We start from the raw sequence: 47,687 nt of genomic DNA, 5'->3' as shown, positions 1-47,687 counted from the left end.
ACTCCGGAATCGGTGATCAAATGACTAACGGAATTAGTGATCAAGTCCTCCGGAATACGCATGAAAAAGGTAAAATCAGTTCATCTTCCTTAAATTTCGAACCGAAATCAATATTCAATGAAGTTGAGGCTGAATTTAAAAAAGAAGATTATATATTTTGCGATGATCTTGGAAATGAATGGGCAGACCACATTACCTTCAATATGCAAGAACCAAGTATTTCCTTTATTCATTCCAAATTTGGAGAAACAAGTACATCTGCCTCAAACCTTCATGATGTTGTAGGACAGGCAATTAAAAATCTGGGAAATATGTACTTTACACCTGATGATTTTATGCTCAGGAAAAAAGATAAATTAATAAAGACGTATAACCAGTCTGATATTATTAGATTGAGGCAAGGGAATAGATCAGAGCTCAAGAACCATTTATGTATCATCCAAAGAAATCCACAACTATACAGAAAGTGCATATTAGTTTGTTCATTCATTTCTAAAAATGAAATAACCAACCAATTCAATAGTATAAAGAAAGGAAAAAAAGTAAAGGGAAATATCACTCAACTATTATGGATTGTTTCCTCATTTGTCCATGCCGCAAAAGAAATGAATGTCATACCTGTAATATATTCCAAACCATAATTCATATTTTTTAGGTTAAAGAACCCATTTTAACTGCGACACAGCTGCGACACAAAAACAAACCACTTCAATAAAAATTTGTAACTTATTGATTTTACTATGCCGCTGATGTGAATCGAACACACGACCTTTTGATTACGAATCAACTGCTCTACCAACTGAGCTACAGCGGCGTATTGAAAAGTATACTCAAGTTAAATGATGATGCAACTGCTGTGAATTGTCGTAGTATTGAAACCAAGCAAAAAACCACGTTTTTACATGAATACTAATGATTACAATCATTTTTGCAGGTTTAATCTCTTAATTGAATCAATAAATTATGATTTTATCTGTAATAATTTTCACTAATCTAGCAAATAAATATTCAAATAGATAAAAAATGATTTATAATATCTTGCTCAAAAGATATTTTAGTATATATAAAAAATATTTCTGATTTTTTAATTGAGAATGGTTTTAAATTATTGCAGATGAATATAACATAGCGTCACCCAAAATTATGACAACCTGTGAGAACTAAACAGCCCGTGAAAAAGAGTAAGATTGAAACAGATAAACCCATTAAAGACAGTGGTTATAGCCGAAGATTGAAAGACCGTCATGTGCAGCTGATAGCCTTGGGGGGAATTATCGGATCAGGCTATTTTTTAGGTACTGGTGAAGTAATTAACCTTGTCGGTCCTGCCGTGTTTCTAGCTTACATACTAGGCGGCTTGATTATTTTTCTCACCATGCTTTGTATGGGTGAACTTGCTGTAGCAATTCCTATTTCAGGTTCCTTTGTCACATACACCGCTGACTTTATATCTCCATCCGTTGCCTGTGGCGTAGGATGGTCTTATTGGATCAGTTGGGTAGCATACATCCCCGCCGAATGTGTTGCGGGGGGAATCATCATGGAAATGTTTACTGGAGTAAATGGTTATGTATGGGCTGTTTGCTTCGGCTTACTGATTACATACATTAACCTGGCCAAAGTAGATACTTTTGGTGAAATCGAGTTTTGGCTGGCTTTGATTAAGATTTTGGCTTTATTTGGCTTCGTTATCTTAGCTATTTTAATTTTCTTAGGCCTAATTCACGGCCCTGACTCAGATGGATTTATTGGCTCGAAGTATATTTCAGGCGATGGAGGATTTCTTCCTAACGGGACCATGTCTCTATTAACCGCGATGGTTCTCTTGCTGGTTAACTATCAAGGTTCTGAAATCATTGGTCTTGCTGCTGGAGAATCAGAAAACCCTGCACGGATGATCCCACACGCAATTCGCAATGTAACTTTAAGAATTCTTTTCATCTACATCATTCCCGTATTTTGCCTTGTATTAATTTTCCCTTGGCAAAAAGCCGGATTATCTAACTCTGTGTTTGCAGATGCCCTAAATTTTTACAATCTCAAATGGGCCGGTGCTGTAACCAGTTTTGTGACCCTCAGCGCTACTTTATCGTGTGCTAACTCGGGATTTTATGGCACTGTCAGGGCTTTGAATGCTTTAGCTCGTGATGGTATGGCTCCACATACATTTGCCAAATTCAATCATAATTCAGTACCACAAAATGCGATTATTGCAACCTTAATCACCATCTGGATTCTTTTAGGTGTAGGGTACTTTTTCGGACAAACTCAACTCTATATCGCCCTTCTTCTTGTATCTGGATTTACAGGGACTCTGGCATGGATATCCTTGTGCACCTCACAAATTCGTTTTAGGAGTCGATTATATCAAGCTGGGTATACTACAGCGAATCTTCGCTATGTGACCCCTTACTCTCCCTACACTGGAATTCTCGCAATAATACTTATGTGTATTGCTTTATTTTTCCTGGTACTGAATAAAGATCCTACCTATAAGCTTGCTTTTTACATAGGTATGGTTAGCTTTATCGTTCCCATCATAATCTATAAGATTTTTGACTTGTCGAAGAACAGGAAAAAAGCACTACACCTCAAATCGCGTGTTAAGTTTCAGGATCTCTTCCCACCTGTTTAATTTTTACATCAATTTATTCACACGAAACAAGCCCAAACTAAATTGGGCTTGTTCTTATTTAAGCAAATCTCTAATGTTCTCATTACAAAGTGCATTTAAACACAATAGATTGTTCTGATTTATTGTCCTTGTTAGGCAAGAATTGTGTATGAATCGTATTAAATAATCCTTTAATGAAACTTCTATTTCTCTTTTGACAAAAGAAAGTGCTTAATCCATCCTGTGATCCTCGTTTATCTTGTAATAACTTAATTCCATCTTGCCCTAATGGATTTAAACAGATGTCTAATCTATCTAATTTTTTTAACTTTTCAGAGTTCATTTTAGCTATTGCTTTTATACTTAATTTATTATTATTGAGAACCAACCCTCTAATTCTTAAATTCTCATTAATTAAAGTAATAGCACCAGCATCACCAATTTTGTTTGTGCTTATATCGAGAAAGTTAAGTTTTTTATGTACAGCCAGATAAGATACTCCTTTATGAGTAATTTGATTATTACTTAATATGAGCCGACGTAAATTAGTTTTTGCTAAAGTTTTTGCACATTCATCATTAAGTTCATTATCACTTAAAATGAGTTGTTCTAGAGTTGAATTCCTAACAAAAAACTTCAAACCTTTTGCAGTAATGTTTTTGTCATATCTATTATTGTTAGAACTTAGATCTAATTTTTTAAGTGATGGAATGGTAGCCAATAAACGCAGACCTTTATCTGAGATTTTATTCGCTCGTAATGAAAGCACTTCAATTGAACCTAGCCTTGATAAGATTTTAATTTTATCATCATCAATCATACAGCCATTCATTTTAATTCGTTTTAAATGAATATTTGCGTTTATGGCGTTAACCAGTTCATACAAACATTGTTCGCTAATCTCTTGATCGCTCAAGTCTAAAGAAACTAAATCTGGTACATTATTTTGTAGTAAGAAAATTGCTTCATTTAAATTAATTTTTCTGTATTTAGGCATAAAAACTCACATTTAAAACATATTGTATTATAATTGAATGGTATAATCTATTTTTGTACACAATTAGATTAATATAGTAAAGGTTTTAATCCATGGCTATATGGCAAGATGTTTACGCCCTTGATGATTGGCTTATGATTTTAAAAAATTGTAAACAACATGATGATCCAAATGCTAAAGAATTAATTAACAAATTATCTAATCTATTAGATGAATATCATAATATTTCAAAAGTAACCTTAAAAAATATTCCCAAACGACAGAAAAAATTAACACAAATAGCACAACTTGCTCAAGAGTATAAGGATTATTTAGGCGATCAATTTATATCTAAAGAACAAGAGAACGTAACTGGGGATAAATTTCCAGTTGGATTTTTGGACTCAACATCTACAAAGCCACGAAAAGATACCCGCCTTAAAGGCTCTATAGATCCATGGATCCATGGGTTACAGCAGAGAGCAAACAAGAAAATAAACTACCTAAATAAATTAAGCGAGTATTATAAGCATGCACATTCGAAATATGTAGATAAGAAATCACTACTTAAGACCCTAAAGACCGAAGAAAATAAACATAGTAAACAGAAGTTTTTTCGTTTAAGTAGTGGCACTTTATTGGAAAAGCAAGATCCAGTTCATCGTCCCATTGAATTTATGCTCGAAGATTTAAAAAGTAAACGTAATACCGCAGAATATCCAATGAATATTGCTTTTTATCAATGGGTTGAGACCAAAACTAAAGTCCCATTTTTCTTGTGGCTGGAAAAGCATCCTATCAGCACAACAACCCGAGATATTAGTACGAATTGGCGTGGCTCTTATAAAAATAAAATGGGTCCAGTTAATTATGAATCTCCAGAAAACGTATCAGTACATATTGAAGATGTGGATGGTGATTATAAATTAATGGCTAAAAAATTAAATTCTAAAAATATATTTGAATTAAATACAAGTAAATTAGCTGATTTTGTCTTTAAGGTAGGCTGCCCACTGGGCGCAGCTGCATTTATTTGGGATGCAAAAGATAAGAACCATTTTTACACACATATTCATGAGTCTGGTATCTATCATCACTCAACGATGACTTCTGGAAAAAAAGTACGGTGTGCGGGAATGTGGTTAGTAGAACATGGAAAAATCACTGCAATCGATAATAACAGTGGTCATTACAAACCCACTTCATTGTCTTTTTATAAGTTGATTTGTCTCTTGCATGATAAAAATCTACTTCATCCAAATGCACAAATAGCCGACTTGCGTAGGCCTAAAAGGCTTAAAGACAAAAATAATATTTTTAAAGGTTATGAAGACAATTATACTAATTTGAAAAGTTATCTTGAATGGGCAGAAGACTTGCCAGAAATTAAAAAATATTTACATAAAAAAAATATTCAACCTTTGAGTGAACGATACGAACCTAAGACTAAAGTAATGGGTTCCCAAAAGTTTTAACTCTATCTCTAAGCGATTTTTATGGCTGCTTACCCTTCAAATTATAAAGCAACAGCCCCTAATGCAACTTTTGTCCATTAGGTACTTTGGGGTCGGTGGTTACGAGGCATATCGCTCCATTTTCATCAGAAAATCCAACCAGCAAAAATTGGGAGATAAAACCTGCGATATTTTTTTCACCTAAGTTGACACACCCTACTACGGAACGTCCTAATAAAGTTTCTGGCGTATAATGTGCGGTAACTTGAGCAGAGGTTTGTAATACTCCTATATCCTTGCCGAAATCAACCCAAACTTTATATGCAGGTTTTTTTGCACGAGGAAATTCTTCCACCTTAACAACGGTACCTGAGCGCAATTCAACTTTGGCAAAATCATCGAACGATATAATCATTTAAAACCTCTTCCTCATAAATGAGTACTATAAAACACTCTTAAACCAATTAAGCTACCGTTGCTACAGTGCTTGTATTTAACTCAGGAACCAAGCTTTTTAATAAGATAAACAACTCATCGCTCTGATTTTCCTGACAAGCCGTATTCAATAAGCGCATTGTTTGAATTAACTCGTCCCAATTGAGTTCACGGAATTTTGCCTTGAATAATTTTTCATGTTCTGTTGAAGCCAATTGTTCAGATTCATGGAACAATTCTTCAAATAACTTCTCTCCTGGACGTAATCCAGTGTATTCAATCATAATGTCCTTTCCAGGCTCTTTCCCTGCCAAACGAATCATTTGCTCTGCCAAATAGCTGATTTTAACCGGCTCCCCCATATCCAGGACAAAAATTTCTCCACCTCTTCCATTAACCATGGCCTGTAAAATCAACTGACATGCTTCAGGTATGGTCATAAAATACCGTTGCATATCAGGATGAGTTACTTTTATCGGACCACCACTTTGTAATTGTTTTTGAAATAACGGAACAACGCTTCCCGCTGAACCCAAAACATTTCCAAAACGAACTGTAATAAATTGGGTGTTAACCCTTCCATTCAGGTTCTGACAATAAATCTCAGCGACTCGCTTGGTAGTTCCCATTATGTTGGTTGGATTTACTGCTTTATCCGTAGAAATCAAAATAAATTTTTCGACACCAACGGTGACGCTAGCCTTAGCAACAGTCTGAGTTCCAAGTACGTTATTAACCACTGCAACACGTATTTGATTTTGTAAAAGTGGTACATGTTTGTATGCCGCAGCATGAAATACTATTTCAGGTAAAAAATCAGCAAAGAGATCATTAATCGCTACTTCATCTGTAACACTGATCAACTTAAGTTCTAAAGGGATATTTGGGAAACCTTGCTTCAGCTCAAGTTCAATTTGATATAAATTAAACTCGCTGTTTTCAACTATTGCCAAACTCTTCGGTTTAAGGGCTAAAATTTGTCGGCATAGTTCTGAACCAATTGAACCTCCCCCACCAGTAACCAAAACTCGCTTGCCGGCTATACCCGCTGTTAATCGGTCCCATTGTAAATTGACCTGATCCCTGCCTAATAAATCTTCTATATTAACTGGTCTTAATGCATTGACCTCTACTCTTCCAGACGCTAAATCATTCAGGCCAGGAAGTGTACTGAATGGAATTTGGCTCTCCTCACAACAGGTTACAATACGGCGCATCAACGAAGAACTCGCTGATGGAATAGCAATAAAAATCAAATCAATCTCATACTCCTTGACTCGATCGGCGATTTGGCAAGTCGTTCCCAGAACAGGAATTCCATGAACCTCAAGACCACGTTTTGCCAAATTATCATCAATAAAACCTACTGGTTTATATTGATTGGAACGTCTTAAATCACGGCCAAGTCCTTCTCCCGCCATACCCGCACCAATAATGAGTACCCGTTTCATTTCAGTTGATTTATTCCATTTGGCTCGCTTATCCCAATAAATTCTTCTCAGCATCCTACAACTACAAAGAAGTGTAGTTAAAATCAGACAATATAAAGGAAATACAGAACGAGGAACCTCATGGAGAATTGAAGCGAGATATAAAACAGGGATTCCCAACACTGTAGCCGAGAGGGTAGCTTTTAAAATTCGTACTACATCGTTTAATGAAAAAAAGCGCCACAGGCCGCGGTATGTCTTAAAATAAAAATAACAGCAAACTTGAATCATTGTTAATAGAGTCAAGGCAATAATGAAATGCGTCGAAGTAAATATTTTAGGTAAGGGATGCATGTTATAACGCAACCAATATGCTGTATACCATGCTACTGGAATAGCAAAAATATCACACAGAAAAACCGGAAATTTTTTATGCAGTTTTTGCAGAAATATTGGCATTTTGTGTATCATAAAGAATCATCCTTCACTCATTTTATTTCTTATTATCGAGAGATAGTACACTATGTTGATAGGTATCTCATCAAAAATCACTACTGCCCTAGCAAACCTTAATTCTAATCTATTTCTTTTCTGATGAAAAAAAAGTGGAATTTTCATATATTTCATAGCGATACATTGAATCAGGGTTATTGCTCACATAAGTGTTACTTAATTTATAGTCGTGACGGTTGCGTAAAACTGCTTTTAAACAAACATCACTAGGGGTATATATTACTCTTCCTTGATCAATAAGCGAAGTTAAAATGATAAATGCTGGTTTTTTATGCAAAACTTCCTTACAAAATTGCTCATACATCTGTTTTGTCGGATAGTGGGCCATCGACAAATTGTTTAAACAATATGAATCAATAAAATTCAGTGGGCTGGCATAAGGAATCAACCCGCTATCTGCTAAAACCACCCAATCCTTGGGAGAGCCATGACTATGTAACCAATCCACTACCTTGCCACGTAATTGTTCGCCTTTAACTGGATTTTGGCTAAAGTACTGGTAATCGGCCAAACTCATGGCCGGGATAAAAAGAAACAAAAAAACAAAAAAACTTAAATAAAAAAGCAACGCGAAAGTGAAATCCTCCTTTTGCCTACAGGCAAACACTATTCTGCGAATACCTTGTACTAACAGGGGAAGCAACAGAGCAAAAGCTGGTAAAAAAAGTCGATTATCAAATGCCACCACGGGATCTGAATCTGCTAGCATAATTAGGTAAACAAGACTGGGTAACCATAGAAAAAAATACCGTTTATCTTGAGGCTTGATGCAGGCAGGCAAAGATAAAAGAGCTAATGGCCAAATTAGTTTGAGGTAATGAAAATCCAAAGAAAATGTGAGTGATTGAGTTAGCCCTTTACAATAAACTGAATTAGGAAAGAAATATCCAAAATAAATGAGGCGCCAAAAAAAATAAGGTCCATAAAACAATATGAGGGTTAAGCAAAAAAGTAAGATATCATACCAGTACTGTTCTGTTTTTTCTTTAGGCCTATCCCAGCACATCAAAATAAAAAACAAAATCATAAATACAGGAGCCTCAGGTCTTGTCATTCCAGCCAGCGCAAGCAAAATCCCAGCACTTACAAAATAAGGTTTTCGTGTGGCTGCACGCACATTAGGAAAAAGGTTATACCCCATTCCTCTAAAACAACAATATACAGCCCCACATATGAATGATTGATATACTGTAGTCTCCAAACCGCTAGTTGCCCATATAATTTGACCTTTATAAAATAATAAACCCATACATGGAAGAAGTGATTCACGTACAGAAAGCCAGAATCTGCTAATTAAGTAAATAAAATAACAGGTAAAAAACAGCCCGAATAATCCAGCTATTTTTAAAACAACTATGGGGTTACCTTTTAACAGGAGGGTTAAAGCGCCCAGAGCGACAAAGCTAAAATTGGAATATCCTTCTACAGGAGGAGCATGCAAATTCCATAATAAGCCCTCTCCACCAGCCCAATGCTTGGCATAGCGCAAAGAAATGTACATATCATCAATGGTAAATGGCCAAATCGCTTGTATCTGCAGAATAAATAAATAAAAAAACAATAAAATCAGAATACTGTCATACCAACGAACTCCTGATTTCATTGAGCCAAAGCCATAAAGGTTAAAACTACAAAACACCAAAGATTTATTCGTGATAATCGATCGCTTAAAAAAACAATAACAGGATCATCATTTTCAATATTTTGCGTTGCAAGCCAGGCAAAACGCCACAATGCAATTGCAGCAAATGGAACTGTCAACATAAAGTAAAACGATTCATCACGAGCGTATATAATATAGAAAACGTAAGTAAGGAAACTGCTGACACCAATTACAAGAATCAGCCAATGAAGCATTAGAGGATTATACTTCTTCAATACTTTTCGTGTCGCATGCTTTAGACCTAATTGCATTTCCATCCTTCGTTTGTTTAAAGCAATAAAGAGGCTAAGCAAGGTTGCTGTAACAATTAACCAAATAGAAATAGGCAAACCTATACCCAACGTCCCTGCTAATACGCGCAGCATAAATCCTGCAGCAATGCAAAGCACATCAACAATAGGAATCAATTTGAAAAGATGGTTGTAGGCAACATTAATTACTAAATAAATACAGAGTATAATTGCCAGTTTTTTAGAAATTAACCAACCTAAAGTGAGTCCAGTGAGTAACAATAAAAACAACATAAAAATCGCTTCGACCACAGAAACACTTCCACTTGCTATTGGCCTATGTCGTTTGTGAGGATGCAAGCTGTCTTCTGTTCTGTCTTCAATGTCGTTATAAATGTATATGGCACTCGAAATCAGGCAAAAAGCTAAAGAAGCGAGTAAAGCAGGTATAAAATATCCAGGAGTAGGTGTATAACAAAATCCCAACATCACAAAGACTGCTTTGGACCAATGGGATACACGAAGAAGCAAAAATAAATGTTTCAGCCTTTCCATGACACTCACTTTTTTTATATCATTTATCAATTCAATCACCTTCTCTGTTCCGGTAAAAATACACATAGGGGCAACTACGTAGTAGCATAACTCAGTACTGAAGTTACACGACGTACATACCTAGCAATTACACTATAACTATAGTCAATAAGTAAAAGTATCATAATCCTGAAAAAATGCATCATTTCAAAAGCTTAATCATTAAATAAAATATAAACTTTCAACATATTGAAGCAATTTAGTAAATAGTAATCAAATAACATTGCATTTATACAATTACGAAGTAAGATAAAATATACAAAAGGAATTACACGCATATAGTACATACCAAGAATGCCAACGGACGGGGGACATCATGCACTTTATTCTTACACCAGGATGTATCGCAAAATTCGATAATCTACGTAAAGATTATGAAGCAGAAAAACATGTTGATTTAAATGAAAAACCTTCGATGATAGGAAAACCTATTTTTTTTGGAGGAACCGATGTTGTCAGTAGAAACAAACAGGTTTCATTCTTGGAAAAAATCAAAGCGGTTCTTAAAATCCATTTGCTACATGAACAAGACATTAAAACCCCCGCACAACGTCAAGTATATATCATTGCAGCACGATTTATGATTGCTGCATGTTTATATGTGCAATCCCAAATTGGGAATTCCAAACGTAATTCTGCTTTATATCGACTCACTGAGGATAATTTAGGAATAACTGCCGAGAATTTTCTGGATGAGGAAGATAAAGAAACATGTTATTTAACTGCAGAGCGACTTATTAAAACGCCACATGCTCTGGAGCATGCTAATCTGGTTCTCGAAAAGGATGGGCTTAGGCCATTTACTGAAAAAGAATGGAAACAATTCGCAGATTTTTTAAATGAGATATGTCATAAAAAAGAAGCACAAGATCAAATCACAAACTTCCCCGTCATCTCAATTACACAACCTTTATTCGGCGCCGCTTTTGCCTATGTTGGAGCCACTGTAGGTGTCGTATTAGCCGAAGGCGCGACTAATTCGACCACAGCCATATCCCCTCGGGTTCAACTAACGGCTCTGGTTGGAAGCACCTTATTAATTTTCAGTCCTGCAGGAACAACAGGAGTTGCCCTCTTTGCACCTGTAATTGCAACAAAGCTTTTTACATCTTTTTGTACAATCAGTTTGGCTCATCTTATGGGAACAGCAGGAAGATACCTGGGGCAAGGTGTAGGGATAGGAATAGGATTTCCTTTTGATGCGGCATATAACTTACTCTGGTCTATTTGTTCTCTTATAAATCATCACTACAGTAAAAAACCCGAACTTGCTCCAATTGATGGCATACGCATTGTTGATGGCGCTATAATCATTGCAGGCATTCCTATTCAATGGGTTGCTGAGAACTCTCTACCGGAAGGTTGTACTAAAAAAATTCTTGAAATAACTGAAGAAGGTGAAATTCACATTGAGGGAGAAGAGGTAAACGACAGTGAAAACCCCATGCAAATCCCTCGTGAAGTTATTGAAGAGCTAAAGAAACAATTGGAAAACAGCTCCACTCAAACGCCCGAATCAACTGGAGTCCAGCAAGAAAATGATGCAAAGAAAACTCAGAAAAAAGAAGAAGAGGAGGAACTGGGAGATTCATTCTCTCTGGTATAAACTATTGCCGTTGATGACAAAATGGAAATTTGAGTTAAGAGTAGGAAAAACATACATATTGATTCAATAAAATTGCATTTCCTATTTAGCCTGGGTGCAGCGCAGCGGAACCCAGGTTTAAAAGCAAGTAATTTCGAGCCTATCTTCGGGTTCCGCTGTACATATTAAGGGCGATTATCAACCTCTTTGCGTTGACTGGGCATAAAATCTTTTCTATCAAGCCCCATTGCCACTGCTAAAGCTCCTGCAACATAGATAGAAGAGTAAGTACCTATCAGAATACCAATGATCAATGCCAGAGAAAATCCATGAATGGCCTCACCTCCATAGATAAACAGAGCAACCACCACAAAAAGCGTCAACATCGATGTCATGATGGTACGTGATAAAGTTTGGTTAATCGAAATATTCATAATTTCTATAGAGCTGGCACGACGAATCTTCACAAAATTCTCGCGTACTCTATCAAAAACTACAATGGTATCATTTAGAGAGTAACCAATGACTGCCAATAAGCCTGCCAATGCTTTAAGATCAAACTCAATACCAAAAAAGGCAAAAATACCTAATATCAATACAGGGTCATGGACTAAAGCAACAGCAGAGCTCACTGCAAGTCGATATTCAAAGCGCATGGCAATATAAATCATCGTTGCTAACAAAGAAACAACAACAGCCAGGGCTCCTTTAGTCGCTAACTCTTGCCCTACTTGTGGCCCAACAATATCCACCCTTTGTTTTGCAGCACCAGGAAGAGCACTCATAACCTGATCAACCAAGCGAGCCTGCTCTTTATCCTCTCGAGGAGCAATACTAATTAATACATCTTTGGAAGTACCGTAACTCACAACCTGAGCTTCTTTAAATCCTGCCTTACTCAAACTTTCCCTGATTGAAGGTAAGTCTGCAGCTGAAGAATAAGAAACTTCAATTTGAGTTCCACCCGTAAAATCAAGTCCCCACTTCAAACCATGAATCGCTAAAGCACCTATAGAAAGCACAAAGATCAACATAGAGAATATCGCCGTCCAACGACGAGCACCCATAAAGTCCACATTTGAATTTGGATTAAAAAATTCCATCTGAGCCTCGCCTTAAATACCAATAGATAATTTCTTAACAGCCCTACCGCCATAATACCAATTTACAATCCCTCGGGTGTAAGTGATGCCGGTTAACATGGAGGTCAGCAATCCTAAAGAAAGCGTTACAGCAAATCCACGCACAGGTCCTGTACCCACAGCAAACAAGATAATAGCTACGATTAGGGTAGTTACGTTCGCGTCAAGAATGGTAGAAAATGCACGCTCATATCCTGCATTAATTGCAGCCTGGGGTGATAATCCATGCCGTAACTCTTCACGAATACGCTCATAAATCAGTACGTTGGCATCCACCGCCATACCCACCGTCAATACAATCCCTGCAATACCTGGAAGGGTTAAAGTTGCATCGATCACAGACAGTAATGCACAAAGTAAAACCAAGTTAAGCATCAGCGCAATATCAGCGATAAGACCAAAAAGGCGGTAATAAACCAGCATTAAGACTAGAATTAAGCCCATGCCAACTTCTAATGAAATAATACCTCTACGAATATTTTCCTTACCTAAAGTGGGTCCTACGGTGCGTTCTTCTATTGGGTAGATCGCAGCAGGCAAAGCACCTGCTCGAAGCAATAAAGCCAGGTTACTTGCTTCTTTACTGTCAGTAAGGCCAGTAATCTGGAAATTATTACCCAAAGCATTTTGAATTACTGGAGCACTAATAACACGCTCTTCTCTATGAGTAACTCTTTTTTCCACTCCATTTACAGTTTGTATGGAATTTTTTGTTTCAACATAAACAATGGCCATACGTTTACCAATATTCTCTCGAGTTACTTTGGTAAACAAACTTTCACCGCCCCCACCAAGCTGTATTTGTACTGCTGGGGTAGCTGATTGCTGATCATAACTGGAAACGGCTGAGGTAATTGAATCACCACTCAATACCACTTGTCTTTTTAACAGAATAGGACGTCCATCCATCACCAGTAATTTATCATTGACAGGAATAGCCCCAGTTTGTTTCGCAATTTGAGGATCATTATCCTGATCCACCATATAGAATTGCAACGTTGCAGTTCCACCAAGAATTTGCTTCGCACGTGCTGCATCTTGAATTCCAGGCAAATCTACGGCAACACGGGTTGCTCCCTGTTGTTGCACAACAGCTTCACCAACTCCTAACTCATTAACTCGATTTCGTAAAATACTCATTGTTTGTTCAATGGTATTTTGACGGGTACTGTTTAACTCGACTGGTGAAATCGAACCTATTATTTGATTGCCCGTTTTGCCTTTTACAAAAACGAGATCAGGCATTTTTTCCTTTAAGCCCGAATAGGCATTATTCATTGATTCACTATCACGGAAATGTAAGTCAACACCTTTATCTGCTACATAACGAATGCCGATATAACGAATGCCAAGCTCGCGTAATTCTTGACTAATATTTTTCATTACCCCTTCATAACGACGGCTAATCACACTTTCCACATCAACCTCTAATAGAAAGTGTACCCCTCCACGTAAATCAAGACCTTGTTTCATTGGAGCCGCACGAATAGAATCCAACCATCTTGGTGTAGATGGAGCTAAATTCAAGGCCACAGTATATTGAGATCCCAAAGCATTTTTGATGGTATCGCGAGCTAACAACTGTGAATCAGTTGATGAAAAAACGACTTCAACAGATTCATTTTGAGTGATGACTGATTTATAAGATAGATTATCTTTCTTTAAGATACCTTCTACCTGGTTTTTTAATTCATCATAATCCACAGGTGTTTCAGACGAAATCTGTACTACAGGATTCTCTGTATACAAATTAGGTATAGCGTAAATAAACCCAACCACTGCAATAATAATCAGCATCAGGTTTTTCCATAAAGGATATTTATTTTGCATTTCCGTGTCCTGACTTTCTTAAAGCGATTTTAAAGTGCCTTTCGGCAAAACAGTGCTCACTGCACCTCTTTGTATATTAATCTCTACACCTTCGGCAAGACTGATTTTGATGTATTGCTCATCCAGACTAACTACTTTAGCTAATATACCTCCTGAGGTAATAATCTCATCACCTTTCTTTAAACGGCTTATTAAATCACGATGTTCCTTTGCTCTTTTGTTTTGGGGTCTTATAAGCATAAAGTAGAACAACACAAAAATTGCGGCGATCATAATGAGCGAAAAAGTTCCATCTCCTTGAGGCGCTGCTGTAGTCCCCGCTGCAGCTAGAGCATCGCTAATAAAAAAACTCATATTGTCTCCTATAATCTACTATTGATAATCGCGTGACATCATATAGCGAATTGCCCTTAAGGTAAATGAATCAACGAGGAAATTAAAACAGTTTTTCACAATAGTAGTTTTTATTTAGAACTATAATTTTCTGGAAGGATTTAAAAGGGAATTCAAATGAACAAAATTAAGCGCTTTATTCTTTATTTATAATGACCTATTTGATATCACTGAATCCAGTCCATTAGCCAAATGATAAACAGTACGAAACCCAGCTTGTCTTAATAATATCAAAGCTCGCTGACTTCTTTGACCTGACTGACAATAAATAAGGGTGGTTTGTAACGGATTTAATTCATTAAAGCGGTCAGGCAATTCAGACAGTGGAATTAATGTCCCGCCCAAGTTATTCATATTATGTTCTGTAACTGTTCTTACATCCAACAATAATGCGTCGGGATTATTTTGCAAAAAGCTTGGTAAAGCATCTGCTAATACTGCAAAAGATTGCATCTCATCGGATGGTACACTTTGAGTAAAAATATTTTTCTCTACGGTTTGGCCAGACACACAGAAGGAACATTCCTCATTTTTTACCAAATGAATATTTTTCATTTCCATTGATAAAAAATCGATACAAAGCAAGCGATTCAACAGAGAAACACCACTTTGAGTAATCCATTTGATAATTTCTGTCGCTTGCACGATCCCTAGTAAACCCGGGAGAGTCCCTAACACACCACCATTCTGACAATTTGCAAATGAATCAGGAATCACGGGAAACAAACAGTGTAAACATGGATTGTCTTTACCATAGAACAGCGAGCAATGACCTTGAAATTGGTAAGCACTGGCATAAACATAAGGCTTTTCCAAGCGATAGCAAATCCCATGGGTCAAGTAACGAGTGTAAAAATTATCCGAGCAGTCGGCAACAAGATCATATTGCGCGATGATATCTTCAGCATTCTCATTATTTAAACGAGCCTCATATACCTGAATGTTAATGTTTGAATTCAAGCCCTGTAATTTCATTTTTGCAGTGGTCGCTTTTAGGTGATAGATATCCTTTTCTTGATAAAGTATTTGCCGATGTAAATTACTTTCTTCGATAAAATCATCATCGATTATCCCTAAAGTCCCGACCCCTGCCCCTGCTAGGTATGGAAGTAAAGTTGCCCCGATTCCTCCCGCCCCAACACACAATACACGAGATTTTTGGAGTTTTTTTTGTCCATGAACGCCTATCTCTTCTAATCTAATTTGCTGTGCATAACGTTTTAATTCGGATGACGAAAACATGTTTAGCCTCTCATTGTTCGATTAAACTCAAAAGCTTCAGAGTAGATTGGTGAGGATCGGCTGCTTTGGTAATTGCAGAAATAAGGGCAACGCCTTGAACACCTGTAGCCACCACATCAGGCATGCGATCGATATTAATTCCTCCTATTGCAACTAAAGGATAATTTAACGTACGTTTCCAGCGCTGTAAGCATTCAATGCCTTGAGCTGCAAAAGGCATTTCTTTGCTTGTTGTCGGAAAAATTGGGCCAATTGCAATATATGAAGGGCACAGCGCATGCGCTCGTGCTACTTCGTAGTAACAATGAGTACTTACTCCCAGCAAAAGCCCTTGTTTTCTAATTGCATCAAGATCCGCTGTATCCAAATCTGATTGCCCTAAATGCACTGCTTCTGCATTTAACTTTAAAGCCATTTCCCAGTAGTCATTTATAAATAATGTGGCCCGATGTTTTTTAGCCAAAGCAATGCTTTGCCGCATCTCCTCTTCAAGGGTGTTTGTTTTTTCTTTAATTCGTAATTGAATGGTTTTTACTCCAAGATTCAAGAGCCGTTCAACCCAAGAAAATTCATCAACCACCGGATAAAGACCTAATCGGTGACATGGCTTAAATGGTTGTGGCGCTTCATACAATGGTTTAGATGCAAGATAAGGTAAATCAGTTTCATCTTCTGGAAAACCACCGTAATACACACTGGTTTGTCCTCGACGTACTGCCTGATGTACGTACATTTTTGCTATGATTAATGCGTCTTCAAGCAAATAACCAAGAGCCAGTGCACCAGTAATTGCTGCGGAGAAAATCGAACGAAGTTCCGGATATTTTGCATCATAGATACGATTTTGAGTCAGCCAAAATGAAGTGCTTCCATTGGTCCAATAATCATGCTGCCATGAAGACTCGTGCATAGGCTGCCCTATGAGAAATACACTTTTAGCACCAAGAGCTAGTAGTTTATATGCAGTTTCTTGCATGGCGTGATGTGTTTTGACCTGACAATTTAAAATAAATTCAGCTTCATGCGTATTTAGTACCAAAACATCGGCAAAAGAAAGTCCAGCGCCTAAATTACTCTTCTTTTCCTCAACATATTGAGATAAGGATAAGCTAAAATCCCAAACTACAGGTCCCGCATAATGATTGAGAATCTGAATGTCGTCAGCAGAAACTCTCGTTTCAATTTTAATTGCGGCAGGCGGAGTTTTAAGAAATCGCTGCGATTGCATCTCAAGACCCAATCCTCGAAGTGTTTGTCTATCTGCTTCATTACCCATGTTGCTCCATACAGTACTCATCATGCGATCTCCTGATGCCAAAACGGTGTATCGATTAAAGGAGTACACGATTGTGCCGTAATTCGTTCAGGCATAAGGCCAGCTTCAAAAGCAGAACGTCCTGCGATGACAGCATGTGAAAAAGCCTCAGCCATAGTCAATGGATAAATCGATGAAGCGACTGCACTATTCAACAAGACCGCATCAAAACCTAACTCCAAAATGCGTGTCGCATGAGATGGCTTTCCAATTCCTGCATCGACAATCAGGGTTACATCCGGTAATCGTTGGCGTAATGTCTCCAAAGCAAAAGGATTAAGTAGCCCTTTTCCAGAACCTATAGGTGCGGCCCAAGGCATCAAAATCCGACAACCGCAATCCACTAAACGCTGACATAAAACCAAATCATCCGTACAATAAGGAAACACTTCAAAGCCTCGTTTTACTAATTCGGCGGCAGCATGTAACAATTCAAAAGGATCGGGTTGTAAACTGTAATCATCACCAATTACTTCCAATTTAACCCATGAAGTTTGAAATAGTTCACGTGCCATTTCGGCTGTAGTAATCGCAGTTTGTGCGTCACGGCAGCCCGCAGTATTAGGAAGTATATTGCAACCCAAAGACTGTATGGTTTGCCAAAATAAATCGCCCCCCATATCACAAGGCATTTGCCGTTTTAAAGAAACAGTAATCACGTTGGTTTTGGAAGCTCGAATTGCATCAGTCATTACCTCAAGTGATGGATAGCCAGCTGTCCCCAAAAGCAAACGACTTGTTAAGGGTTTATCTGCTAAATACCACATAGCCCTACCCTCCCTGCATCGGAACAATCAAATCAATACGATCGCCTTCACACAATGTGGTGTTGGAAAACATAGACTTAGGAACAAACTGATTATTAATTGCGATTGCTACATGTGCAGCAATACCCTCTCTCTGCTCAAGCATTTCCTGCAAGGTACAGGATGAATCAAGAGTATATGGTTTATCATTTATATAAATGATCATGAATAAGCCTCCCAAAGCTCAGGATAACAAATGTCTTTTTGATTGCTCTTTAATCCACGTAGAATTTCCTCTACTAATGCCGGAGCGATTAAATATCCATGACGATAAAGTCCGTTAACAGCAATAATTCGTTGGGCATATCGTATGCGTGGCTGATGATGCATTAAGGTAGGTCGGCAATGCGTCACTGTCTTAATTACCCGTGCTTCAGCAAAACCTCGGTGCACATAGTATGCAGCGGTTAATAATTCAAGTGTGGTACGCACTGAAATGGGGCTGGGATCTTCTGATTCTAATTCACTGGCGCCGATAAGGTAATAACAATTAGGGCGCGGTGCAATATAAATATTATAGCGTGGATGCAAGAGGCGTATTGGCCTTTTTAATTGAACATCAGGAGCATACAGCCAAAGAAGTTCGCCTCGAAGCCCACGTAAATTTGGAAAAGTGTTTTTTGCTCCAAGACCTCTGCAATCAAATACAAAATCAAATGAATAAGACCTCTCTCTTGTTTCTATCTCGCCTGGATGCATGCGAGAAACAAAAGTATGATCTCGCCAAATAGCACCGCGCTGGCAAAGATGTTTTTTAAGTGCCAGCAATAACGTCTGATTATCAAGTTGTGCTTCTCTGGGAAAATAATATGCCATTTTCAACTGATGCAGTTCTGGTTCCAGTTGGCTTAATTCATTTTGGTTGAGCAACTGATAACAGGAATCACTTAATTTATTGACAATTCTGCCACTAAATTGCTGCCATTCTGCTTTATCTTGAGGATGATGCACCACAAGACATCCATTTTGGCGAAAATATACGGGGTCCGCTAATTGATCCAAAATAGATCTCCATAAGGTGTCAACTGACTCTACTCCCAGATTAAAAATCACTTGCTCCGCTTTATCGAGTTCAGACATTGGTGCCAAAAGCCCTGCTGCTGCATTACTGCAATTATTGAAAAAGGGTTCTGCCTCAAATAATGTCACTTGCAAGCCTTCATTTTGTAAACGAAAAGCCAATAAACACCCCATAATTCCAGCACCAACAACAGCAACATTTTTCATTTAATTAGAATCACTTTTCTCAATATATTGGTAGCCTGTTTGCAGCTGCATCTAGGCTACAATTGTATTTTCATTCACTAATGCAACACGCAATAGGTTCCAGCTCCGAATGAGGTATCTTAGGGAGCAACTCGTTTGTATAACAAGCATTTACTGCAAAAGACTCATCGATAATTCCCAAATGCTTGCCGAAACGACCTACTTTATTCCAATCACGCTCCACATTTAAAAGAGTACGCGAGAAAAAGGGTAAACTGCGGATGAAAATTGTATGATACATAGGGGTTCGCAATTGAGGTTTCACCCTGCATAACAGTTCATAAGCTTCTTCGGGGTTTTCGGTAGTAAACGCAGCCCCCCGTTGTGTGGCATTGAGAAATCCTTTAAGTGTTTCAGGCTTTTTTAACATGCGTTCTGGCACAATAAATTGAATGGAACAAAAGCAGCAACAACCTAAGCCTGCAAGCTGATCGATACGCAGAAATACCGTTTCACCCCGTAAATGTTCTAATTCAACTTTTTGAAAATTAATAAAACCAATCCCTGTATCAACGATATCACGACAAATCGCATCAGTAACATTCATGCCAATACGAACTGTTTCATAACTTGAGGGATCAATGCCAGCTAATGTTGCCAAATTATCGATAATGATTTTGCCAAACTCGCCAATATAACCAACCCGTTTGCCAACAATATCCTGAAATGAGCTTATACCACTGGATTTCAGTGCAATCAGACCTGTAGGAGGTTCATCCAATAATGTACCAATTGAGGTAACAGGATAGCCTTTTGCACGGGCAGCTAAGGTATGAATCATGGCCTTGACCCCAAAATCAACATGGCCCATACCGACAATTTCGGTCACATCGCTTGGATCGCTAGGTTCTAAAATTGCGAGTTTTATACCTTCTTGTTGGTAATACCCTAACGCATGGGCAACAAAAATGGGGGTATGGTAAGGGTTTGCATACCAATTAAGTAATAGGGTAGTTCTCATAGATAACGCACTCATGCCATAGCTCCTTGTTTAATTAATAAAATAGGATGGCTAAAGATATCGCGTTAAGACTTAATAGAAGAAATGAATCTGCATTCAACAAAACAGTTAAATAACTCTTAAAGACCGGTCTACAATACGGTAGAGAGTACTCTAAGAAATTAACTGTTCTAAAAATAGATACAGATTTAAGGCGTTCTTACGCTGGTATGAACCAGATCAAGTTCAACGGGTATTTCTCAGACGTTTATCACGACACCCCGCGCCATCAAATTGACCGTAATGCTAGCTGGTATGGAAAAAACTGTCAAATATTATAAGAGGCCCCTCATCGCCCCTAACGGGCACCTTCTCCCATTTATGGGAGAGAGCTGAGGGTATTACCATTAAGTTAAGAAAAACTGTCGTTCCCGCGAAGGCGGGAACCCATTTCTGACAAAGCATTGTGCCAATTTAAGAATAGATTCTCGACTTCGCGAGAATGACAAAAAACCTTAACTTAATGGCAGTGAGTGCTAGGGTCAGGTTTAAAGAGCATCAACTAACCTCACAATTCTGCACATAAAAAACATTATGCTGGATCAGAAATCGCTGACATAATAAAGGAGTATGTTGCAATAAATGATGTAAATAAGCGCGAGTAAATTGTTGCGAACAAGTAGGACAAACACAATTCGCATCGATCATTTCAAATTGCATTTGTGTTTTTGAATCCATTAGATCCACAGTGCCTGTCTTGCTGTACACCCTTCCTTGCATTGCTGCTTGAGCTGGCTCATCCGTCTCAATAAATCCTATTCCCTGATGACGCAAACGTTGAATTAGTTCAGACTCAAAACATCCCATAACATAACGTGGGACATGGGAGAATTGCTCTAATTTAGCCCAATTCGGTTCATTCAAAATCTTAAAATAAACCCCATGAGGTTTCATAACTGCATGCTGTTCTAAATCATCACTATGAATAAATGGAACAATTGCATCATCCCAATTGTCCCAAATTTGTGGAAAATCACGCATGATATGTTGGGGTAATAGTACTGCATCCGGTTTTAGATACAGGATCAGTCCGATGAGCTCTTCCAAAGCAAGTTTGACTCGGGACCCATCATAAGGAGACTTAAGAACATAAACCTTTTCTTTATTGGCAACAAGTGACGCAGCATTGATTATCATCATTCCAGGACAAGCCAGATAATGCGCTAAATCAGGTATTTTTTGAAGTACATCCTGACCAGGCTTATACAACAAACTCTCCAAAGAATAGGATGCGGCAGTTACCTTTGCCTCTTGCCAATTTGCCGTTGTAAGGCACAAACCTGCTTCTGAAGTTAAAACAGGTATAAAATTTTGTACTGCAGCCAACATTCCTGATCTCCTGATTTACAGCAATAAACTGGTGTCGCCATAACTAAAAAACCTGTACCTTTTTTCAATTGCTTCCTGGTAAAGCATCATTGCTTGTTTATGGCCTATAAAAGCTGAAACCAGCATTAATAAAGTGGACTCAGGCAAGTGAAAATTAGTCATTAATCCATCGCAAATCTTAAACTCATATCCCGGGTAAATAAAGATGTCTGTATCTCTGCTACATGGGGTTAGTTCTCCATTTTGTGCAGCACTTTCAAGACTACGCAAAGTGGTTGTACCTACTGCAATTACTCGATTTCCTGCTGCTTTCGTGGCGTGTACTGTCTCACACAATTCAGGACTAATTGTAAATCGCTCACTATGCATTTTATGATCTTTAATATTATCGCAACGAACGGGTCTAAATGTTCCCGCTCCAACATGCAAAGTAAGATACGCCACAGTAACGCCTCTTGAACGTACGCTGGATAATACATGCTCATCAAAATGCAAACCTGCTGTGGGAGCAGCAACAGATCCTTCATATTTTGCATAAACCGTTTGATAACGATTCTGATCTAGCGTTTCATCAATTCGGGTAATATAAGGTGGCAATGGAATATGCCCTATTCCATTCAATAAGTTCAAGACATCCATATCGGCATGACAAAGAAATAAATCATCGTGTCGATCAAGAACTTTGATTTCTTTATCTTGCTCCAACTTAATCATTGAGCCAGCTTTCAGCGCTTTACTGGCCTTAATATGAGCTAGAAAGGTAAGTTCGCCAGTAATACGTTCAACCAATAACTCAACTTTTCCACCAGTATTCTTATGGCCATAAAGTCTGGCTGGGATCACCTTGGAATCATTCATTACCAATAAATCGCCAGGGTTTAAAAAATCAGCTATTTCACGAAACTGGTAATGACCGTATTCACCATTCTGACGATTATAGGTTAAAAGACGTGAGTCACTGCGATTCGCTAACGGATACTGCGCAATGAGTTCTGGAGGTAAATCAAAGTAAAAATCCTGTTTATTCATAGAGCAACCTGAAAATAAATTGCCGCTATTATACACGGATTATAACCATTCATCACCCCTGACGGATAAGAATCATAATTAAGGATTCAATGGTATTTATTTCTCTTTTGGTTTTTGGGTTCTGTAACCAGAACCCAAAAACCTGCGATCTACTTTGTCTTTAGTTTTTTACAAGAGGGTACAAGTGAGGAAACGATGTCTGTGAGTTTAAAAGATGAAGATCCGGAACTTCTGAAGAAGAAGGATCAGCAAATACCTTAGAATGAATTGGATTTTCATCGTTCCCATATGTCGTTTTCTTTTGTGGATGGAAGTCACTACCCATCTCGGAATAAGAACCACTTATTTCAGGACCTACATCCTGCTTTTCTGAGCCTGAAGATTTTGAAGCACGAGCATTCACCGCTGCTTTAGCTCCCATTCCAGCCAAACCACCAATGAGTAAAAATGGTGACCAAAGTACAGCGCCTATAGATTTCATAACTCCTTTAAAACTTAATCCATCTTCATTAACAACTCGTGATTTAATCATGTCAAACACATTTTTATCACTTCTATAGCATTCTTTAGCACTAGAATACAAAGAAACCAGACCTAAAGCCCCATATAAAACAAGAGCACCGAGCCCAAAAGTTGCAGCACTAAGAGCAATTGCACCCGCAGCACCTGCGCCCGCAACTCCTGCAGTAGTTAACGATGATGCAGCTAAACCAAAAGCGAACTTAACTGTCAACGCAAAAATAATAATAGGAAGAATAATAAAAGAACCTATGAGTAGTGCCCCAGTACCTGCGTAATGGCTTCGGCGAGAATAATATGTATAATCGTGGGCATTATAACTCGCTCTCGTAACTGATGGAGTTGGGGCATGAGCGTGACGGGTAGCGGGGGTATTAAAAACGTTGGAAGCATGATGATGCTGATTATCATACCCCCCCCACGAAGGAGTACCACGAGTAACTTGATTATGAGCATGCTGCTTATGAGAAGACGCCACTTTTATTCTCCTTTTGTTTTTATTAAATTCCAAACTTGAGGCAAGAAGTATAAAAAAGAAAACTTAAGGTTTTATTAATAAAATCACTGAGTCTTTACAAAAAAATTACATTTCTATACATAAAGATCATAGGATGATTAATAGAAAAACAGACAGTATCCAAATTAAACCACTCGCAACATAAGGATGCTGATATCCCTTAAAATTTTTTCTTCGGGATAGAACATCAAGAATAAGAACCGGGACCACAGAAAGTACAGTTATCATAAATACCAATACCAACGAAACCGCCTCTTTCTGAAAAGGCATCATACGCACTAAAAAATTCAATACATCATGCAATAGTTCACGTGCGTAAAATATTCCCCATAGAAACCAAAAATTATAAGTATAAATGAGCCAGGATGCAGCAAACATTGGTATTAATAATTTAGCACCTTTTATAGCAAAGAGATTATTAAAGGCTTTGATAAATTCTTCTGAAAAGAAAACTGTAATCGCACTAAAAAGAATAACCAAAGCTAAGGTTAATAACATTTATCTATTCCTTTTCTCAACATCTTCTAGCACCTCCCAGCGCTCATAAAGCTGGGTTAATAACGTTTCATCCTCAACCAATCCTTGATTTATCTTTGCAATCATCTGAGCATCTTGTTGGTAAAATTTAGGATCAGCCATTTGTAATTGTAACTCCGCTATTTTTCCTTCTAATTGCTCAATTTTCTGTGGTAATTGCGCAAGCTCTCGTTGCTCATTAAAACTTAATTTATTGGTTACCGTAGTTCGTTTTAAAACCGGTGCTTTTGTTACCTGATCACGCTGTTGTTGTTTCTTATGCATTTTGTATTCATCATAACCACCAACAAATTCATTAAACTGTCCTGCTTCCTCATAGACCAGAACACTGGTAACGACCTGATTAATAAAGGCTCTATCGTGACTAATTAATATTAAAGTTCCAGGATAATCAGCTAACATACCTTCCAGGAGCTCTAAAGTTTCAATATCTAAATCATTAGTAGGCTCATCCATCACCAACAGATTGACTGGTTTGGCAAAGAGTTTTGCGAGTAATAATCTGTTGCGTTCACCACCTGAAAGCACTGAAACCGGTTGATTAAAACGCTCGGATGAAAATAAAAATTCACGCAAGTAACTGGCAACATGTTTTTGTTTACCGTTAATCGTTACATAATCTGCCCCATCACCAACATTAAACATGACGGTTTGATCTTCATGTAGTTGCCGGCGTAATTGATCAAAATAAGCAACACTCAAGGATGTACCAAGTTTTATCTGCCCAGAATCTGGTTGTAATTCTCCAAGCAATAGTCTTACTAAAGTCGTTTTACCGCATCCATTAGGACCAATTATTCCAAGCTTATCCCCCCGACTTAGCAATAAGGAGAAATCACGTAAAATCGTTTTATCTCCCAAGGTATAATTAACATGGTTTGCTTCAATGACCACCGAACCTGAACGAGTTACATCCAAGGAAAATGATTTGACCTTACCCAATTGATTACGACGTGCCTTATATTCTTCACGCAATGCCTTTAACGCACGAACCCGACCTTCATTTCGGGTTCGTCGTGCTTTGATTCCAGTACGAATCCATACCTCTTCCTCAGCCAGCTTTTTATCAAATAAATCATTTTGCTTTTGCTCGCTTTGACGAATAGACTCTCTTCTATCCAGATATGTTTCATAATCACAATCATGCTGGTACAACTTCCCTCTATCAATTTCTACAATCCGATTGGATACTTGACTCAAAAACTCTCTATCATGAGTTACCAAAAGCACCGACCCTTTGAAACTTTTCAAATATGACTCTAACCATTCAATCGCTTCAATATCCAAATGGTTTGTCGGTTCATCCAATAATAATAAATCCGGAGTCGCGATGAGTGCTGCTCCTAAAAGAACACGGCGTTTCATGCCTCCTGACAAGTTATTCATACGCTCACGAGTGTCTATGCCTAAACGACTGGCCATAGTCTCAATTTGTGGCAATTTGTCCCAAGCATGTAAATTATCCATTTGTTGCTGGCATATGGCTAATTTTTCCATATTACCCAATTGGGATAATTCATTAAAACGAGATAAAACCTCACCTACTTCACCAAGTCTTTTCACTAGAAAATGATAGACAGATTCCTCTTCTGCTACTGGGACTTCCTGCGTGAGTCCAGCAACACGCAATCCGGAAAGCTGATTGATTTGACCACTATCAGGAATCAAGTCTCCCTGCAGGAGTTTAAGTAGAGTGGATTTACCCGCTCCATTTCGTCCAACTAATGCAATACGATCCTGAGGTTGGATCTGCCAATCTGCATTATCCAATAACTGATTTCCCGCAATATTGAGGGACACACCATGAAGGGAAATTATACTCATACACTAACTCTGACTTTAAAATATCTAGCCTGTATGAAGCGAAGCAGAGCTCGGTTTTCTTATTATGGATTTCCCGGTTACGACTTGCGCCTCGTCGAGGCTACTTTATAAATGAATTACTTCGAAGATAAAACCATTATACCATCCATCTCAACTTGCGCACCACGTGGCAATGCAGACACTTCTATCGCAGCTCTTGCTGGGTAAGGTGCAGCAAAATAACGACTCATTGCTTCATTAATTAATGGAAAATGATGCAAATCAGTAAGATACACATTCAATTTCGCTATTTGCGCCAAACTGCCACCAGCGGCTTCACAAACTGCTGATAAATTTTCTAAAACCTGAGTAATTTGTAGTTTAATATCTTCACTACATAGTTGCATCGTTACTGGATCAAGCGGTATTTGTCCTGAAAGATAAACTGTATTACCACATTGGATGGCTTGTGAATAGGTTCCAATAGCCTCAGGAGCCAATTTTGTATTTACAGGTCGCATTAATTATCCCCTTGTTTTTTTCTATAAAGACGCATCACTACTTTATTTGCTCGTAATCGACGCATAACTCGAGCCAAATGCGTTCTATCGACAACGCTAATTGAGAAGGTAACGGCATTATGTCGACCATCACGCGGATCGACATTGATATTTCCAATGTTTGATCCCGCCTCAGCAATAGCAGTTGCCAATGCCGCCAATACTCCGCGCTCATTCACTACATCAACAGTAATATCAACCCAGTATTCGCCTTCAACCTTCTCATCCCAACGCAAGGCAACAAATTGTTCTGGATTGGTTCGTGAATTTTTTAATGTAGCACAATCACTGCTATGAACGATAATTCCTCGGCCTTGCTGGAATTTTCCAACAATGTTATCACCAGGAATGGGCTGACAACACTCACTAAAATGCACCACCATTCCTTCTGTTCCCTTAATTGCCAATGGTCGTGTCTTAATTCCTTTATCCAACTCATTAGAATCTTGAGTTACCACCAATCTTTTAGCAATTACCATCGCCATTTGATTGCCTATTCCAATCGCATAAAGCAAATCATCCATCATTTTATAATGTAAGTCGCTTAATAATGCCTGTAAGGACTCTGGTGGTATTTTAGCATAATCACTGGACAGTTCATTTAATGACTGCTCAAGAAGACGTTTACCTAAACTAATTGATTCTGTATTTTGTTGGCTCTTCAGAAAATGACGAATATTTGATCGTGCTTTTCCAGTAACTACAAAGTTTAACCATGCCGGGTTAGGATGAGCCCCTTGTGCGGTAATAATCTCAACTGTTTGCCCATTAGATAAGGGGATGCTGAGTGGCACCAGTTTTCTATTTACTTTAGCTGCGACACAACTATTACCTACTCCAGAATGGACTGAATAAGCAAAATCAACAGGAGTTGCCCCTTTGGGTAATTCCATAATATGGCCTTTAGGGGTAAATACGTATACTTCATCAGGAAATAAATCAATTTTTACGTTTTCGATAAATTCCAACGAACTTCCTGTGCTGCGTTGCATTTCCAATAAACTTTGCACCCACTCTCTTGCACGTAATTGTGCTTCGTTTACCTCGAGACCAGATGATTTATAAATCCAATGTGCAGCGACCCCATTATCAGCTACTTTATCCATATCGCGAGTACGAATTTGCACTTCCAGAGGGACCCCAAAAGGTCCGAACAAGGTTGTATGCAGCGATTGATATCCATTTGCCTTAGGTATGCCAATATAGTCTTTAAAGCGTTGAGGAACAGGTTTATAAGTACAGTGCAAAGCACCTAAAATACGGTAACAGGAATCAATATCTTCCGTAATAACACGAAAAGCAAAAACATCGGTAATCTCGGTAAATGAGGCTTTTTTCTGACGCATTTTCTTATAAATGCTGTATAAGTGCTTTTGTCTACCGAATACTTGTTCGTAAGGGATATTCAATTGTGCTAAAGCCAGTTGCAAATCACGCTCAATAGTTTGGGTCAATTCACGTCGATTGCCACGAGATTTTTCAACTGCTGATTTAATTGCCCTATAGCGCATGGGATATAAAGCCTGAAATCCCAAATCCTCCAAGCCTACATAAATTGAATGCATCCCCAAACGGTTAGCAATGGGTGCATAAATTTCTAAAGTTTCTATGGCGATGCGTCTACGCTTTGCATAAGGCATTGCACCAAGAGTTCTCATATTGTGCAGGCGATCAGCCAGCTTAACAATTATTACGCGGATATCTTTGACCATGGCCAAGACCATTTTACGGAAATTTTCCGCCTGGGCTTCTGCCTTTGATTCAAATTTGATTTTAGTTAGTTTGGTAACACCATCTACCAGAGAGGTAATTTCTTCACCAAATTGGCGGGTTAAATCTTCTTTACTCACCGAAGTATCTTCAACTACATCGTGGAGTAAAGTTGCCATTATTGTTTGATAATCAAGACGCATTCGAGCGAGAATAAGGGCTGCTGCTACAGGGTGGGTAATATAAGGTTCGCCAGAACGACGCATTTGCCCTTGATGCGCTTTCTCAGCGACCAAATAGGCTTGATAACACTTTTCAATTTGCGACTGCTCAAGATAGCATTTCAGCTCTTCATCGAGCTCCTTAAAGTAGCTCACGCAGTACTCCCTAGTATCTAACATGACCATACCCCTATACCCCTAAATTCACCCTGTTATGGCGACCCCGAATATTCACTATCCTCTCTATCATTCGTAGCTGGGGTGAAAAGTGGAATCCTGGAATTTTTAGTTGCTTAAAAACCTGGGCTTCGCGTCGCTTCGCCCAAGCTATATAAATAGTTTACCAGTATCCCTAAAAATTACTCTTTATCCAAAATGTCTGGGGTAATTAAACCTTCTGCTATTTCACGTAAAGCAACTACTGTAGGTTTATCATTTTCCCATTCAACCATGGGCTGATCTCCTCGAACTGCAATTTGGCGTGCACGTTTCGTGGCTACCATAACCAGCTCAAATCGATTCGCAACATTCTTTAAACAATCTTCAACTGTAACTCGTGCCATAAATCATTCTCCGGTAGCAAAACCCTGCATTTTACTGCGATGACAACAGGAAAGAAAGCAATTTTGATTGTTTATTTATCTGTCGCTTAATACATAAGCGGTTTGCAATCACAATCGCCCCTAGCTCCATCGCCGCTTTTTCAAAATTATCATTAACAATTAAATAATCAAATTCAGGATAATGACTCAGCTCATCTTGAGCCTTTTTCATTCGGTCACTAACCACTTCATCTTTATCTTGTCGTCTATTTAGCAATCTTTGTCTTAAGACTTCCAAAGATGGTGGCACAATAAAAATACTTACTGCCTCTGGAAAAGAACGTCTAATCTGAGTCGCTCCTTGCCAATCTATATCCAGAACCACATCGATGCCATTTTGCAAACGTCTTGTAATTTGCTCCATCGAGGTTCCATACAAATGATTGAAGACTCGGGCGTGCTCTAAAAAGGCACAATCATCAATCATACGCATAAATTCATTTTCATCAGTAAAAAAGTAGTCCACTCCGTTTCGTTCTCCAGGTCGCATTGTTCGCGTTGTATGCGAAATGGATACTTCAATGTCGTCCATAGTTTCGATTAACCTTTTTACTAAACTTGTTTTGCCTCCCCCTGAAGGTGCTGCAACAATAAATAAATTACCCGAATAATCACCCACAATAGTACTCACTCAATATTTTGAATTTGCTCACGCATTTGCTCAATTAAAACCTTCATTTCCACCGCACTCTTGGTCAATTCTACAGAGTCGGATTTGGAGCTTAGCGTATTCGCCTCCCTATTTAATTCTTGCATCAAAAAATCAAGACGTCTTCCTGCGATTTTATCGCAATTTAACGTCCGACTCACTTCATCAAGATGAGTCTCTAGTCTATCTAATTCCTCACTGACATCAATACGAGTCAAGATTAAAGCAATTTCCTGCTCCACACGTGACTCTTGAACTTCAAGTTTCACTGAGTGCAATCGAGTCAACAGTTTATCTTTTACTTGTTCTGTTTGCATTAACACTATAGAGCGTGCTCGCTTAACTTCTTCACTTAATTCACTTAATCGTCCTTCTACATGTGCTTTTAATGCGCTCCCTTCTGTTATACGCATTTGTTTTAGTTGGTCAATTGCATCCTTAAATAAAGAAAGTGCGTGCCCTCCTAAAACATCTGCATCGGGCACACTGGCTTGCACCACACCAGGCCAGGATAAGACGCGACTAATACCTAAATCATTCGGCAAATGATGGGATGCAGAAAGCTTTTCACTTAAATTTACTAATGCATTAACCATGCCTACATTTATAAGCATAGACTGATTATTAGAACTTGTATCTTGATATTTCAGCTGACACTCCAATTTGCCACGATTGATTACATCTCGCAACACATGACGCAACTGAGGTTCTATAAATCGGAATGATTCAGGTAAACGAAATGAAACATCCAGATATCGATGATTAACTGACTTGATTTCCCAACAAAAATGACCTTCTTCGATTTGCTTTTGCACTCGTGAGAAAGCCGTCATACTTTGAAGCATATAGAGTACCAATGAATAAACCTTGCGCGAATATACCCCAATTTAAAGCAATTGGACAGAGAAACACCGCATGATATTTACCAAGGCTTAGCAATTACCATGATCAATAATAAAGCAATTTGGTAGTTAATTAAAGACCTGGACATGAAATTCCTTCGACGCTTTACATATAATTTATCCCGAATTAATAATTTTTAACCCGGGATTAAAGAATTATTTACTTAGCGATGAACCTGTAATTGATTTCGATTGCTGATTTTGGGACAACAACTCACTCATTTTCTCATTCATCCAACTCATCAGTGTTACTGCAGACATTACGCGTAGACCTCGTGGCAGCCCACCATTAAAAAAACCATAAATGCCATATTCTGCATGAATTTTTTGAGTCGTTTTGAAAAAACCTGAAGGATTTTTAGCCGTTGATGATTGCTGGACTGTCTTTATCACATCAAACTTTTGTGAGGCGAATGTTGCACCTACTCCTGCCAATACACCCGCAAGCGAAGAAGCAACAAAATCATTTGGACAATGCTCCTTTATTCTGTCTTTCAATGCAGGAGTCACAGCCAAAAAAAATGTAGAAAACATACCCTCTCTCAGCATCGTTGCCATCATCCCTGTATAAAGACGAGACCATCCACCCTGCTTCACCAGCTGAGCGCCGGCCGAACAAAAACTCGTTTTTTGATGGGTCATAATCATTTCGGTTGGACAACTAATTACAGCAGAACCCACTCCTGCAGCAAATGCACTGATCAATTTTTGAGTATCAGACAATTCATATTTATTCTCAAAAAACCATTTTTGGAAAAAACGGTTCAAACCTACTTGTACTGCAGTTATTGGGACCATGCTGGCAGCATTTGGCAATATACCTCGATACAATACTTGTGGATTTAGAGTAAAAGGCTCTCTCTTCTGCATTCGAGTTTTTATCGACCACAAAGGGTGATCAACAAATACTTCAAAAGCCCCAGTAACACTTCCCGAGAAAATGCTTTGAACTACACTTAGATTGTTTTTCTTTTCTTTAGAGCGCGCCTCTTCTTTATGCGCCTCAAATTTAGTTTGAGCCATAATATTCTCCAATAGCTTATGTCAAATTGAATTTATTACCCGCTCGCTTCCTCCCTAGAGAGGCGCGGATAACGAAAAAAGACCGCCCTAGGGAAAAAGGGGTAAGAAAAGAATCACTAATAAAGAAGAAAGATTTTGAGTATCAACTAAATCGCAGGCAAACAGCGAGCTTGCAGATAAATCTGCAGATAAGGCAACACTGTGTTTATGACTGCGGTTGTACATAATGGCGCTTTTTTTACAAAAGAAAATTCAAATTAACACAACGAATTAATATTAATCAATATGATTATAAAGATATTTTTGTAACTTAATTAGCGCTTGTGTAAATTATTTTGTCGATACCTCATCTATGTTCAACCGGATCCATATTTGTTTTATTACATACTTTAGGATGCAACTCAGGGAGTTAAGCGTTATAATTCCTAATTTTCACGAGGATTATCCTATGCGCCCAAGTAACCGAGAAGCCAATCAACTACGTTCTGTTAAAATAACCAGAAACTATACAAAGCATGCTGAAGGATCTGTTCTGGTTGAATTTGGACAAACTAAAGTATTGTGTAACGCATCGGTAACCGAAGGAGTTCCCCGTTTTATTAAAGGTAAAAACCAAGGTTGGGTTACTGCTGAATACGGTATGCTTCCACGTGCAACACACAGCCGTACTGAACGCGAAGCAAGCAAGGGAAAACAAGGCGGCAGAACGATGGAAATTCAACGTCTAATCGGCCGTTCCCTAAGAGCCTGTGTTGATCTAAAATTCTTGGGTGAAAATACAATAACTCTAGATTGTGATGTAATCCAGGCTGATGGAGGGACAAGAACAGCAGCCATTACAGGGTCTTGTGTCGCCATGAGAGATGCAATAACCTGGATGGTCGAGCGAGAAAAAATTCGTAGAATGCCCGCATTTAATTATATCGCTGCTGTTTCTGTGGGACTCTATCGAGGTCAATCCGTGCTTGATTTAGATTATGCAGAAGACGTACTTGCTGAAACAGACATGAATGTAGTAATGACCGAAGACGGACATTTCATAGAAATTCAAGGAACTGCCGAAGACAGACATTTTAATCGCGATGAATTAAACAACATGCTGGCACTAGCTGAAATTGGTATTCCTCAATTAATTGAATTACAGAAAAACGCCTAAAAGCTTTTTAGAATTCTCACGACCTCACTGCCATTAAGTTAAGAATTTTTGTCATTCCCGCGAAAGCGGGAATCTATTTCTTCATGAAACGTTAAGCCTCTCTAAAAAATGGCTCTCCGTCTTCGCGAAGATGATGGCAAAGAGTGTAGTTAAAACGTTTAATTTAATGGAAGTACCTCCTGGATGGCCTTCGTGAGACCAATACTTTAAAACAACGATTTATCAATAGCCACTTCATGTGCTGTATGGGATGAGATAATATTTTTTTTAACCAGTTCAGTTAAATGCTGATCCAAAGTTTGCATTCCCTTGGCTTGACCCGTTTGAATGGAGGAATACATTTGTGCCACTTTATCTTCGCGAATCAAGTTTCGTATCGCGCCGGTACAAATCATAATTTCCAAAGCTGCAACTCGTCCCCCACCATTTTTTTTCAGTAAAGTTTGTGCTACTACAGCTTGCAAAGATTCAGACAACATGGAACGAACCATCGATTTTTCCTCAGCAGGAAACACATCAATAATCCTATTGATAGTCTTGGTTGCCGAATTGGTATGTAACGTACCAAATACTAAATGTCCAGTTTCCGCAGCAGTCATTGCCAAACGTATTGTTTCCAAATCCCGCAACTCCCCTACCAGAATTACATCCGGATCCTCACGTAATGCGGAACGCAAAGCGGCATTAAAACTCAGCGTATCACGATGAACTTCACGCTGATTCAACAAACATTTCTTACTTTGATGTACAAACTCTATAGGATCTTCAACCGTTAAAATGTGATCATAACGGTTTGCATTGATGTAATCGATCATGGCAGCCAAAGTCGTACTTTTCCCTGAACCTGTTGGACCAGTAATTAGCACTAACCCTTTGGGATAACTGGCCATTTCTTCAAAAATGGCTGGTAATCCTAAATCATTCATGCTTAAAATATCCGCTGGAATAGTACGAAAAACTGCTGCTGCACCACGTAATTGATTAAAAACATTCACCCTAAAACGAGCCAGATTTGTTATTTCAAAAGAAAAATCGACTTCTAAAAATTCTTCAAATTCTTTTCTTTGCCTGTCATTCATTACATCGTAGATAATTTTCATTACCTCTTTATGCTGCATGGCGGGTAAATTTATTTTACGTAAATCCCCATCAACGCGAATCATTGGGGGCAAACCCGCGGAAAGATGTAAGTCTGATGATTTATTTTTTACAGAAAACGCCAGTAGTTCTGCTATGTCCATTGCTTAATTCATCCTGATTGAATCAATAATAGATTGAACCTTGATGCCCAATCTCAAATCTGATGTTATTAGATTAGCTCACGAAGTGGTACTCGGCAAACATTGTTTCTTTTGCTATTGTTGAGATTTTCCAAGGTATATCTAGAGATCATGAATTTTTGTCAAAATCTAAATCAAATTAAACAATTAATCACACAAACTGAACTTGAATGTGATAGAAAACCCGGGAGTGTTCTATTGCTCGCTGTCAGTAAACAACAAAGCACCGAGGCAATTAGTGAATTATTTCATCTTGGAATCACTCACTTTGGTGAAAGCTATTACCAAGAAGCACAACAAAAAATAAATGCCTTAAAAAGCATGCCCATATGTTGGCATTTTATCGGCCCCATTCAAAGTAACAAAACCAAAGGGATTGCTACTTCGTTTAGCTGGGTTCACAGTATTAGCCGCTTTAAAATTGCTCAATATCTCAATGAATACCGCCCAATCGATTTAGGTCCACTCAACGTTTGTTTACAAATTAGCCTGGTAGAGGAAAAAACCAAATCAGGAATACCGCCCGAACATGCTGCTGAGTTAGCCTTGGCAGTCAACAAACTTCCCCATCTCAAACTAAGAGGGTTAATGACTATTCCTCCCCCACAACATGATATGCGAACTCAATATGAATTATTTATGCAGCTTAATCAATTGATGCATTCGCTCAATCAGGAACTTGGCCTAAACATGGATACCTTATCTATGGGAATGAGCGATGACTTAGTCCCCGCAATTAAAGCGGGAGCTACTATTGTGCGTGTTGGACGAGCATTATTTGGTGAGCGACAAAAATAAAGCGACGCGATATAATCCTGAAAAATCAGTTGAACGAATGCATTATAGGGGAAAATATATGTCCGGGATTATCGCAGTACTGATCTTTATTGTTTCTTTATTTTTTTCACTAGTCATTTTCAGTTTATGGCTTCGCATCGCCCTACGCTATTTACGTGTTAGTGCACTTCATCCAGTAAACCAGCTTCTTTATAAAGTGACTAACCCCATAGTCAATCCCATTCAACTGCTATCAAAACAACCCTATAAACCGGGACAAAAATATGACATCCCCGCTTTAATTACTTTAGTTCTTGTAGAGCTATTAAAAATTATCTGCATCAGCCTTCTTGCCTTGCATGGAATAATTCCTATCGTCTTCATATTCATTTACATCATTGCAGACCTAATCATTCAACCTTGTGATATTCTATTTTATGCCATCCTCGTACGCGTTATAATGAGTTTTGTTAATCCAAATTGGCAAGGCCCCATCGCTGATCTTTTACGCTTGCTAACAGAGCCCTTGTTAAAGCTTGGTAGAAAGATAGTTCCAGATATTTCAGGTTTTGACTTTTCACCATTTATCATCCTGGTTTTATTAAAAATTATTACTTTATTTATTAGCGCAAACTTACCCTGGAGATTATTATAAAAGCGACTATACTTTATTTTAAGCAGAGGATTATCAGGATTAAATTATGAAAATGACGCTCCTCAGTAGTACTGGCTTAGGATTGCTCCTTTTACCTTTTAGTCTCTTTGCTGATACCCAATCTTATTATTGTCCGCAAAATCATGGATATATTAATGTAGGTATGACTCCTGATGAAGTGATTGCGGCTTGTGGTCAACCAATAAGCCAACAGGAATCAAATCAACCTGTTATGCAAAAAATTCCCGTACAACAACTCATTTATAATAATATGGGAACGAGTACTGCTTTTTATGGAGTATGGAATATACCTACAGGTAGTGGTGGAGTGCAGCTTGAAATAGATATTGTGAATCAAAAAGTACGATCCATTAAAATGAATGGTTCTTCTAGCAATGCGATTTCCGTTTGCCAGGGAGCAAATATTCAAGCAGGTGACCCAGTACAAAAAGTATATTACGCTTGCGGTAGCCCTTCTATGGTAAATAATTCTTTTATCAATGAAATCGTACCTACAGCAACAAAACCTATAGTATGGATCTATCAGCCTGGAGAGTATCAACCGACTGTGTCTATGACTTTTGTTAACGGTAAACTACAATCCATTCAATAGTACGACTAGTAATTCAATGCTCCAAGTTTACTTCGGTTGGTTTTCTATTTTTTGGCAAATCACAGTACAACACTATGGTAAGTTACAAAAATAAGATAAACTCCCGAAATTTTAGCGCAAAGACACATTATTATTGATACGCTCTTTGTTTTTTTGAAATATTTATTGAGGTAAGGCTCGAAATGACAGCAAGTATAGATGAAATTACTATTGCATATGGCGAAAATGGAACAGAAACCGTTAAAGAGTTGGATAAGAAAGTATTAACTCGTGGAGCATGGACTACAATTATGTTCAAGTATCAAGATTGGGATAATGCCCAAAATGACTATGGCCCAGTTAAATTTTCAATTCGACGTTATCAAAAACGTAACAATCAATACTGGCAAAAATCTAAATTTAATATTTCCAGCACAGAACAAGCACAAAAAATTATTGATATTCTTGGTGATTGGCTGAAATAATTCACATCTTTGATTTTCCGATTTGAGTTTTAAAAATTTAGAACATTTAGATAATAGATTCCTCTACCCTCCAGATTGTGATTCGTTTGCTGCATTAAAGATGCATTTCTTATGTAACATCATGTAAATATAATATTTTCTCTTAATAAAAAATCGACCTACTGGAGGGTTTATTTAATGAGAATACTCATGTGCCCATAAAATAACCCCAAAGAATTTATTTTGATCTAATTAGTCATATTTCTTAAGGTTCAGTTAATTTTTGGCCTGTATACTAGGACTTTATATTCAACAATTAATATAAGATATAGCTATGCAGACTAAAAGAGAAACATCAAATACAAAATCTGGGCAAACAACCATAGTTCCATCTATATGGAGCACATTGTCACCTATGGATTTAATCAAGCAAAGAATGCAAGATTCAAGTGGAAAAGGCCCCGTGGTTCCACCAATGTGGAATTTTCCTGACCTCACCAAAATGCCCTGGTTTATATCACCAACAGAAATAATAAGGCAGAGTGTAGCTTCAAACTCTGGTCAAGCACCTATGACTCCACGATGGTTTTCAAACCTATATACCAATAGCACTGCGTGGTTTTCAACACCAATGGATATAGTAAAGCATAATCTGCACGCCAAAGCGGTTAAAACACCTACGCCTGTAACAACACCAGTTGTTTCAACACCAGTTGCTTCAGCTCCTATTGTGCCCCCCCCAGGGAAAAAAGGCGGTAATCTTCCAAAATGGATGCCTGAAATGGATCAGGTGTACCAAAAAGCTTGGGATGGACTTAATTTTTCAACCGTTGCATTATTCACCAGTTTGAGTATCGTAATGGTTCAAAGTCCTATAAAAACGATGCTAGTTAACTTGACCAAGAACGGTACGATGATTCCTCCTTACAAAGGCGGAGTTATGGGATTCTTCAATGCGATGTATGCTGGGACTTCAGCTTCTATTTCAGGCTCAGTAATTCGAACTGGCTATGTTACTGGTGCTAAAGGTGGCAGTAAGCCTATAGAAGAAGGAATTCTGAGAGATGAAGCAGCTAAAGAAGAGGCAAAAAAATATTCATTAGCAAGTTTTCATTATGTTATGGCTATGGCATTAGGCGATATTTTGGTAACCCAAATACCCGAATCTTTATCTACACTGAGAAAGGCTAATATTCTTCCTGAAAATTTTGTGTGGAAAACTCCTAATAATGCATGGAATTTGATGACTGGGGGCTTTATACCAAGATATGCAGCAGGAATGATTAATTTTGGAGCTTTATGCATTCTTGAAGATATGATAGCAAAAAATCTGCCATTTAAAGGGGATAAGGCACATTTTATAGGCGGGGGAGTTGCGGGAGCGCTGGCGGGGGGAATTGCATATGCACCTACAGTATTTAAAGATTACTTACTCGTGCAATCTACAGTTACGCCTGATGGACGCCTGCATAATGCGAACACATTTAAAATAACCAAAGAATTATTTTATTGCTTCCTCGGCGATCCAAAAGCGTCAATGAAATCCTTTGGGCAGATGGCTCTGAAACAAGTTCCTATGCGCATGGGGTTAACTGGAGTCATATTTGCTCTTGTTGCAGGCGTTGGTGAAACTATGGGTGCTGAACCACTGAAAAAAGTTGTTCCAGAAAAATATCAACCTTCACCTGGAAAATCCAGACATAGTATGTTTGCAACCAAGGAAACAACTCCTCGAATTGAAGAAGTGGTTGAAGAGCAAACCAATGAAAAAGAACAAAGTAAAAGTTCCAAATTAAATTAGTGATTAAGGAAGATTGTATAGCAAACCATTTAATTTTCAAAAAATGGTTTGCTATACACAAATATAGTGTATGATAAATACTGTAATGCCCAATTTTGGGGCACATTGCAGTATTTAACGTTATTAAAAGGATTAAAAATGATGTCACGACTTTTTTCCGGACCTGTTAAAGCAGTTGTTGAAACCACAGGCTACTCCATTGCGGCCTCAGTAGTAGGCTCCACAATTCATGCACTCACAACTATTAATGACAAAACCAAAGACGCTAAACCAGAATCTGAAGAACAAGACAATATGCCAAGTGACATAAAAATGAGTTTTTAATTCAAAATCATCATTTAATTTCAATAAACAACCTAATGATGGTGTTGTCAGAATTGTCAACACCAATCCAAACAATTTTATAAGAAATGGAATCTCTATATGCATTCCAAACCAGGATGCAAGCGTTCAAAGTACTTCTGAACCATTTGCTCTGAAACCAAATCCAAACGTGCCGGATGCCATTGAGGATTCTTATCTTTATCAATTAATAAAGCTCGAACTCCTTCATAAAAATCATGCCCATGCATAAAATGACTAACTATGTCATAGTCCATTTGCAAACATTGTGCCAAAGATAAACCTTTGGCTTTTTGTAATTGCGCTAACGTGACTTTAAGACTCAAAGGAGATTTCTGTGCCAAGGTATTATCAACGGCTTCCGCCCATACTGTATTAGCACTTTGTAACGATTCGCGGATCATTTCGACTGTTGGATGAGCAAAACAGACATCAATCAGGGGTTTAATTTGGCTTACCTCATCAGTAGACGATATACTGTTAAAGGCTTGGACACATCGATTGACACGTTGAATAGCATCTGTAGATAAATCTTCATTCATTAATGCATCATACAATGCAGGCATTTGTTCCGAAGAGACTATTTTTTTAACCAACCCAGCTTTCATTGCATCATGTGAACTCAAGCGATTACCTGTTAACCCCAAATAAACACCCAAAGATCCTGGGCATCGTGTTAACAAATAACTGGCACCAATATCAGGAAAGAAACCAATACCGGTCTCAGGCATAGCGAATACGAAACGCTCACTGGCTATAGGGTGACTCCCGTGCATGGAAATTCCTACCCCCCCTCCCATCACAATGCCATCAATTAAAGCAATATAAGGTTTACCAAAATGATGAATAAAATGATTTAACCGATATTCGTGCCAAAAAAATTGCATTTGTTCCGCATCATTGACTTGCCCGGAAAAATAAAGCGAACGTATATCACCCCCGGCACAAAATGCATTCCCAGGAACTGCTCGCACAACCACTGCATGAATAGCAGCATCTTCTTTCCAAAGACTCAACTGTCTTTGGATGCTAAGAATCATATTTAAAGTCAACGCATTCAATGCGCTGGGTCTATTTAATGTGATGACTCCTAATGAACCTTCTTGATTAAAAAGTACTTCATCGGTCATGATTATCTTCCTTCGAACTGAGCAACTCGTTTCTCTAGAAATGCAGCAACGCCCTCTCTCTTGTCTTCAGAAGCACATACTTTGGCAAAATGGATTGCTTCCAGATGTAATGCATCAGTTAAAGATAAATCATAACCATGATCAATAACTTCCATAATACTCGTTACAGCAAGAGGCGCCATACTCAATATTCCATGCAATAATGCTTTACCACGCTCTAACAATGCTTCTGGTTCAACAACATCACTAACCAATCCCCAATCTAATGCAGTATCTGCATTGATAAATCGACCAGTCAAACATAAATCCAGAGCTCGCCCTTTACCAATCAAACGAGCTAATCGTTGTGTGCCGCCATAACCAGGAATAACCCCTAGTTTTACTTCAGGCTGACCAAACTGAGCTTTTGTTGAAGCAATTCTTAATGTTGCAGAAATAGCCAATTCACAACCACCACCAAATGAAAATCCGTTCACGGCTGCCAATGAAGGTTTACCCAAAGTTTCCAAAAGTCGAAACACTTCTTGTCCACGACAAGCAAACTCGTATCCTGTTTGTGCAGTACATTCAGCCAAGCGATTTATATCTGCTCCGGCACAAAAGGCCTTACCATTTCCCGTAATCATCACTGCATTAACTTTTGGATTTGTTTTTGCATAATGAAATAATTCTTCTAAAGCATCTAATACCTCGGAACTTAAAGCATTTAACTTCTCTGGTCTGTTTAAAGTTAAAGTTAAAATTCCATGATCATCCAAATCTTGTTCAATTAAATTCATTCATTTACTCCCTTTCTATTGAAGGACATATCAGACTACAAACTACAACCAGGTTAATCAGGACAAAAAGTGCTCCTCATCCAAAGTTGCCTTGGCTACAATTTCCCGCATAATTTCGTTAGTACCTTCAAGAATTTGATGCACTCTTAAATCTCTGAATATTCGCTCAATCTTATAATCACGTAAATAACCATAGCCACCATGAATTTGCATTGCTTTATCGCAAATACGGAAAGCAACATCCGTAGCCAGACGTTTCGCCATAGCACAGTATATCGGGGCTTGAGGATCATTTTTATCCATAGCACTCGCTGCTCGATAAACCATTAGGCGTGCTGCTTCATAATCTGTTAACATATCAGCAAAATAAAAACGCAAGGCTTGCATCTCGGTAAGCGGTTTGCCGAATTGTTTACGCTCATGCATATAGCTTTGAGTTAATCGTAAACAAGCGAGTGCCCCTCCTAAAGAACATGAAGCAATATTAATTCGCCCTCCGTTTAAAGCATTCAAGGCAATTTTAAAGCCCATTCCTTCTTCACCAACACGGTTGGCAACGGGTACATGACAATTTTCAAAATATACCATGCTGGTAGGTTGACTATGCCAACCCATTTTTTTCTCTAATTTGCCAAAACTCAATCCCGGAGTGTTTTTTTCGATCAACAAACAACTTATTCCATGATGTGATTCATCACCAGTACGAACCATGCATAAATAAACATCACTTACTGAACCTCCTGAAATAAAAGCCTTAGAGCCATTAAGAATGTAATAATCCCCATCTTTTATAGCTCGAGTTTTTAAGGAGGCCGCATCAGAACCCGACTCAGGTTCAGTCAAGCAATAACTGCCGATCACGTCCATAGAGGTTAATTTAGGTCCCCATTTCATTCGTAACTCAGAATCAGCATACCGATCAACTAACGATGTAACCATGTTATGGATAGAAAGATAAGCACTAGTACTGATACAACCAGTTGCTAATTGCTCAAACAATAATGCAGAGTCCAAACGCGTTAATTGCGATCCACCAATATCCTCACGCGCCATCATCCCAGCCATTCCTAATGCAGCGGCTTCACGTAAAACTTCAATGGGGAAATAATCATGCTCATCCCAACTATCGGCCATAGGCGCTAATTTATCGCGTGCAAAATCAGCCGCCATCTCACGAAATGCTAAATGCTCCGCTGTGAATTCAAAATCCATAAACTGTCCTTAGAAAATTTATTCAATTATATTATTATTGCGAATTTTTATCATCCGTGAAAGTATATGCTCCGAAAATTACCCAAAACATTTTATGAACGGGATACTATTATTGTTGCCAAAGAACTTTTAGGCAAATACATTATTCATAATCAATCCGGATTGGAATACATAGGAAAAATCGTCGAAGTTGAAGCGTACCTGGGACAACATGATCTAGCGTCTCATTCATCTAAAGGCCTTACTCAAAGAACAAAAGTCATGTTTGGGCCTGCTGGTTACGCTTACATCTACTTAATTTACGGGATGTATTACTGTACTAATGTCGTTACTGAAACTGAAGGTACCGGTTCGGCAATATTGCTGCGCGCTATCGAGCCCATCAAAAACATTCAAGGACGAACACAAGGGCCGGGTTTGCTTTCTAAAGCAATGCATATAGATAAACAACTGAACCAGCAGGATCTAACCAGTGATACCTTTTACATTGCCGAATCAGAGGATCAACAACCAATTAGCATTGTGGAAAAACCAAGAGTTGGAGTTCATTATGCAAAGGATTGGGCAGAAAAATTACTGCGCTTTTATATAAAGGATAATGCTTTTATTTCCAAACCATAATCCTTAAAAAAAGTGTAGCCCCTATGCGGACTGTCGTTCCCGCGAAAGCGGGAACCCATTTCTAACGAGGCCAAGTGGGATTATAAAAATAGATTCCCGCCTTCGCGGGAATGACAAAAATCCTTAACTTAATGGCAAATTCTTAACTTAATGGTATTAATCCTAGGCATTCATCAAGAGGTCTACTGCTTTTGTAACGATAGTGATATGATTGCAAATTTTCTGCGTCCGTGAAAAGAATAAGAATAGTCAATGGAAACTCTTGCAGCATCGGTAACTCGCAATAAAAACTCACTTGCTGTACTCAAAGAATACTTTGGTTTTGACTCATTCAGAACACCACAGGAAGACATTATTAATGATGTTATTTCTGGACATGATGTGCTTGTTTTGATGCCCACCGGCGGTGGTAAGTCTCTATGTTATCAGATACCTGCCCTAATAAGGCCAGGTGTAGGCATTGTTGTTTCTCCATTAATTGCCTTAATGGAAGATCAGGTAACTGCGCTTAGATTACAGGGAGTTCGTGCCGCTTATTATAATTCGGCTTTAACCAGTGAAGAAGCAAAGCAGGTATTAACTCAATTACATCAGGATGAATTGGATTTGCTGTACATTGCTCCTGAGCGCTTGATTAGCACATCGTTCCTAGAGCGATTGAAAGAGTGTCATATAGCACTTTTTGCCATTGATGAGGCCCATTGCATTTCCCAATGGGGACATGATTTTCGTCCCGAATATTCTGCTTTAGGCATTTTAAAAAATGAATTTCCTGATATTCCTATTATTGCTTTAACTGCGACTGCAGATAAACAAACACGCCAAGATATTGTTGACAAATTAAACTATTCACCCAAAAAATACATTGCTTCATTTAACAGACCTAATATCCATTATAAAGTAATTTCTAAGACCAATGCCTCGAAGCAATTAAATCAGTTTTTACAAACAGTAGAACAACAATCAGGTATTATTTATTGTGGGACTCGTACAGGTGTAGAGAATCTGGCGCAAAAACTACAAGAAATGGGATTCAAAGCCCGTGCCTATCATGCAGGCCTTCCCCATAAAGAACGCCGAGAAGTGCAAACTTTATTCAGGTATGATCGCATCGATATTGTTGTTGCTACCATCGCTTTTGGAATGGGAATTGATAAGCCTAATGTTCGTTTCGTTGTGCATCATGATTTACCAAAGAATATTGAAGGTTACTATCAAGAAACAGGACGTGCCGGGCGTGATGGTTTACCAGCTCAAGCACTCTTACTCTATGACGCAGCTGATAGTGCCAGACTACGTTCATGGATCATGAACAACCCGCTCGATGAGCAAAGACGAGTTGAAACCAACAAGCTCAACCATATGCTTGCTTTTGCCGAAGCATCTCATTGCCGTCGTCAAATTTTGTTACGCTACTTTGATGAGATCTGTGATACTGAATGCCGGTATTGTGACGTATGTGATAATCCACCCGTTACTGCCGATGCGACAGAGGATGCGCAAAAATTCTTATCCTGTATTTATCGATTGCGGCAAAATTATGGTTTAACGTATACCATAGATGTATTGCGAGGTAGTTCTTCAGATAAAATAAAACAATATGGCCATGAGCAACTCAGTACCTTCGGCATTGGTAAAGACAAATCAGCCCACTACTGGAAACAACTAGCCTGGCAACTCATCCATAAAGAGTATTGCCTACAAGATATGAATCAGTTTCATGTTCTTAAACTGACGCCCAAGGCCATTCCTTTGCTTAAAGGGGAAGAAAAAATATCACTGACTCTACCCAATAATGATCTTCAGGATAGTAAAAAGAAAGGCAAAGAACGACGCTCAATTCAAGCCACAAATAGCCCCTTATTCGAATTACTTCGAGCATTAAGACGTCGGTTAGCAGATGAAGAGAACAAACCACCTTTTATGATCTTCAGTGATGCAACCTTGCATGCAATGACCGAAATAAGACCTCAAAACCTGGAACAGTTAATTGCAGTACCCGGTGTGGGACAACATAAATTGACTCATTATGGAAGTCAGTTTCTTACCGTGTTGAATGAATACAGTGAATGAATATTCCACGGCTTTCCGGCCCCGTCTATGGTAATATCAACTCCCCTTGAGCGTTAAAGCGATATCGATTTTGATCCCAACCTTCGCCATAAAGTCTTAATACCGAGCCGTAATAATCATTATTGGTAAATTCCACTGCATCAATACGTTGTCTTTGTATTATGAGTTCCGATTGATTGTTTGCCAATAGAGGCAATAACGCAGCGGCAAAGCCAATGGGACCTTTACCTTGTGTTTTACCGTTGACAATATCAATTTTTTCTGGGACCCACCCCAATTGTTGCGTCAGATAAATAATGGGCAGAAAGTGTTTCACTAATTCTGCTGCTTGGGGCGCATCAGGGGCTAACATCCCTATCCAAAGATACACGCGAATTGCATCATAACTGCCTAAGTTAGGGCGCTGTGAATCAGGCTGCCAACCCATATTTTTTTTCCACATCACCCAATCTGGAGCAAAACCCTTTGGAGAAGTTTCTAACAGCAAACGCCTGCTATTGCGCTCTAGTATATTCCATTTGCGGTTCAGTGCGGCAAATCGAGCAAACAACTGCGGGGGCAAATAACTGGGGTTAAAGCGCCAGGTATTTTTAAAATTAAACCCGAATTTACCAGGAAGTAACATAAGTCCAAGTTTCGGAATTTGAATGATTTCTTCTTTGAGAATACGCTGAAGAAGCATTTTGCCCAGAGAATCATAGCGTTTGTTTTTCCACAAGCGCCCTGCTTCAAGTAAATCATACGCAATCCATAGATCAGCATCCGCTGCAGAATTACTATCTAAAACAGCCCATTCTTTTTTGGCATTTTGTCCCCATGCCCATGCAGGTAAGCGTTTCCTCAAATCACCTTCAGCAAGATTATTTTCAGTCCAATGTAATAATTTATCAAACATAGGTTGATCATCAGCAACCAAGGCAAAGAATAATCCATAACTTTGCCCCTCTGAAGTTGTCTTTCTTTCCGGAAGCTGTGGATCAATGACTCGTCCGTCCATACTGATGTAATACTGCTTAAATTTCTCCCACATTGGCCATTGTGTACTGGCCACGACCTTACCAGTACTTAATGCAAATAAGATAAAACCAGACAAGAATTTCTTATTTCTTAATTTTAAAATCACGTTTTATCCTGTTGTGAACTATTTAAACGACGCTTACTTATTCGTAATAAACCATTCCAAACCAAAAATGTAACTATGAAAGCTGCCAAAAGAGATATGAGGGCTAAAGAAATTGGATGCTTTTGCAACGAGTACCAAAAGCGCTCCCAAAATGGTAAATTTCCTATTTGATAAGTATTCCCCACCCGTAAGCTGCTAATACCAGAATCACGGATCACCGCTACCGAACCAAAGATCTTGTCTACATTTTTTTTATTGGTTAATGCTCTATTGAGTAGGCTAAAACCTTGTTGGTTTTCCGCTAATAAAGCAATAATGCTGCGTTTTTCATAATAGGGTGATTGAATACCGAGAATAGCTCCTACAGAACCCATTGCACTAACAGTAGTTTTACTCTCAGCCGCGGTGAAAGCAGTCACTCGATGTGTATCCGGCAAAGCATTTCTATTTAACGGTTTTTTAATCCAATCTTGAGTTTTATTGATCAATAGATTGAGATCATTATTATCATCAAGCTCTTTAGGCAGTACACCAATAATCAACAGATCCGCATCTTTATTTTTCACCCGAGACCAGTCATCTGTCAAAGTCATCGCCAAAACAGGATAACCTGTTTCTGCACCAATATTACCTGCAACATTAAGTAAGGTAGTCACCGCTTCAGCTGGTGATCGAGGATCAATGTACACAATTGTTTGCGATAGATCAGCCAGAATACTAAAAGGAAAACCAGCGCTTATAAATGCTTTTAAATTGGGCATCGTAATAAAATGAGAATAATTGGATAAATTTAAAGTTGAAGAACCATCAATAACTCCCAAATTATTTATTACCTGATAGGTAATGCACTGTTCATTTTGCATTCCTCCAGCAATCTGTGTTCCATATGCAAAGTCAAAAGTAAATTGATTATGTACTCCTAATTTTGCTGGAATATATAGATTTTTACTTGTTACAGCTATATTTTCTGTAAGAGTGTGCTCTCCCTTAGGCTCCAACTTATAGCTTTTCACAAAAGAATTATTCAGACTAACATCCAGTTGTGACATACTGGCAACTGGCGGTAATGAATAACGGTATTTTAACCGTAAATCAATACCCCTGCTTTGATTAAAATACAAATCAGGAGGTACATTAAATCTGAGTGAGACTGGATAAGGAGTATATCCTTTTGTTTGTAGTTGCCCCTCAATTTCTACTAATTTCTCAAAAGGCACTGGCTTATCTGTAGGAACCCAATTTGGGGCATCATAGGGTTTTCGGATCTCTAACATTTTTACGTTTTCGATTTTGACACTTGGTCCTCGGAAAAGAACATTACCTTGTGCGATACCGTAAACGGCAGTCAATAAATCCTGATCATCACGTCCCAAAATCAACAATAATTTGATATAGGGGTTATTAGGATGACTGATCATTTCGACTGTAGGCGCCTCTACAGTTTTATAATTTTTCAAGAAATCTGGTCTTTGTGAATTGGTAGCAAATACTACAGCATGACTTACTGGTAATTGATTATTTAAAACAGGAAAGAATGAACCACGCCATAAGGCTTTGCTACCAAACCAAGAAGTTAAAATTGCTGCAGCTCGCTGTTGCATTAAATCAGGTTGACCAGCAAATATTATGGGTAGATTTAATTGATTATTATCAAGAGGATCGAAGAAAGGCTCAGGAAAATGTGAAAGATCATTTTTCAACAGTAACGTCTGAAAATTTAACTCAAGGTAGCTAAGTTTATCAATATCAATCCATATTGAGTTGTGTGCCGGATTTTCACAAATAGCATTGTA

At 38.4% G+C, this 47,687-nt stretch carries 44 protein-coding genes, 1 tRNA gene, 1 pseudogene and 1 riboswitch (1 of these 47 running past the window's edge); of the genes and pseudogenes, 13 read left to right on the top strand and 33 right to left on the bottom strand.

What is annotated here, in order from left to right:
• Window positions 1–641: pseudogene (locus tag DGG96_RS02010) on the top strand (hypothetical protein); the annotation flags it as partial.
• A gap of 100 nt (window positions 642–741) precedes the next feature.
• Here DGG96_RS02010 and DGG96_RS02005 read toward each other — a convergent pair.
• A tRNA-Thr gene (locus tag DGG96_RS02005) sits at window positions 742–814 on the bottom strand.
• A gap of 339 nt (window positions 815–1,153) precedes the next feature.
• On the opposite strand from DGG96_RS02005, the gene DGG96_RS02000 reads away from it, so the two are divergent.
• The gene (locus tag DGG96_RS02000; protein ID WP_110141341.1) at window positions 1,154–2,635 is read left to right on the top strand and encodes an amino acid permease; all 1,482 of its coding nucleotides are present in this window, start codon (window positions 1,154–1,156) and stop codon (window positions 2,633–2,635) included.
• An 82-nt stretch (window positions 2,636–2,717) separates the two neighbouring features.
• Here DGG96_RS02000 and DGG96_RS01995 read toward each other — a convergent pair whose 3' ends face one another.
• Complete coding sequence (locus DGG96_RS01995; RefSeq protein ID WP_110141340.1) at window positions 2,718–3,611, bottom strand: leucine-rich repeat domain-containing protein; 894 nt, start codon at window positions 3,609–3,611, stop codon at window positions 2,718–2,720.
• A gap of 92 nt (window positions 3,612–3,703) precedes the next feature.
• Here DGG96_RS01995 and DGG96_RS01990 point away from each other — a divergent pair, with 92 nt between their 5' ends.
• Complete coding sequence (locus DGG96_RS01990) at window positions 3,704–5,065, top strand: hypothetical protein (RefSeq protein WP_110141339.1); 1,362 nt, start codon at window positions 3,704–3,706, stop codon at window positions 5,063–5,065.
• 58 nt (window positions 5,066–5,123) lie between these two features.
• Here the strand turns inward: DGG96_RS01990 and DGG96_RS01985 are convergent, their stop codons facing one another.
• The 4 genes from DGG96_RS01985 to DGG96_RS01970 all read right to left on the bottom strand — a co-directional run bounded on the left by DGG96_RS01985 (window position 5,124) and on the right by DGG96_RS01970 (window position 9,909).
• On the bottom strand, window positions 5,124–5,459 hold the full coding sequence (locus tag DGG96_RS01985; RefSeq protein WP_110141338.1) for a tRNA-binding protein: 336 nt from the start codon (window positions 5,457–5,459) through the stop codon (window positions 5,124–5,126).
• 49 nt (window positions 5,460–5,508) lie between these two features.
• The gene (locus tag DGG96_RS01980; protein WP_110141337.1) at window positions 5,509–7,380 is read right to left on the bottom strand and encodes a polysaccharide biosynthesis protein; all 1,872 of its coding nucleotides are present in this window, start codon (window positions 7,378–7,380) and stop codon (window positions 5,509–5,511) included.
• Between the two features lie 109 nt (window positions 7,381–7,489).
• On the bottom strand, window positions 7,490–9,025 hold the full coding sequence (locus DGG96_RS01975; RefSeq protein ID WP_110141336.1) for a protein LphB: 1,536 nt from the start codon (window positions 9,023–9,025) through the stop codon (window positions 7,490–7,492).
• Window positions 9,022–9,909, bottom strand: a complete 888-nt coding sequence (locus tag DGG96_RS01970) for a decaprenyl-phosphate phosphoribosyltransferase (protein WP_110141355.1) — start codon at window positions 9,907–9,909, stop codon at window positions 9,022–9,024. The genes DGG96_RS01975 and DGG96_RS01970 overlap by 4 nt, the downstream gene beginning before the upstream one ends.
• Before the next feature lie 316 nt (window positions 9,910–10,225).
• Here DGG96_RS01970 and DGG96_RS01965 point away from each other — a divergent pair, with 316 nt between their 5' ends.
• Window positions 10,226–11,515, top strand: a complete 1,290-nt coding sequence (locus DGG96_RS01965) for a hypothetical protein (protein ID WP_110141335.1) — start codon at window positions 10,226–10,228, stop codon at window positions 11,513–11,515.
• A 164-nt stretch (window positions 11,516–11,679) separates the two neighbouring features.
• On the opposite strand, the gene secF is transcribed toward DGG96_RS01965, so the two are convergent.
• The 21 genes from secF to DGG96_RS20710 all read right to left on the bottom strand — a co-directional run bounded on the left by secF (window position 11,680) and on the right by DGG96_RS20710 (window position 32,114).
• Complete coding sequence (gene secF, locus DGG96_RS01960) at window positions 11,680–12,597, bottom strand: protein translocase subunit SecF (RefSeq protein ID WP_110141334.1); 918 nt, start codon at window positions 12,595–12,597, stop codon at window positions 11,680–11,682.
• Window positions 12,598–12,609: 12 nt separating this feature from the next.
• Window positions 12,610–14,466 (bottom strand): protein translocase subunit SecD, encoded by a 1,857-nt coding sequence (gene secD, locus DGG96_RS01955; protein WP_110141333.1) that lies wholly within the window; start codon window positions 14,464–14,466, stop codon window positions 12,610–12,612.
• Between the two features lie 18 nt (window positions 14,467–14,484).
• Window positions 14,485–14,820 carry a preprotein translocase subunit YajC gene (gene yajC / locus DGG96_RS01950; RefSeq protein WP_058467774.1) on the bottom strand — a complete coding sequence of 112 codons (336 nt, stop codon included), beginning with the start codon at window positions 14,818–14,820 and terminating at the stop codon, window positions 14,485–14,487.
• Window positions 14,821–15,006: 186 nt separating this feature from the next.
• The gene (locus DGG96_RS01945; RefSeq protein ID WP_110141332.1) at window positions 15,007–16,101 is read right to left on the bottom strand and encodes a HesA/MoeB/ThiF family protein; all 1,095 of its coding nucleotides are present in this window, start codon (window positions 16,099–16,101) and stop codon (window positions 15,007–15,009) included.
• Between the two features lie 10 nt (window positions 16,102–16,111).
• Window positions 16,112–17,401 carry a thiamine phosphate synthase gene (gene thiE / locus DGG96_RS01940; RefSeq protein ID WP_110141331.1) on the bottom strand — a complete coding sequence of 430 codons (1,290 nt, stop codon included), beginning with the start codon at window positions 17,399–17,401 and terminating at the stop codon, window positions 16,112–16,114.
• Window positions 17,398–18,183 (bottom strand): thiazole synthase, encoded by a 786-nt coding sequence (locus tag DGG96_RS01935; RefSeq protein WP_110141330.1) that lies wholly within the window; start codon window positions 18,181–18,183, stop codon window positions 17,398–17,400. The genes thiE and DGG96_RS01935 overlap by 4 nt, the downstream gene beginning before the upstream one ends.
• 4 nt (window positions 18,184–18,187) lie before the next feature.
• On the bottom strand, window positions 18,188–18,388 hold the full coding sequence (thiS, locus tag DGG96_RS01930; RefSeq protein WP_110141329.1) for a sulfur carrier protein ThiS: 201 nt from the start codon (window positions 18,386–18,388) through the stop codon (window positions 18,188–18,190).
• Entirely contained in the window at window positions 18,385–19,449 is a 1,065-nt protein-coding gene (locus tag DGG96_RS01925; RefSeq protein WP_110141328.1) for an FAD-dependent oxidoreductase, read from the bottom strand. The genes thiS and DGG96_RS01925 overlap by 4 nt, the downstream gene beginning before the upstream one ends.
• Window positions 19,450–19,519: 70 nt before the next feature.
• Window positions 19,520–20,464, bottom strand: coding sequence for an ABC transporter substrate-binding protein (locus tag DGG96_RS01920; protein ID WP_110141327.1), 945 nt, complete (start codon window positions 20,462–20,464; stop codon window positions 19,520–19,522).
• Window positions 20,465–20,628: 164 nt separating this feature from the next.
• A riboswitch (TPP riboswitch) is annotated at window positions 20,629–20,722 on the bottom strand.
• Window positions 20,723–20,986: 264 nt separating this feature from the next.
• Window positions 20,987–21,817 (bottom strand): tRNA-guanine transglycosylase, encoded by an 831-nt coding sequence (locus tag DGG96_RS01915; protein WP_110141326.1) that lies wholly within the window; start codon window positions 21,815–21,817, stop codon window positions 20,987–20,989.
• Between the two features lie 15 nt (window positions 21,818–21,832).
• Window positions 21,833–22,846: a tRNA preQ1(34) S-adenosylmethionine ribosyltransferase-isomerase QueA gene (gene queA, locus DGG96_RS01910; protein WP_110141325.1), complete on the bottom strand. Its 1,014-nt coding sequence runs from the start codon at window positions 22,844–22,846 to the stop codon at window positions 21,833–21,835.
• Between the two features lie 160 nt (window positions 22,847–23,006).
• Window positions 23,007–23,843: a hypothetical protein gene (locus DGG96_RS01905; protein ID WP_110141324.1), complete on the bottom strand. Its 837-nt coding sequence runs from the start codon at window positions 23,841–23,843 to the stop codon at window positions 23,007–23,009.
• A 126-nt stretch (window positions 23,844–23,969) separates the two neighbouring features.
• Window positions 23,970–24,380, bottom strand: a complete 411-nt coding sequence (locus DGG96_RS01900; RefSeq protein WP_110141323.1) for a hypothetical protein — start codon at window positions 24,378–24,380, stop codon at window positions 23,970–23,972.
• Complete coding sequence (locus DGG96_RS01895; RefSeq protein WP_110141322.1) at window positions 24,381–26,243, bottom strand: ATP-binding cassette domain-containing protein; 1,863 nt, start codon at window positions 26,241–26,243, stop codon at window positions 24,381–24,383.
• Window positions 26,244–26,359: 116 nt separating this feature from the next.
• Window positions 26,360–26,743 carry a RidA family protein gene (locus DGG96_RS01890; RefSeq protein WP_110141321.1) on the bottom strand — a complete coding sequence of 128 codons (384 nt, stop codon included), beginning with the start codon at window positions 26,741–26,743 and terminating at the stop codon, window positions 26,360–26,362.
• Window positions 26,743–28,869 carry a bifunctional GTP diphosphokinase/guanosine-3',5'-bis pyrophosphate 3'-pyrophosphohydrolase gene (gene spoT, locus DGG96_RS01885; RefSeq protein ID WP_165831562.1) on the bottom strand — a complete coding sequence of 709 codons (2,127 nt, stop codon included), beginning with the start codon at window positions 28,867–28,869 and terminating at the stop codon, window positions 26,743–26,745. Before spoT ends, DGG96_RS01890 begins: the two co-directional genes overlap by 1 nt.
• A gap of 203 nt (window positions 28,870–29,072) precedes the next feature.
• On the bottom strand, window positions 29,073–29,276 hold the full coding sequence (gene rpoZ, locus DGG96_RS01880) for a DNA-directed RNA polymerase subunit omega (RefSeq protein WP_110141319.1): 204 nt from the start codon (window positions 29,274–29,276) through the stop codon (window positions 29,073–29,075).
• Window positions 29,277–29,307: 31 nt separating this feature from the next.
• A complete protein-coding gene (gene gmk / locus DGG96_RS01875) occupies window positions 29,308–29,937 on the bottom strand; it encodes a guanylate kinase (protein WP_233590465.1) in 630 nt (209 codons plus the stop codon).
• A gap of 5 nt (window positions 29,938–29,942) precedes the next feature.
• Complete coding sequence (locus DGG96_RS01870) at window positions 29,943–30,809, bottom strand: YicC/YloC family endoribonuclease (RefSeq protein WP_110141317.1); 867 nt, start codon at window positions 30,807–30,809, stop codon at window positions 29,943–29,945.
• Window positions 30,810–31,022: 213 nt separating this feature from the next.
• The gene (locus DGG96_RS01865; protein ID WP_110141316.1) at window positions 31,023–31,889 is read right to left on the bottom strand and encodes an MC/SLC25 family protein; all 867 of its coding nucleotides are present in this window, start codon (window positions 31,887–31,889) and stop codon (window positions 31,023–31,025) included.
• An 87-nt stretch (window positions 31,890–31,976) separates the two neighbouring features.
• A complete protein-coding gene (locus DGG96_RS20710) occupies window positions 31,977–32,114 on the bottom strand; it encodes a hypothetical protein (protein WP_165831561.1) in 138 nt (45 codons plus the stop codon).
• 223 nt (window positions 32,115–32,337) lie between these two features.
• On the opposite strand from DGG96_RS20710, the gene rph reads away from it, so the two are divergent.
• A complete protein-coding gene (gene rph, locus DGG96_RS01860; RefSeq protein WP_110141315.1) occupies window positions 32,338–33,045 on the top strand; it encodes a ribonuclease PH in 708 nt (235 codons plus the stop codon).
• Window positions 33,046–33,251: 206 nt separating this feature from the next.
• On the opposite strand, the gene DGG96_RS01855 is transcribed toward rph, so the two are convergent.
• Window positions 33,252–34,286 (bottom strand): type IV pilus twitching motility protein PilT, encoded by a 1,035-nt coding sequence (locus DGG96_RS01855; RefSeq protein ID WP_110141314.1) that lies wholly within the window; start codon window positions 34,284–34,286, stop codon window positions 33,252–33,254.
• Between the two features lie 150 nt (window positions 34,287–34,436).
• On the opposite strand from DGG96_RS01855, the gene DGG96_RS01850 reads away from it, so the two are divergent.
• The 6 genes from DGG96_RS01850 to DGG96_RS01825 all read left to right on the top strand — a co-directional run bounded on the left by DGG96_RS01850 (window position 34,437) and on the right by DGG96_RS01825 (window position 38,938).
• Window positions 34,437–35,123: a YggS family pyridoxal phosphate-dependent enzyme gene (locus DGG96_RS01850; protein WP_110141313.1), complete on the top strand. Its 687-nt coding sequence runs from the start codon at window positions 34,437–34,439 to the stop codon at window positions 35,121–35,123.
• 58 nt (window positions 35,124–35,181) lie between these two features.
• Window positions 35,182–35,757 (top strand): YggT family protein, encoded by a 576-nt coding sequence (locus DGG96_RS01845; protein ID WP_110141312.1) that lies wholly within the window; start codon window positions 35,182–35,184, stop codon window positions 35,755–35,757.
• 46 nt (window positions 35,758–35,803) lie between these two features.
• Window positions 35,804–36,370, top strand: coding sequence for a DUF2845 domain-containing protein (locus DGG96_RS01840; protein ID WP_110141311.1), 567 nt, complete (start codon window positions 35,804–35,806; stop codon window positions 36,368–36,370).
• A 182-nt stretch (window positions 36,371–36,552) separates the two neighbouring features.
• On the top strand, window positions 36,553–36,834 hold the full coding sequence (locus tag DGG96_RS01835; RefSeq protein ID WP_058467753.1) for a hypothetical protein: 282 nt from the start codon (window positions 36,553–36,555) through the stop codon (window positions 36,832–36,834).
• 313 nt (window positions 36,835–37,147) lie between these two features.
• Window positions 37,148–38,614: a hypothetical protein gene (locus DGG96_RS01830; RefSeq protein ID WP_110141310.1), complete on the top strand. Its 1,467-nt coding sequence runs from the start codon at window positions 37,148–37,150 to the stop codon at window positions 38,612–38,614.
• 138 nt (window positions 38,615–38,752) lie between these two features.
• Window positions 38,753–38,938 carry a hypothetical protein gene (locus tag DGG96_RS01825; RefSeq protein ID WP_126955654.1) on the top strand — a complete coding sequence of 62 codons (186 nt, stop codon included), beginning with the start codon at window positions 38,753–38,755 and terminating at the stop codon, window positions 38,936–38,938.
• A gap of 95 nt (window positions 38,939–39,033) precedes the next feature.
• Here DGG96_RS01825 and DGG96_RS01820 read toward each other — a convergent pair whose 3' ends face one another.
• Genes DGG96_RS01820 through DGG96_RS01810 form a run of 3 tightly spaced genes read right to left on the bottom strand, consistent with a single transcriptional unit; the run spans window position 39,034 to window position 42,077 of the window.
• Complete coding sequence (locus tag DGG96_RS01820) at window positions 39,034–40,086, bottom strand: enoyl-CoA hydratase/isomerase family protein (protein WP_110141308.1); 1,053 nt, start codon at window positions 40,084–40,086, stop codon at window positions 39,034–39,036.
• Between the two features lie 2 nt (window positions 40,087–40,088).
• Complete coding sequence (locus DGG96_RS01815; protein ID WP_110141307.1) at window positions 40,089–40,865, bottom strand: enoyl-CoA hydratase/isomerase family protein; 777 nt, start codon at window positions 40,863–40,865, stop codon at window positions 40,089–40,091.
• Window positions 40,866–40,922: 57 nt separating this feature from the next.
• Window positions 40,923–42,077, bottom strand: coding sequence for an acyl-CoA dehydrogenase family protein (locus tag DGG96_RS01810; protein WP_110141306.1), 1,155 nt, complete (start codon window positions 42,075–42,077; stop codon window positions 40,923–40,925).
• Window positions 42,078–42,143: 66 nt separating this feature from the next.
• Here DGG96_RS01810 and DGG96_RS01805 point away from each other — a divergent pair, with 66 nt between their 5' ends.
• Both DGG96_RS01805 and recQ read left to right on the top strand, forming a co-directional pair.
• Window positions 42,144–42,698: a DNA-3-methyladenine glycosylase gene (locus DGG96_RS01805; protein WP_110141305.1), complete on the top strand. Its 555-nt coding sequence runs from the start codon at window positions 42,144–42,146 to the stop codon at window positions 42,696–42,698.
• Between the two features lie 252 nt (window positions 42,699–42,950).
• Complete coding sequence (recQ, locus tag DGG96_RS01800) at window positions 42,951–44,771, top strand: DNA helicase RecQ (protein ID WP_110141304.1); 1,821 nt, start codon at window positions 42,951–42,953, stop codon at window positions 44,769–44,771.
• 25 nt (window positions 44,772–44,796) lie between these two features.
• Here the strand turns inward: recQ and bcsZ are convergent, their stop codons facing one another.
• Together bcsZ and bcsB are read right to left on the bottom strand one after the other, a co-directional pair.
• Window positions 44,797–45,894 carry a cellulose synthase complex periplasmic endoglucanase BcsZ gene (gene bcsZ / locus DGG96_RS01795; RefSeq protein ID WP_233590463.1) on the bottom strand — a complete coding sequence of 366 codons (1,098 nt, stop codon included), beginning with the start codon at window positions 45,892–45,894 and terminating at the stop codon, window positions 44,797–44,799.
• Window positions 45,891–47,687 carry the 3' portion of a cellulose biosynthesis cyclic di-GMP-binding regulatory protein BcsB gene (gene bcsB, locus DGG96_RS01790; protein WP_110141303.1) on the bottom strand. Its footprint extends 456 nt past the window's final position, so 1,797 of the gene's 2,253 nt are visible here — the last part of the coding sequence; its start codon lies off the right edge, out of view; it ends in the stop codon at window positions 45,891–45,893. Before bcsB ends, bcsZ begins: the two co-directional genes overlap by 4 nt.

It is taken from the genome of Legionella qingyii, assembly GCF_003184185.1.
This window is presented reverse-complemented; position numbering and strand designations above follow the sequence as displayed.

Coding starts and splice junctions, on each gene's coding strand:
- DGG96_RS01995 (WP_110141340.1), bottom strand. CDS start 3,611: ATGCCTAAATACAGAAAAATTAATTTAAATGAAGCAATTTTCTTACTA.
- DGG96_RS01990 (WP_110141339.1), top strand. CDS start 3,704: ATGGCTATATGGCAAGATGTTTACGCCCTTGATGATTGGCTTATGATT.
- DGG96_RS01985 (WP_110141338.1), bottom strand. CDS start 5,459: ATGATTATATCGTTCGATGATTTTGCCAAAGTTGAATTGCGCTCAGGT.
- DGG96_RS01980 (WP_110141337.1), bottom strand. CDS start 7,380: ATGATACACAAAATGCCAATATTTCTGCAAAAACTGCATAAAAAATTT.
- DGG96_RS01975 (WP_110141336.1), bottom strand. CDS start 9,025: ATGAAATCAGGAGTTCGTTGGTATGACAGTATTCTGATTTTATTGTTT.
- DGG96_RS01965 (WP_110141335.1), top strand. CDS start 10,226: ATGCACTTTATTCTTACACCAGGATGTATCGCAAAATTCGATAATCTA.
- secF (WP_110141334.1), bottom strand. CDS start 12,597: ATGGAATTTTTTAATCCAAATTCAAATGTGGACTTTATGGGTGCTCGT.
- secD (WP_110141333.1), bottom strand. CDS start 14,466: ATGCAAAATAAATATCCTTTATGGAAAAACCTGATGCTGATTATTATT.
- yajC (WP_058467774.1), bottom strand. CDS start 14,820: ATGAGTTTTTTTATTAGCGATGCTCTAGCTGCAGCGGGGACTACAGCA.
- DGG96_RS01945 (WP_110141332.1), bottom strand. CDS start 16,101: ATGTTTTCGTCATCCGAATTAAAACGTTATGCACAGCAAATTAGATTA.
- thiE (WP_110141331.1), bottom strand. CDS start 17,401: ATGATGAGTACTGTATGGAGCAACATGGGTAATGAAGCAGATAGACAA.
- DGG96_RS01935 (WP_110141330.1), bottom strand. CDS start 18,183: ATGTGGTATTTAGCAGATAAACCCTTAACAAGTCGTTTGCTTTTGGGG.
- thiS (WP_110141329.1), bottom strand. CDS start 18,388: ATGATCATTTATATAAATGATAAACCATATACTCTTGATTCATCCTGT.
- DGG96_RS01925 (WP_110141328.1), bottom strand. CDS start 19,449: ATGAAAAATGTTGCTGTTGTTGGTGCTGGAATTATGGGGTGTTTATTG.
- DGG96_RS01920 (WP_110141327.1), bottom strand. CDS start 20,464: ATGAGTGCGTTATCTATGAGAACTACCCTATTACTTAATTGGTATGCA.
- DGG96_RS01915 (WP_110141326.1), bottom strand. CDS start 21,817: ATGTTGGCTGCAGTACAAAATTTTATACCTGTTTTAACTTCAGAAGCA.
- queA (WP_110141325.1), bottom strand. CDS start 22,846: ATGAATAAACAGGATTTTTACTTTGATTTACCTCCAGAACTCATTGCG.
- DGG96_RS01900 (WP_110141323.1), bottom strand. CDS start 24,380: ATGTTATTAACCTTAGCTTTGGTTATTCTTTTTAGTGCGATTACAGTT.
- DGG96_RS01895 (WP_110141322.1), bottom strand. CDS start 26,243: ATGAGTATAATTTCCCTTCATGGTGTGTCCCTCAATATTGCGGGAAAT.
- DGG96_RS01890 (WP_110141321.1), bottom strand. CDS start 26,743: ATGCGACCTGTAAATACAAAATTGGCTCCTGAGGCTATTGGAACCTAT.
- rpoZ (WP_110141319.1), bottom strand. CDS start 29,276: ATGGCACGAGTTACAGTTGAAGATTGTTTAAAGAATGTTGCGAATCGA.
- DGG96_RS01870 (WP_110141317.1), bottom strand. CDS start 30,809: ATGCTTCAAAGTATGACGGCTTTCTCACGAGTGCAAAAGCAAATCGAA.
- DGG96_RS01865 (WP_110141316.1), bottom strand. CDS start 31,889: ATGGCTCAAACTAAATTTGAGGCGCATAAAGAAGAGGCGCGCTCTAAA.
- DGG96_RS20710 (WP_165831561.1), bottom strand. CDS start 32,114: ATGTACAACCGCAGTCATAAACACAGTGTTGCCTTATCTGCAGATTTA.
- rph (WP_110141315.1), top strand. CDS start 32,338: ATGCGCCCAAGTAACCGAGAAGCCAATCAACTACGTTCTGTTAAAATA.
- DGG96_RS01855 (WP_110141314.1), bottom strand. CDS start 34,286: ATGGACATAGCAGAACTACTGGCGTTTTCTGTAAAAAATAAATCATCA.
- DGG96_RS01850 (WP_110141313.1), top strand. CDS start 34,437: ATGAATTTTTGTCAAAATCTAAATCAAATTAAACAATTAATCACACAA.
- DGG96_RS01845 (WP_110141312.1), top strand. CDS start 35,182: ATGTCCGGGATTATCGCAGTACTGATCTTTATTGTTTCTTTATTTTTT.
- DGG96_RS01840 (WP_110141311.1), top strand. CDS start 35,804: ATGAAAATGACGCTCCTCAGTAGTACTGGCTTAGGATTGCTCCTTTTA.
- DGG96_RS01835 (WP_058467753.1), top strand. CDS start 36,553: ATGACAGCAAGTATAGATGAAATTACTATTGCATATGGCGAAAATGGA.
- DGG96_RS01830 (WP_110141310.1), top strand. CDS start 37,148: ATGCAGACTAAAAGAGAAACATCAAATACAAAATCTGGGCAAACAACC.
- DGG96_RS01825 (WP_126955654.1), top strand. CDS start 38,753: ATGATGTCACGACTTTTTTCCGGACCTGTTAAAGCAGTTGTTGAAACC.
- DGG96_RS01820 (WP_110141308.1), bottom strand. CDS start 40,086: ATGACCGATGAAGTACTTTTTAATCAAGAAGGTTCATTAGGAGTCATC.
- DGG96_RS01815 (WP_110141307.1), bottom strand. CDS start 40,865: ATGAATTTAATTGAACAAGATTTGGATGATCATGGAATTTTAACTTTA.
- DGG96_RS01810 (WP_110141306.1), bottom strand. CDS start 42,077: ATGGATTTTGAATTCACAGCGGAGCATTTAGCATTTCGTGAGATGGCG.
- DGG96_RS01805 (WP_110141305.1), top strand. CDS start 42,144: ATGCTCCGAAAATTACCCAAAACATTTTATGAACGGGATACTATTATT.
- recQ (WP_110141304.1), top strand. CDS start 42,951: ATGGAAACTCTTGCAGCATCGGTAACTCGCAATAAAAACTCACTTGCT.